Source organism: Granulicatella sp. (assembly GCF_057274575.1).
The window spans coordinates 1-57,671 of sequence record NZ_DBHISP010000003.1 but is presented as its reverse complement, the minus strand read 5'-3'; the positions used below and the strand labels follow the sequence as shown (position 1 = coordinate 57,671).

The 57,671-nt window shown below is 38.1% G+C and carries 53 protein-coding genes, 21 tRNA genes, 1 other RNA gene and 1 other annotated feature (1 of these 76 running past the window's edge); of the genes, 12 read left to right on the top strand and 63 right to left on the bottom strand.

Translation table 11 applies throughout. From position 1 onward, the window contains the following. The 8 genes from ACO5V7_RS02635 to hpf form a co-directional block, all read right to left on the bottom strand. Positions 1 to 168, bottom strand: the beginning of a protein-coding gene (locus ACO5V7_RS02635; RefSeq protein ID WP_485484930.1) for a UDP-glucose--hexose-1-phosphate uridylyltransferase. Its footprint begins 1,317 nt before the window's first position; only the first 168 of its 1,485 coding nucleotides appear in the window; it begins with the start codon at positions 166 to 168; the stop codon falls past the left edge of the window. A gap of 35 nt (positions 169 to 203) precedes the next feature. Then, a complete protein-coding gene (gene proS, locus ACO5V7_RS02630; RefSeq protein ID WP_485484929.1) occupies positions 204 to 1,652 on the bottom strand; it encodes a proline--tRNA ligase in 1,449 nt (482 codons plus the stop codon). Positions 1,653 to 1,702: 50 nt separating this feature from the next. Next, positions 1,703 to 1,904: a binding site (T-box leader), on the bottom strand. A gap of 39 nt (positions 1,905 to 1,943) precedes the next feature. After that, positions 1,944 to 2,123: a nucleoside triphosphate pyrophosphohydrolase family protein gene (locus ACO5V7_RS02625; RefSeq protein WP_298647777.1), complete on the bottom strand. Its 180-nt coding sequence runs from the start codon at positions 2,121 to 2,123 to the stop codon at positions 1,944 to 1,946. 71 nt (positions 2,124 to 2,194) lie between these two features. Beyond that, entirely contained in the window at positions 2,195 to 3,082 is an 888-nt protein-coding gene (gene ftsX / locus ACO5V7_RS02620) for a permease-like cell division protein FtsX (RefSeq protein WP_298647774.1), read from the bottom strand. Beyond that, positions 3,072 to 3,758: a cell division ATP-binding protein FtsE gene (gene ftsE, locus ACO5V7_RS02615; protein WP_298647771.1), complete on the bottom strand. Its 687-nt coding sequence runs from the start codon at positions 3,756 to 3,758 to the stop codon at positions 3,072 to 3,074. The genes ftsX and ftsE overlap by 11 nt, the downstream gene beginning before the upstream one ends. Positions 3,759 to 4,289: 531 nt before the next feature. Beyond that, positions 4,290 to 5,412, bottom strand: a protein-coding gene (gene prfB / locus ACO5V7_RS02610; protein WP_485484928.1) for a peptide chain release factor 2 whose coding sequence is annotated in 2 segments (ribosomal slippage) — positions 4,290 to 5,351 and positions 5,353 to 5,412 — 1,122 coding nt in all. Because the reading frame shifts where the segments join, the coding sequence is not laid out codon by codon here. Positions 5,413 to 5,464: 52 nt separating this feature from the next. Further along, a complete protein-coding gene (gene secA, locus ACO5V7_RS02605) occupies positions 5,465 to 7,909 on the bottom strand; it encodes a preprotein translocase subunit SecA (RefSeq protein WP_485484927.1) in 2,445 nt (814 codons plus the stop codon). Positions 7,910 to 8,098: 189 nt separating this feature from the next. After that, on the bottom strand, positions 8,099 to 8,641 hold the full coding sequence (gene hpf / locus ACO5V7_RS02600; protein WP_039848722.1) for a ribosome hibernation-promoting factor, HPF/YfiA family: 543 nt from the start codon (positions 8,639 to 8,641) through the stop codon (positions 8,099 to 8,101). A 411-nt stretch (positions 8,642 to 9,052) separates the two neighbouring features. On the opposite strand from hpf, the gene ACO5V7_RS02595 reads away from it, so the two are divergent. Further along, positions 9,053 to 10,147 (top strand): glycerol dehydrogenase, encoded by a 1,095-nt coding sequence (locus ACO5V7_RS02595; protein ID WP_485484926.1) that lies wholly within the window; start codon positions 9,053 to 9,055, stop codon positions 10,145 to 10,147. A 460-nt stretch (positions 10,148 to 10,607) separates the two neighbouring features. On the opposite strand, the gene ACO5V7_RS02590 is transcribed toward ACO5V7_RS02595, so the two are convergent. The 17 genes from ACO5V7_RS02590 to secG all read right to left on the bottom strand — a co-directional run bounded on the left by ACO5V7_RS02590 (position 10,608) and on the right by secG (position 28,986). Beyond that, entirely contained in the window at positions 10,608 to 11,753 is a 1,146-nt protein-coding gene (locus ACO5V7_RS02590) for an SHIRT domain-containing protein (protein ID WP_485484925.1), read from the bottom strand. A gap of 710 nt (positions 11,754 to 12,463) precedes the next feature. Then, entirely contained in the window at positions 12,464 to 13,036 is a 573-nt protein-coding gene (locus ACO5V7_RS02585) for a ComF family protein (protein WP_485484924.1), read from the bottom strand. Positions 13,037 to 13,140: 104 nt separating this feature from the next. Further along, complete coding sequence (locus ACO5V7_RS02580; protein ID WP_485484923.1) at positions 13,141 to 14,499, bottom strand: ATP-dependent helicase ComFA; 1,359 nt, start codon at positions 14,497 to 14,499, stop codon at positions 13,141 to 13,143. 82 nt (positions 14,500 to 14,581) lie between these two features. Next, on the bottom strand, positions 14,582 to 15,709 hold the full coding sequence (locus ACO5V7_RS02575) for a sodium ion-translocating decarboxylase subunit beta (protein WP_298730427.1): 1,128 nt from the start codon (positions 15,707 to 15,709) through the stop codon (positions 14,582 to 14,584). A gap of 13 nt (positions 15,710 to 15,722) precedes the next feature. Beyond that, on the bottom strand, positions 15,723 to 16,091 hold the full coding sequence (locus ACO5V7_RS02570; protein WP_485484922.1) for a biotin/lipoyl-containing protein: 369 nt from the start codon (positions 16,089 to 16,091) through the stop codon (positions 15,723 to 15,725). Continuing rightward, positions 16,092 to 16,409 carry an OadG family protein gene (locus ACO5V7_RS02565; protein ID WP_485484921.1) on the bottom strand — a complete coding sequence of 106 codons (318 nt, stop codon included), beginning with the start codon at positions 16,407 to 16,409 and terminating at the stop codon, positions 16,092 to 16,094. It abuts the gene before it with no gap. A gap of 10 nt (positions 16,410 to 16,419) precedes the next feature. Then, positions 16,420 to 17,811: an oxaloacetate decarboxylase subunit alpha gene (locus ACO5V7_RS02560; RefSeq protein WP_485484920.1), complete on the bottom strand. Its 1,392-nt coding sequence runs from the start codon at positions 17,809 to 17,811 to the stop codon at positions 16,420 to 16,422. Positions 17,812 to 17,829: 18 nt separating this feature from the next. Continuing rightward, positions 17,830 to 19,479 carry a phosphoenolpyruvate carboxykinase (ATP) gene (locus ACO5V7_RS02555; RefSeq protein WP_485484919.1) on the bottom strand — a complete coding sequence of 550 codons (1,650 nt, stop codon included), beginning with the start codon at positions 19,477 to 19,479 and terminating at the stop codon, positions 17,830 to 17,832. A 200-nt stretch (positions 19,480 to 19,679) separates the two neighbouring features. Beyond that, positions 19,680 to 20,999: a histidine kinase dimerization/phospho-acceptor domain-containing protein gene (locus tag ACO5V7_RS02550; RefSeq protein ID WP_485484918.1), complete on the bottom strand. Its 1,320-nt coding sequence runs from the start codon at positions 20,997 to 20,999 to the stop codon at positions 19,680 to 19,682. Next, positions 20,996 to 21,652: a response regulator transcription factor gene (locus ACO5V7_RS02545; RefSeq protein WP_485484917.1), complete on the bottom strand. Its 657-nt coding sequence runs from the start codon at positions 21,650 to 21,652 to the stop codon at positions 20,996 to 20,998. The genes ACO5V7_RS02550 and ACO5V7_RS02545 overlap by 4 nt, the downstream gene beginning before the upstream one ends. Positions 21,653 to 21,703: 51 nt before the next feature. Then, positions 21,704 to 23,080 carry an ABC transporter permease gene (locus ACO5V7_RS02540; protein ID WP_298647733.1) on the bottom strand — a complete coding sequence of 459 codons (1,377 nt, stop codon included), beginning with the start codon at positions 23,078 to 23,080 and terminating at the stop codon, positions 21,704 to 21,706. A 5-nt stretch (positions 23,081 to 23,085) separates the two neighbouring features. Then, a complete protein-coding gene (locus ACO5V7_RS02535; RefSeq protein ID WP_485484916.1) occupies positions 23,086 to 23,733 on the bottom strand; it encodes an ABC transporter ATP-binding protein in 648 nt (215 codons plus the stop codon). Positions 23,734 to 23,745: 12 nt separating this feature from the next. Continuing rightward, positions 23,746 to 25,032, bottom strand: coding sequence for an ABC transporter permease (locus ACO5V7_RS02530; RefSeq protein WP_298729551.1), 1,287 nt, complete (start codon positions 25,030 to 25,032; stop codon positions 23,746 to 23,748). Between the two features lie 147 nt (positions 25,033 to 25,179). Next, the gene (smpB, locus tag ACO5V7_RS02525) at positions 25,180 to 25,644 is read right to left on the bottom strand and encodes an SsrA-binding protein SmpB (RefSeq protein WP_005604901.1); all 465 of its coding nucleotides are present in this window, start codon (positions 25,642 to 25,644) and stop codon (positions 25,180 to 25,182) included. Between the two features lie 11 nt (positions 25,645 to 25,655). Beyond that, positions 25,656 to 27,950, bottom strand: coding sequence for a ribonuclease R (rnr, locus tag ACO5V7_RS02520; protein ID WP_485484915.1), 2,295 nt, complete (start codon positions 27,948 to 27,950; stop codon positions 25,656 to 25,658). A 4-nt stretch (positions 27,951 to 27,954) separates the two neighbouring features. Next, positions 27,955 to 28,683 (bottom strand): alpha/beta hydrolase, encoded by a 729-nt coding sequence (locus tag ACO5V7_RS02515; protein ID WP_485484914.1) that lies wholly within the window; start codon positions 28,681 to 28,683, stop codon positions 27,955 to 27,957. A 72-nt stretch (positions 28,684 to 28,755) separates the two neighbouring features. Further along, positions 28,756 to 28,986, bottom strand: coding sequence for a preprotein translocase subunit SecG (secG, locus tag ACO5V7_RS02510; protein WP_298647714.1), 231 nt, complete (start codon positions 28,984 to 28,986; stop codon positions 28,756 to 28,758). Between the two features lie 153 nt (positions 28,987 to 29,139). On the opposite strand from secG, the gene ACO5V7_RS02505 reads away from it, so the two are divergent. From ACO5V7_RS02505 to ACO5V7_RS02490, 4 genes are read left to right on the top strand one after another with little or no spacing between them, the layout of a single operon-like run. Next, the gene (locus ACO5V7_RS02505; RefSeq protein WP_485484913.1) at positions 29,140 to 29,907 is read left to right on the top strand and encodes a Cof-type HAD-IIB family hydrolase; all 768 of its coding nucleotides are present in this window, start codon (positions 29,140 to 29,142) and stop codon (positions 29,905 to 29,907) included. 16 nt (positions 29,908 to 29,923) lie between these two features. Continuing rightward, complete coding sequence (locus ACO5V7_RS02500; RefSeq protein ID WP_485484912.1) at positions 29,924 to 30,400, top strand: glutathione peroxidase; 477 nt, start codon at positions 29,924 to 29,926, stop codon at positions 30,398 to 30,400. Between the two features lie 46 nt (positions 30,401 to 30,446). Beyond that, positions 30,447 to 30,872, top strand: coding sequence for a pyridoxamine 5'-phosphate oxidase family protein (locus ACO5V7_RS02495; protein WP_485484911.1), 426 nt, complete (start codon positions 30,447 to 30,449; stop codon positions 30,870 to 30,872). A 19-nt stretch (positions 30,873 to 30,891) separates the two neighbouring features. Next, a complete protein-coding gene (locus tag ACO5V7_RS02490) occupies positions 30,892 to 31,383 on the top strand; it encodes a TlpA family protein disulfide reductase (protein WP_485484910.1) in 492 nt (163 codons plus the stop codon). Between the two features lie 71 nt (positions 31,384 to 31,454). On the opposite strand, the gene ACO5V7_RS02485 is transcribed toward ACO5V7_RS02490, so the two are convergent. The 14 genes from ACO5V7_RS02485 to ACO5V7_RS02420 form a co-directional block, all read right to left on the bottom strand. Continuing rightward, complete coding sequence (locus ACO5V7_RS02485) at positions 31,455 to 31,880, bottom strand: F0F1 ATP synthase subunit epsilon (protein WP_298647702.1); 426 nt, start codon at positions 31,878 to 31,880, stop codon at positions 31,455 to 31,457. Between the two features lie 2 nt (positions 31,881 to 31,882). Next, positions 31,883 to 33,307, bottom strand: a complete 1,425-nt coding sequence (gene atpD, locus ACO5V7_RS02480) for a F0F1 ATP synthase subunit beta (RefSeq protein WP_298647700.1) — start codon at positions 33,305 to 33,307, stop codon at positions 31,883 to 31,885. A 23-nt stretch (positions 33,308 to 33,330) separates the two neighbouring features. Beyond that, positions 33,331 to 34,260 (bottom strand): F0F1 ATP synthase subunit gamma, encoded by a 930-nt coding sequence (locus ACO5V7_RS02475; protein WP_298647696.1) that lies wholly within the window; start codon positions 34,258 to 34,260, stop codon positions 33,331 to 33,333. A gap of 24 nt (positions 34,261 to 34,284) precedes the next feature. Next, positions 34,285 to 35,793, bottom strand: a complete 1,509-nt coding sequence (gene atpA, locus ACO5V7_RS02470) for a F0F1 ATP synthase subunit alpha (protein WP_485484909.1) — start codon at positions 35,791 to 35,793, stop codon at positions 34,285 to 34,287. Between the two features lie 10 nt (positions 35,794 to 35,803). Continuing rightward, a complete protein-coding gene (gene atpH / locus ACO5V7_RS02465) occupies positions 35,804 to 36,346 on the bottom strand; it encodes an ATP synthase F1 subunit delta (protein WP_485484908.1) in 543 nt (180 codons plus the stop codon). Then, complete coding sequence (gene atpF, locus ACO5V7_RS02460; protein WP_485484907.1) at positions 36,346 to 36,852, bottom strand: F0F1 ATP synthase subunit B; 507 nt, start codon at positions 36,850 to 36,852, stop codon at positions 36,346 to 36,348. Before atpF ends, atpH begins: the two co-directional genes overlap by 1 nt. A gap of 40 nt (positions 36,853 to 36,892) precedes the next feature. After that, on the bottom strand, positions 36,893 to 37,108 hold the full coding sequence (gene atpE, locus ACO5V7_RS02455; protein ID WP_005604878.1) for a F0F1 ATP synthase subunit C: 216 nt from the start codon (positions 37,106 to 37,108) through the stop codon (positions 36,893 to 36,895). A 23-nt stretch (positions 37,109 to 37,131) separates the two neighbouring features. After that, positions 37,132 to 37,845 (bottom strand): F0F1 ATP synthase subunit A, encoded by a 714-nt coding sequence (gene atpB / locus ACO5V7_RS02450; RefSeq protein WP_298647683.1) that lies wholly within the window; start codon positions 37,843 to 37,845, stop codon positions 37,132 to 37,134. Between the two features lie 138 nt (positions 37,846 to 37,983). Continuing rightward, complete coding sequence (gene upp, locus ACO5V7_RS02445) at positions 37,984 to 38,619, bottom strand: uracil phosphoribosyltransferase (protein ID WP_048711087.1); 636 nt, start codon at positions 38,617 to 38,619, stop codon at positions 37,984 to 37,986. Between the two features lie 130 nt (positions 38,620 to 38,749). Beyond that, positions 38,750 to 39,982, bottom strand: coding sequence for a serine hydroxymethyltransferase (glyA, locus tag ACO5V7_RS02440; RefSeq protein WP_485484906.1), 1,233 nt, complete (start codon positions 39,980 to 39,982; stop codon positions 38,750 to 38,752). A 73-nt stretch (positions 39,983 to 40,055) separates the two neighbouring features. Next, on the bottom strand, positions 40,056 to 41,066 hold the full coding sequence (locus ACO5V7_RS02435) for an L-threonylcarbamoyladenylate synthase (RefSeq protein WP_485484905.1): 1,011 nt from the start codon (positions 41,064 to 41,066) through the stop codon (positions 40,056 to 40,058). Further along, on the bottom strand, positions 41,066 to 41,941 hold the full coding sequence (gene prmC / locus ACO5V7_RS02430; RefSeq protein ID WP_485484904.1) for a peptide chain release factor N(5)-glutamine methyltransferase: 876 nt from the start codon (positions 41,939 to 41,941) through the stop codon (positions 41,066 to 41,068). The genes ACO5V7_RS02435 and prmC overlap by 1 nt, the downstream gene beginning before the upstream one ends. Continuing rightward, positions 41,928 to 43,007: a peptide chain release factor 1 gene (gene prfA / locus ACO5V7_RS02425; protein WP_485484903.1), complete on the bottom strand. Its 1,080-nt coding sequence runs from the start codon at positions 43,005 to 43,007 to the stop codon at positions 41,928 to 41,930. Before prfA ends, prmC begins: the two co-directional genes overlap by 14 nt. A 21-nt stretch (positions 43,008 to 43,028) precedes the next feature. Continuing rightward, complete coding sequence (locus ACO5V7_RS02420) at positions 43,029 to 43,607, bottom strand: thymidine kinase (protein ID WP_298647671.1); 579 nt, start codon at positions 43,605 to 43,607, stop codon at positions 43,029 to 43,031. A gap of 194 nt (positions 43,608 to 43,801) precedes the next feature. Between ACO5V7_RS02420 and ACO5V7_RS02415 the strand changes: the two genes are divergently transcribed. Next, on the top strand, positions 43,802 to 45,145 hold the full coding sequence (locus ACO5V7_RS02415; protein WP_485484902.1) for a MurT ligase domain-containing protein: 1,344 nt from the start codon (positions 43,802 to 43,804) through the stop codon (positions 45,143 to 45,145). Next, on the top strand, positions 45,142 to 45,801 hold the full coding sequence (locus ACO5V7_RS02410) for a type 1 glutamine amidotransferase (RefSeq protein ID WP_485484901.1): 660 nt from the start codon (positions 45,142 to 45,144) through the stop codon (positions 45,799 to 45,801). The genes ACO5V7_RS02415 and ACO5V7_RS02410 overlap by 4 nt, the downstream gene beginning before the upstream one ends. A gap of 337 nt (positions 45,802 to 46,138) precedes the next feature. On the opposite strand, the gene ACO5V7_RS02405 is transcribed toward ACO5V7_RS02410, so the two are convergent. The 3 genes from ACO5V7_RS02405 to ACO5V7_RS02395 all read right to left on the bottom strand — a co-directional run bounded on the left by ACO5V7_RS02405 (position 46,139) and on the right by ACO5V7_RS02395 (position 51,880). Then, the gene (locus ACO5V7_RS02405; protein WP_485484900.1) at positions 46,139 to 49,795 is read right to left on the bottom strand and encodes an SHIRT domain-containing protein; all 3,657 of its coding nucleotides are present in this window, start codon (positions 49,793 to 49,795) and stop codon (positions 46,139 to 46,141) included. A gap of 125 nt (positions 49,796 to 49,920) precedes the next feature. Next, the gene (locus tag ACO5V7_RS02400) at positions 49,921 to 50,640 is read right to left on the bottom strand and encodes a prepilin peptidase (protein ID WP_485484899.1); all 720 of its coding nucleotides are present in this window, start codon (positions 50,638 to 50,640) and stop codon (positions 49,921 to 49,923) included. 49 nt (positions 50,641 to 50,689) lie between these two features. Next, positions 50,690 to 51,880 carry an AI-2E family transporter gene (locus ACO5V7_RS02395; protein WP_485484898.1) on the bottom strand — a complete coding sequence of 397 codons (1,191 nt, stop codon included), beginning with the start codon at positions 51,878 to 51,880 and terminating at the stop codon, positions 50,690 to 50,692. 122 nt (positions 51,881 to 52,002) lie between these two features. On the opposite strand from ACO5V7_RS02395, the gene ACO5V7_RS02390 reads away from it, so the two are divergent. From ACO5V7_RS02390 to ssrA, 5 genes are all read left to right on the top strand, one after another. Further along, positions 52,003 to 53,031, top strand: coding sequence for a lactonase family protein (locus tag ACO5V7_RS02390; protein WP_485484897.1), 1,029 nt, complete (start codon positions 52,003 to 52,005; stop codon positions 53,029 to 53,031). A 106-nt stretch (positions 53,032 to 53,137) separates the two neighbouring features. Next, positions 53,138 to 53,962, top strand: coding sequence for an undecaprenyl-diphosphate phosphatase (locus ACO5V7_RS02385; protein ID WP_485484896.1), 825 nt, complete (start codon positions 53,138 to 53,140; stop codon positions 53,960 to 53,962). A gap of 85 nt (positions 53,963 to 54,047) precedes the next feature. Further along, positions 54,048 to 54,410: a fluoride efflux transporter CrcB gene (gene crcB / locus ACO5V7_RS02380; RefSeq protein ID WP_485484895.1), complete on the top strand. Its 363-nt coding sequence runs from the start codon at positions 54,048 to 54,050 to the stop codon at positions 54,408 to 54,410. A gap of 61 nt (positions 54,411 to 54,471) precedes the next feature. Beyond that, positions 54,472 to 55,194 carry a histidine phosphatase family protein gene (locus ACO5V7_RS02375; protein ID WP_485484894.1) on the top strand — a complete coding sequence of 241 codons (723 nt, stop codon included), beginning with the start codon at positions 54,472 to 54,474 and terminating at the stop codon, positions 55,192 to 55,194. A gap of 73 nt (positions 55,195 to 55,267) precedes the next feature. After that, positions 55,268 to 55,634: a transfer-messenger RNA gene (gene ssrA, locus ACO5V7_RS02370) on the top strand. A gap of 105 nt (positions 55,635 to 55,739) precedes the next feature. Here ssrA and ACO5V7_RS02365 read toward each other — a convergent pair. The 21 genes from ACO5V7_RS02365 to ACO5V7_RS02265 form a co-directional block, all read right to left on the bottom strand. Continuing rightward, positions 55,740 to 55,811 (bottom strand) — tRNA-Glu (locus ACO5V7_RS02365). A 15-nt stretch (positions 55,812 to 55,826) separates the two neighbouring features. Continuing rightward, positions 55,827 to 55,897, bottom strand: a tRNA-Gly gene (locus ACO5V7_RS02360). Between the two features lie 14 nt (positions 55,898 to 55,911). Further along, positions 55,912 to 55,984: transfer RNA gene (locus ACO5V7_RS02355), tRNA-Asp, on the bottom strand. A gap of 9 nt (positions 55,985 to 55,993) precedes the next feature. After that, a tRNA-Val gene (locus ACO5V7_RS02350) sits at positions 55,994 to 56,066 on the bottom strand. Positions 56,067 to 56,071: 5 nt separating this feature from the next. Further along, positions 56,072 to 56,143 (bottom strand) — tRNA-Glu (locus tag ACO5V7_RS02345). A gap of 19 nt (positions 56,144 to 56,162) precedes the next feature. Then, positions 56,163 to 56,250, bottom strand: a tRNA-Ser gene (locus tag ACO5V7_RS02340). 42 nt (positions 56,251 to 56,292) lie between these two features. Beyond that, positions 56,293 to 56,366 (bottom strand) — tRNA-Ile (locus ACO5V7_RS02335). Between the two features lie 11 nt (positions 56,367 to 56,377). Next, a tRNA-Gly gene (locus ACO5V7_RS02330) sits at positions 56,378 to 56,448 on the bottom strand. Between the two features lie 13 nt (positions 56,449 to 56,461). Beyond that, positions 56,462 to 56,534, bottom strand: a tRNA-Phe gene (locus ACO5V7_RS02325). Between the two features lie 23 nt (positions 56,535 to 56,557). Further along, positions 56,558 to 56,630, bottom strand: a tRNA-Asp gene (locus tag ACO5V7_RS02320). Between the two features lie 3 nt (positions 56,631 to 56,633). Next, positions 56,634 to 56,706 (bottom strand) — tRNA-Met (locus ACO5V7_RS02315). Positions 56,707 to 56,715: 9 nt separating this feature from the next. Next, a tRNA-Ser gene (locus ACO5V7_RS02310) sits at positions 56,716 to 56,805 on the bottom strand. Positions 56,806 to 56,817: 12 nt separating this feature from the next. After that, positions 56,818 to 56,891: transfer RNA gene (locus ACO5V7_RS02305), tRNA-Ile, on the bottom strand. 13 nt (positions 56,892 to 56,904) lie between these two features. Then, positions 56,905 to 56,978: transfer RNA gene (locus ACO5V7_RS02300), tRNA-Met, on the bottom strand. Between the two features lie 16 nt (positions 56,979 to 56,994). Then, positions 56,995 to 57,067 (bottom strand) — tRNA-Ala (locus ACO5V7_RS02295). A gap of 8 nt (positions 57,068 to 57,075) precedes the next feature. Further along, positions 57,076 to 57,149 (bottom strand) — tRNA-Pro (locus ACO5V7_RS02290). Positions 57,150 to 57,153: 4 nt separating this feature from the next. Beyond that, positions 57,154 to 57,227, bottom strand: a tRNA-Arg gene (locus tag ACO5V7_RS02285). Positions 57,228 to 57,244: 17 nt separating this feature from the next. After that, a tRNA-Leu gene (locus tag ACO5V7_RS02280) sits at positions 57,245 to 57,330 on the bottom strand. A 25-nt stretch (positions 57,331 to 57,355) separates the two neighbouring features. Further along, positions 57,356 to 57,427 (bottom strand) — tRNA-Gly (locus ACO5V7_RS02275). Between the two features lie 14 nt (positions 57,428 to 57,441). Then, positions 57,442 to 57,514: transfer RNA gene (locus ACO5V7_RS02270), tRNA-Thr, on the bottom strand. Between the two features lie 4 nt (positions 57,515 to 57,518). Next, a tRNA-Leu gene (locus tag ACO5V7_RS02265) sits at positions 57,519 to 57,600 on the bottom strand. Positions 57,601 to 57,671 lie beyond the last annotated feature (71 nt).

The following is a 57,671-nucleotide window of genomic DNA, read 5'->3' as shown; positions in this document are numbered from 1 at the left end:
CATTGCTTCTAATAGAGATGGTTGATCGATTTCTTTACAAGCCTCAAAAGATTCTTCTCCCACTAAATAAAGCACGCGATTTAATAAATAACTACGATCCTCTTTTGATACATACCCTGATTCAATCGCACTATTTACAAACTCCTGAATCGCTTTATTCATTTTCATAATCTGGTCCCCCTACCAATTAAAATTCATTCCTATTAATATGCACGTGCAATCCAAACTGTATGCACAGCTGGTTTGCCAGTAACGATACATTTTTCTTTTTTCACTGGAGCGTTAAATGGAATGTTACGAGTTGTAAAGCCTGTTTCTTCTTTAATTTTTGCTTCACTTTCTTCTGTTCCATCCCAACCAACTAATACCCAACCTGGTACTTCGCCAGCTTCGCGTTTTGCTTCGATATGAGCTTTCAACTCATCCAAAGTATCAATGTTTGTATATTCGTTAGACGCACGCATCGCACGAGCTGTTTCTAACATACGAACTTGCATTTTTTCTAATTCAGATAAAATTGTATCTACTAAACTATCGAATCCAACTGCTACTTTTTCATCTAAGTCACGCATTTTTGTCATCACTTGATTGTTTTCTAAGTCGCGAGGTCCGCATTCGATACGCATTGGGACACCACGTAATTCCCACTCATTGAATTTGAATCCTGGTGAGTTGTCAGTGTCATCGATTTTCACGCGTAATCCAGCAGCTTTCAATTCTTTTTGAAGCTCTTCTAATTTTTCTAAGATAGCTGGATTTTTCTTCCATGGTCCAACAGGGATTAAGACTACTTGTGTTGGAGCCACTTTTGGAGGTAATACTAACCCTTGTTCGTCCCCATGAGTCATAATTAATGAACCGATTAAACGAGTAGATACTCCCCATGAAGTTGTATGAGCGTATACATGTTCATTTTCTTTTGTTAAATATTTGATGTCAAACGCTTCAGCGAATTTTGTTCCCATGTAGTGAGAAGTTCCCGCTTGAACGGCTTTCCCGTCTTTCATCATCGCTTCGATGGAGTAAGTATCCACTGCCCCTGCGAAACGCTCTGAAGGAGTTTTTTGACCTTCGTAAACTGGCACTGCTAATACGCTTTCTACGACTTCTTTATAGACTTCTAACATCTTCATTGTTCTGCGACGTGCATCTTCTTCATCTGCATGCGCTGTATGTCCTTCTTGCCATAAGAATTCTGAAGTACGTAAGAATGGTAAAGTTTTCTTTTCCCAACGGAATACATTTGCCCATTGGTTAATTTCATATGGAAGATCACGGTATGAATTAATCCAGTTTGAAAAAGCTGTTCCAATCATTGTTTCACTTGTTGGACGTAGTGCTAAACGTTCTTCTAATTTTTCGCCAGCTGCTTCTGTCACCCATGGTAATTCAGGCGCGAATCCTTCAATATGGTCTGCTTCTTTTGTGAAGAAGCTTTCTGGAATTAACATTGGGAAGTATGCATTACGAATGCCTTCTTCTTTAAAACGACGGTTAAATTCCTCTTGAATATGTTCCCAGATTTCATATCCGTCTGGTTTGAAAATCATACATCCACGCACTGGTGAATAGTCCATTAAATCTGCTTTTTGAATGGTTTGAATATACCATTTAGAAAAATCTTCTCTTTGTAAGTTTGTTTTTTCTGCCATCTGCTTAGCTCCTTTTCGTTTTTTGTGAAATAAAAAAAAGCCACTCCCCTAAAAAGGACGAATGACTCGCGGTACCACCTTAATTACACTTACTTTGTAAATGTCTCTTTAACATTGATAACGATGATTTCACCGGATTATTTTCATAATCACTTCGTTTGGTAGGTTCAGTTAAAGAGCGGGGGTTCTTTCTCAGCAATCAGAACTTTCTGTACCCATCATTTCACTTACTTTTCCATGTCCTATCGTACTCTAAACACACTCGTAAAGCAAGTGTTTTCTTGCTTTAAACTAGTCGTTTTTTGCTGTTTGAGCTATGTACTCCATCAAGTTCGTTGAATGTTGATATTTAATAGCCGCACTTAAGTCTTTTTCTAAGATAACTTTCTCTAAATCAATTCCGTTTACTCCTGCAATAGCAATCGTATAATGAATTACGTCCGCAAGTTCTTTTCCTAATTTTTCGAGCACAACTTCTCACGTTCCAACTTCTTATCCTAACAAAAAAGACGAACGTATAACGCCCATCTTTTTCACACTAGTTATTTTTTTAAAAATCTTCTCATTGAAAGAATAGAGCCAAATGCTCCGATTGTTACACCGATAGCAACCATGGCCAATGAGACATAAAATAAGAATGGATTTGGATCAAGTAAGCTAAAACTTGAACCTGAGAAAAAGTCTGATCCACCCTTATAAACCCATAGATAGATTGACCACACTAATCCGATTGGAATAATAGAACCCAGTAACCCAATCATCCCACCTTCAATGAAGAAAGGCCAGCGAATATAAGCTTTTGTAGCTCCGACCAAACGCATAATCTCAATTTCCGTTTTTCTTAAATAGATTGTTGAACGAATCGTATTAGAAATTAAAAACATTGCTAAAGCTAATAGCCCCACAATAATTACAGCACCGATGTTTCGAGCTGTAGCAATAATTCGAAATAAATTATCCGCACGAGCCTCACCATAACGAACACGAGCTACGTAATCCATTCCTTCGATAGCTTTAGCAACTGCGCTTGTTTTTTGAGGTTCTTTTGCTTTTACGTCAAAAGCATTACGAAGTGGATTTCCATCATTTTTAAACAATGAAAATTCTTCAGCAAAGCTCTTTGTTACATCTTCTAATTCTTCATCTTTTGAACGGAATGTTACAGATTCTACATCCGCTAATTCTTTAATTTTCGCTTCTAATTGATCTGTCTTTTCCTGATCTGCTGCCAAATCAATATATACACGAACATTAACGTCATTTTCAATATCTGATCCAATTTTGTTCACATTAAATAATAATGAAACAAACACACCAACGATTAAAAGAATCATTGATACCGCAGAAACCGAACCAAATGTCATTAATCCGTTTCTGAAAAGACTCTTGAAGGCGTCACGTATATGACGACCCATCGTTCTAATCTTCATATCCGTATTCCCCCTGTTCTTGGTCACGAACAATTTGTCCACTTTCAATGGCTAAAACTCGATGTTTTTTCTCGTTTACGATTTGACTATTATGAGTCGCCATCACAATTGTAGTTCCTTGTTCATTAATTCTTTCTAAAATATCCATAATCTCCATAGATGTATCCGGATCTAGGTTTCCTGTAGGCTCATCAGCAATTAAAATCCCCGGAGTATTCACAATTGCTCGAGCAATTGCTACACGTTGTTGTTCCCCACCAGATAATTCATTTGGGAAGTTATTCATACGGTGTTTTAAATTTACTAATTCTAACACTTCGTCTACGCGGCGTTTAATTTCGCGCGGAGATTTTTCAATTACTTCCATCGCATATGCCACATTTTCATAAACTGTTTTATTTTGTAAAAGTTTAAAATCTTGGAAAACGACACCAACATAACGGCGTAAGAATGGAATCTGACGATCTTTAATCTTCATCAAATCATATTTTCCCACACGAATTCTACCCTTTGTCGCTTTTTCTTCACGATACATCATTTTTATGAAAGTTGATTTCCCTGCACCAGAAGGCCCTACTACATAAACAAAATCTCCATCTTTAATTTGGATTGATAAATTATTAATAGCAGTAATTCCTTTACTATATTTCTTAGTTACATTCATCATTTCAATCATAAACTCACCAGCTTTCTAATCCTACGATTTTTTAATCTTCACCATTATAGCACCCTAATATTACAACACCTTCACATAAGATTACAGAAATATTAAATTAAGGATACGAGGGCGAACGCTTAGGACTGAAACACTGGACCGGAGCGACGCAAGGAACGTGAAACGTTCTGCAGACGAATCCGGGAAGTGGACGTCAGTCCTGTGAGCCCGAGTTCAACTACTCAGGATACGAGCCATCGCGTTCAGAAATGGAACGTTGGGCCGGAATACCGTAAGCGGCTGGGACAGCCGTGCAAAATCCTTCACAGTGCGAAGGATTTGGGTGTAAGCATTGCTCAGTGCATAATATTACATACTTATAAGACAATACTTTTCTCCCTATTAGCAGTATGAACTCATCCCCTCAAGAAAGTCATTTACTCAAGATATGGAAGATTCCTTCTTATAATAATCCACCTAATTAAAACGAACTTAAAACAATTTGCCTTCCAACAGTAAAACACCCAGCTCTCACTAGGTGTTTCTCTACTATTATTCTTCAGTTGCTTTCGTTTCCTCAAGCGTCCATTTTAAGTACGCATCCATAAACGGATCTAAGTCTCCATCCATCACCGCACCAATATTTCCTGTCTCATATCCAGAACGTAAGTCTTTTACCATTGAATAGGGGTGGAAAACATAATTTCGAATTTGAGAACCCCAGGCGATATCTTTTTGCTCTCCACGGATAGCTGCCAATTCTGCCGCCTTCTTCTCTTCTTCTAATTGGAATAATTTCGCCTTCAGCATCGCCATCGCTTGGTCTCTATTTTTAAATTGAGAACGTTGCGCCTGACTCTGCGTCACGATTCCAGTTGGAATATGCGTAATACGTACCGCAGAAGACGTCTTATTAATATGTTGTCCACCGGCACCGCTGGCACGATACACATCAATTTTTAAATCATCTGGATTAATTTCAATATCAATATCTCCATCCATTTGCGGAACGACATCCACTGAACAGAATGATGTATGACGTTTCCCAGCTGCATCAAACGGTGAAATACGAACGAGTCGATGCACTCCTTTTTCAGAGCGTAAGTACCCGTATGCATTCAAACCTTCAATCGATAAGGTAACAGATTTAATCCCAGCTTCATCCCCGTCTTGGTAGTCCACTGTTTCGACTCTGTAGCCATGCTTTTCAGCCCATCGCATATACATACGAAGAAGCATACTTCCCCAGTCTTGCGATTCTGTCCCCCCAGCTCCTGGGTGAATTTCTAAGATAGCACTGTTCTTATCATGTGGACCGTTCAGTAACATACTTAATTCGTACTGTTGTAAGTCTTTTTCAAGAGACTGAATCGCCTCAACGATTTCCGCATGCACTTCTTCATCTGGCTCTTCTTTATACATTTCAAATAATAAACTTGTTTCTTCATGAGCTAATTCCATTTTATGGAAAGTATCATAAATCGACTTCAATTCATTATTTTTTTGAATAATTTGATTGGCCTTTTCACTATCGTTCCAAAAAGATGGTTCTGACATTTCCTGCTCGTAAGCAGCGATATCTTCTTCTAGGCGATCTAAGTCAAAGAGACCTCCTATAGCTGATAATTTGCTCATTCATGGCTTCAAGTGCATTTCTAATTTCACTAATTTCCATATTGACCTCTTTCTAAAAGAAAACGGCGAAATGCTTCGCCGTCTCTCATTTATTAATCTTCTTCAGAATCGTCGTCAGAAGTTCTATCGTGACCTGTTGCCACTACACTACGAACTCCTTGTACTTGTTCACGTTGTAAGTTTTGACGAATTTGAGATTTCATCAAGATACGTGTCACATCATAGTCGATTTCAGCAATCATTTGTTGGAATCGTTCGTACCCTTCAGTTTGGTATTCCGTTAATGGGTCGATTTGTGCATATCCACGTAATCCAACACTTTGACGTAATTGGTCCATATCATCAATGTGGTCAGTCCATTTACGGTCAACCACACGTAAAATAACCACTTTTTCGAACTCAAGCATTTGATCGTCACCGTTCAATTGCTCTTGTTTTTCTTTATAGATTTCTAAGGCTTTTTCATTCAAGATTTCTTCAATCTCTGCAGCTGTTTTTCCTTCAAAATCACTTAACGAAATTTCGTCTGGCGCACAAATTGCATTGTGTGCAAAGTCTACTAAGCCTTCTAAATTCCATTCTTTTTGATCCGCTAAAGTATGGCTTTCCACTACACGGTGGATAGTACGACGAATCATACCTTTTGTTACATTCTCAAGAGATTTCTCTTCATTGATAATTTGTAAACGTTGAGAGTAGATGATTTCACGTTGTTCACGCATTACTTCATCGTACTCTAAGACACTTTTACGTGTATCGTAGTTATTTCCTTCAACACGTTTTTGTGAAGACTCCACTTGTTTGGTTAACATCTTACTTTGGATGAAGTTATCATCCTCTTCATCTGTTAAGTTTAGACGTTCCCAGATAGCTTGCATCTTTTCTCCACCGAAACGTTTCATTAAGTCGTCTTCTAATGAAAGGTAGAATTGTGTAGCACCTGGATCCCCTTGACGTCCACTACGTCCACGTAATTGGTTATCAATACGACGGCTTTCGTGACGTTCTGTACCGATTACACAAAGTCCACCTAGTTCTTTTACACCTTTACCAAGCTTAATGTCAGTACCACGTCCGGCCATGTTTGTTGCAATCGTAACCGCACCACGTTGACCAGCTGACATGATAATTTCTGCTTCTTTAAAGTGGTTTTTCGCATTTAGGACTTCGTGAGGAATTCCTTCTGCGCGAAGTAAGTTCGAAATCAATTCACTTGTTTCAACCGCAACAGTCCCCACAAGGATAGGTTGTCCAACTTCATGACGTTGTTTAATGTCTTTAACAACCGCTCTAAATTTACTACGTAGAGATGGATAAATTAAGTCTTGTCCGTCAATACGCTGAATTGGTCGGTTTGTTGGAATCGCAATAACGTTCATGTTGTAGATTTCTCTGAATTCTTCTTCTTCCGTTTTAGCAGTTCCTGTCATTCCTGACAATTTACGATACATACGGAAGTAATTTTGGTAAGTGATTGTTGCCATTGTCTTAGATTCGTTTTCAACTTCAACGCCTTCTTTAGCTTCAATCGCTTGGTGAAGGCCATCTGAGTAACGACGCCCTTCCATGATACGTCCCGTAAATCCATCAACGATTTTAACTTTACCTTCATCCACCACATAGTCGATGTCGCGTAACATAATGTAGTTCGCACGTAAAGCTTGGTCAATATGATGAACAAGCGCTGAGTTATCGACATCATAAAGGTTTGGTAATCGGAATGTTTGTTCCGCTTTATTAATCCCTTCGTCTGTTAATGAGATTGTTTTAGAAGTTAAGTCGATTGTGTAGTCTTCTTCCTCTTTCAACCCTTTAACAAACATATCTGCACGTTGATATAACACAGTTGATTTTTCAGCTTGTCCTGAAATAATTAATGGTGTACGCGCTTCGTCAATTAAGATTGAGTCTGTCTCATCGACAACTGCGTAGTTTAATGAACGTTGTACCATTTGGGATTTATAAACCACCATGTTATCACGTAGATAGTCAAATCCTAGTTCACTGTTTGTACTATATGTGATATCTGCAGCATAAGCGGCACGTTTTTCTTCTGAGGACATGCCTGTTAAGTTCAATCCTACAGTTAATCCTAAGAAATTATATAATTCACCCATCTCACGAGCGTCACGACTTGCTAAATATTCGTTAACAGTAACAACATGGACACCTTCACCAGATAGTGCATTTAAATATACTGGCATTGTCGCTGTTAAAGTTTTCCCTTCCCCAGTACGCATCTCTGCAATGTTCCCATCATGAAGTGTGATTCCACCCATGATTTGAACTTTATATGGGAATAATCCAAGAACACGTTTTGCCCCTTCACGAACAAGCGCAAAAGCTTCAGGAATAAGAGCATCTAAAGTTTCCCCTTTAGCATATCTCTCCTTAAATTCTTCAGTTTTCACTGGAAAATCAGCATCTTCTAATGCAGCCATTTGAGATTCTAACGCAATTACTTTGTCCGCTAATTTCCCTAAACGGCGTAATTCGCGCTTATCATTTTCAACTAACTGTCTCAAAAAATTTGCCATTTAATTAACTCCTTTTTTATCCTCATCCATCGTCCTTATCTTGAAGTATGTAGATGGTGAATATTTTAAAACTCATAAAGTCCTACAAATTGGTACCTATACCTATTGCATCTTGTTTATTTTACCATTGTTTAGCTAATTAAGAAAGCAAAAAAAGGTGACTTTTTTCAAAGTCACCTGATTTTTTTATTAATTTGTTTCAATCAAACCATATTTTCCATCTTTACGACGGTAAACAATGTTTGTTTCGTTCGTTTCAGCATCTTGATAGATAAAGAAATTATGTCCCAACATATTCATTTGTAGTACAGCTTCTTCACTATCCATTGGTTTTAAATCAATTCGTTTCGTACGAACGATTTCTAATCCTGTTTCCTCTTCTTCTGGAGCTTCTGGAAGCGTTGGTAACACAATATCGAATCCTTTTTCACGAGATTTACGATTGATTTTTGTTTTATGCTTACGAACTTGTCTTTCCAGTTTGTCTACTACTAAGTCAATGCTTCCATATAAATCAATTGAAGTTTCCTCAGCGCGTAGAACTAAATAAGGAAGTGGAATTGTTACCTCAACTTTTGCAGTCTTTTCAGTGTAGACTTTCAAGTTAACGTATGCAGTCGCATTAGCTACGTCAGTAAAATACTTTTCAAGTTTGCTAATTTTCTTTTCTGCGTATTGACGAATCGCTTCTGTGACCTCAATATTTTCTCCACGGATATTATATTTAAACATAATACTCTCCCCTTTCATCTGGAAAACCAGATTTGAAGAAATATCCTAAGGACCACTCTTAGGAATTGCTTCGTTTGATTTCTATAGTTTTATTATAAAGCATGAATAGGGCTTTTACAACCGTTTTCAACAATTCTTTCATTAAGAATTGTTAAGGAAAAACAGTCTTTTTGAGGACTTTTCTTAGGATATATTTTGTTTTCATTAGATGAAAAATCATAAAGAATTGAAAATTAGAATCATTCCCAACAAGAATCGCCTATCCCAAAATTCTCCTCATCCCCAGTAATGATTTTCCCCTTTCTAGAAAGTCTCAGATTCCTAGTTAAAACTACACAGAATCTCCATTGACAGAAATCGTTCTCAACGATATAGTGAAATTGTAAACAAAAAAATGAAGGAGTTATACTTATGGAAAAAGTATTTGCTAGTCCGTCTCGTTATGTTCAAGGGAAAGATGTTCTTAAAACTGGTCTTTCTCACGTGTTGGCTCTAGGGGATCGACATCTCCTTCTTTGCGACCCTATCGTTTATGATTTAGTCGGTAAAGAACTGGAAGAAAACCTCGTGAAAGAAGGCGCATTTGTTCATCGTGAAATCTTCCATGGTGAAGCCACCAATGATGAAGTGCGCCGCGTTGCTGAAGTCGTGAAGGAACATCAATTGAATGTTGTCATCGGCTTAGGCGGTGGTAAATCTATCGATACAGCCAAAGCGATTGCGGATGATTCAAATTGTCCGGTAGCGATTTTACCAACAATTGCTTCAACGGATGCTCCAACTTCTGCCCTCTCTGTTATTTATTCAGCAGAAGGCATGTTTAAACGCTATCGTTTCTACAAGAAAAATCCAGAATTAGTATTAGTCGATACAAAAGTCATTGCCAATGCTCCAGTTCGTTTATTAATCTCAGGAATTGCTGATGCGCTTGCTACTTGGGTTGAGGCTCGTGCAGTCATTGAAGCACAAGGAGGCACAATGGTCGGTCAAATGTCAACGATTGCGGCAGCAGCTATCGCTCGCGTCTGCGAAAGTACTTTATTCGAAAATGGTCTACAAGCTGTAGCTGCGGCAAATGCAAAAGTAGTTACTCCAGCTTTAGAAGCCGTTATCGAAGCCAACACACTACTCAGCGGTATCGGTTTTGAATCTGCTGGTCTAGCAGCTGCTCATGCCATCCATAACGGATTCACTGCAATTCATGGAGATATTCATTCTCTTACTCACGGTGAAAAAGTCGCTTATGGTACATTAACACAACTATTATTAGAAAATCGTCCAAAAGAAGAACTCGATAAATACATCACTTTCTACAAAGCACTCGGCTTACCAACAACGCTGAAAGAAGTGAAATTGGATTCTGTGCCATATGAAGACTTACTCAAGATTGGATCTCTTGCAACACAAGAAGGCGAAACCATCCACCAAATGGTTGTTGACTATACTGCCGAAGATGTCGCAAATGCTCTCCTCGCTCTTGACCAATATGTCACTACAAGATTCTAAAAATGACTAGGTAGAATCCAACAGCCCAAGCAGAAATCTGCTTGGACTGTTTTATCGATCGGTTTTGTATCATGTATGATACGTATCATGCATGATACACTTTTTTATCTAAATAATGTCAGAGATTCTACTTCTTCAACTCCTGTTTCCATTAATGCTTTTGCGGCAAGGTGGATTGTTGCGCCGGTTGTATAAACATCATCTATTAATCTGACTATTTTGATACAATGACACTTTTCATTTGAATTCTGATACTTTTATAATCAATCTAACTCTACAATACTTTCATTCTAATAAGTACTAGGTTTAAGAAAAGCTCCACTCTGTATCTTAAAGTTAGTGTCACATCCTATTTACTTCATAAAAAAGGAATTAAGCAACAAACCATCGCTTAATTCCCTTCATATTCATTTTATAAAAAATATGATACTGTCTACCAAATCTATTTGAATATAAGATTTTATTCCTTTTTCTTTAATTTAACGATTGCCATACCAGATAACATCAAAGCACTCCCTACTCCTATTAACGAAGATGCTGTCCCCGTATTAGGCAACTCTTCATCTTTAGGTGGATTATTAACCGTCGTTTCTTGAGACAGTTCCTCTGTTGTTTCCTGTGTCGTGCTCTCCTGCGTAGTTGATGCTGTTCTCTTCTCAAAAGTCCATTCTCCAATAAAACTTACATCTGCTTTATTGATTATTTTTGTTTCTTCATCATAACCTTGGAACGTCCACACACCATCTAATACTGGATCCTCAATTTTCGTTTCACTTGGATGGATTGCCTGTACTTTATCTGTCGTAACATATTTATTCATGTCTTTTGGCAATAAAGTATTAACCGAATCTGGTAGAGACTTACCAGGTGTCCCACTCTTGAACTCATAAGACACACTATATTCGTTTGCCTTATATTTCCATTGACCGACAAACGTAACATCCGTTTCATCAAACACTATTGAATTAAAAGTATAGCCTAAAAAGCTCCAAATTCCATCATCACTCTCCACTTTATCCTCATACACCGGCTTAGCCTTAGCAATATCTCCCTTTCTATACCAGTGATTATCGACTGGGAGTAACTTATTCACCTCTTCCGGCAATTGCTTTCCTAGAGTGACGCTTTCAAAACGATAATACGCATATTTAAAATCAGGTACAATTCCGTCATAAGCCATAATATCCTTCATCCATGTCCCATAAACCGTCATATCCTCAGTAACGATGGTATATTGGGTGAATTCCTCTCCGCTGCCATCTGGCTTAGTATTCCATCCCATGAATCTATAGACAAAATAGGCTCGGCCTAATAGCTTACTCATCAGAATTGATGGCGGATCCCAGGGCATTGTATCTCCAACTTCCGTCTCAGTTGGACGAATGCCTTTATTAAGGTCGTCCTTTTCAATCGATTTATTATGTTCAACAACCACCGTCCCCCAATTTTGAGGTTCATATTTCTCAATATCAATAAAGGAGCTATTCTTATCAAAAGTTACTTTATGAATTCCTTCGGCCAGCAAGGTGTAGTTTGCACTATTCTTTACTGTAGAATTATCAGATAATTCTTTTTCACTAGCAAAGGCGACTCCCTTATAAGCCATAAAAGTAAATATTACCAAAACAACAGTCAAAAGTATACCCACTTTAACCATTCCATGTCCCGTTTTTTTCAGTAGATTATTGTGCATATTTTCTCACCTCAAAGAAAATTATACTACTTAAATGAATCGCTTTCAATATTTCTTGTCTTTATGTGGCTACTATATACTTTTTTAGTAGCAATATCCCCCCAATTTCTAATAGCCATTAGTAACACCTTTTTCTAATCGACCTTCAAACGTTAAAATAATACTCTAAGATTCTTATTTTTAGGATTTTCAATAACATATTCGTCTAAATCCATTTCATCATGAATCACTCCACGAAGTATACAGAATGTACTTTTATTACTTTTCTAGAACACACTAATAGTAATTATTTAAATCAACAATGAGTCACATTCTTTCTCAATAATCATTTTATTCAATAAATCGCTATATTTATAATTCTCTTCCTTAACAAAATTTTCTAAATCCGGAGACCAGCTGTATCCACCACTCATTAAATTCTCAGTATCGGAATTTTTATCCATAAATACTGAAACACGGTAGTTCTCATTCTCACTTACATATAAACAAACACTAATCTCCTATTACATTGGATTCAAAAAATGAAATGCTATATCCTTTTTTAGCACAATCATTATTACATATACAATATTTTTTACTTTCTCTCACATGTTTAATTATATAAACTGTTTTAAATAATTCTACTATCTAAATAACGTCAGAGACTCCACTTCTTCAACACCCATTTCCGTTAATGCTTTTGCGGCAAGATGTAAAGTTGCGCCAGTTGTATAAACATCATCCACTAGCAAAACCTTCGTTGGAATCATGACACCCTCTCTTATCTTAAAAGGTTGCTTTAGTTGCAGACGTTCCTGCCTTGTCTTCTCCGATTGCTTCTTTCCACTTCCTATATGTTCTAACAGTGTAAAAGTTGGTACACGGCACTCTTCCAGTAAAGTTGGGATCGTCTCGAATTCTCTCTTTTTTAGACTTGCACTAGATGACGGTAATGGACAAATAACGAATCCCCTCTTTTGATACTTGAGCAACTCTTGTCTTAACTCCTTTAGCACCAACGTCATCACTCTTGTATCTCCTACAAATTTGAATAACTCCATAAACTTTCGTCCCGCCTCGTCATAAGCATATAAGGAAGTATTCTTTAAAAGTACTGCTTCTTTTACTTGATGCCATTTTTGACAATCCAGACAAACTTCGACTTTCGTCGTCAGCCGTCCACACTCTAGGCAAGTTGGATGCTGTTTTAATTTCATGAACGGATGCTCACAATTGACGCAGATGCACTTTCTATTTGCTCCCAGTAAAAATGAGAGTATAGGCTGCGCTCTTTCAACTTCTTCTCCGCACCATAAACATTTCATTCGTGCTCCCTCCATCGAAGCGCTTGTTGATTTAAGTCTTCGATTTCCCTAACCGCCTGTATCATCGCTTTTGTTTTCCCATTATGAAAATACACAACATCTCCTGTCGGGCATTCTGCGGTCCGTCCAACGCGTCCTGCGATTTGCACGAGTACTTCTCTTGAAAATTCCTCTTCGTGCGCATTGACGACACAAACATCGACTCCTGGGAAAGTCACTCCTCGCTCTAAAATGGTTGTCGTCACAAGAAAATCGAGCTCCCCTGCTCTCATTTGCGCAATTCTCTTTTGACGATATATTTCTTTAGAACTAACCGTCTCGAATTTTGCATTTGGAAACTGTCGTCTAAGTGCTACTTCTATCGGATTAAGAAGTGTAATTCGTGGTACAAATAACAAAAATCGTTTCCCTGCTTTAACATGTTCCTCTATAAACTGCTGCATAGGTTTTGGCACTTTCTTCTTTCGTAATCTTTTATCTAAATCCCCGATATAACTTATCGTTGGTACTACTAGTGGTTTCTTGTGATAACGCTCCGGTAGTAAGGAAACCGACAACTCCTTTCGTTTGATTCTGTTTTCTAGCGTCCGGGATGGTGTCGCCGTTAAATATAGCAAGCACCCATCCTCTTTCACTGCCCGATGAACTGCTCTAATCAGTAATTCATTATCCCGATACGGAAACGAGTCCGTCTCATCAATCACCACTAAATCAAACGCTCGGTAAAACCGTAACATCTGGTGCGTCGTCGCAATCGTGAGAGGCACTCTCTTGTACCCTTCCTCCGACTGCGAGTGCAAGACGTTTTGTTCAACTGTTGGGAAAGCTTCCTTCAAACGAGGAGCTAACTCCACACATACATCAATTCTTGGTGCTGCAATAGCGACTCTCTTTCCTTGTTGTAACATCCATTCGATGCTTGCAAAAATCATCTCCGTTTTCCCTGAACCTGTCACTGCCCAAAGAAGGTGCTCGCGAAATCCTGTTTGCTTTACGACAGCCAAACACACCAAAGAGAGCTGCTCCTGTTTAGCACTCAGGATATGTTTATAGTGCGCTAATTCTTCTTCTCTTCTTAGAAAAGGCTGCTCTTCTTCAGGTGTTGCAATTATGACACTACACTCCTTCACCTTTCCCATTGCGATGCACTTCAAGCAATACCAACATTCACCTCCTGTACAATTGATACAAGGTCCTTTCGCAAATTCCAACGGATTGGTATTCCCACAAAATTGGCACTGCTTCTTCCCATTTTTGATAGTAATCCCCACATCTAGCACTGCATTAGGAGAAACTTTACGCTCTTCTAGCATCGATTTAAAAACTGCCCGGATGCGCCCAACTGTCTCTTCCATCTTCACCACCTCATTCCAAACTACGCAAAAAAAAAGAAGAAGATTTCTCTTCTTCTTTTTTTGTTTGAAAGGAGTGCTTCTATTATGAGAAGAATGCGAGTAATACTCCTGCCGCAATCGCACTACCGATAACGCCTGCTACGTTTGGTCCCATTGCGTGCATTAATAAATAATTACTTGGGTCTTCTCTTTGTCCTTCTTTTTGTACAACACGAGCGGCCATTGGTACGGCAGATACTCCTGCAGCACCAATCATTGGATTGATCTTACCACCAGATAATTTGTACATGACTTTACCCATAATAACCCCTGCCGCAGTACCGGCTGCAAAAGCGATTAACCCTAATAAAGTAATTTTAAGAGTCGATACCGATAAGAATAATTCCCCTGTTGCTTTCGCCCCAACGGTTAATCCTAAAATAATGGTAACCCCGTACATCATTGCATTTTGTAGAACTTTAGTAATGTTTGGTACTACCTTAATTTCTTTAATTAAGTTACCGAGCATTAAGCACCCTACTAATGGTGTTGCACTTGGTACTAATAAGCTGACGAAAATCGTAACGATGATTGGGAAAAGAATTTTTTCCGTTTCACTCACTTTACGGTTTTCTGTCATCTTCACAAGACGTTCTTTCTTCGTTGTGAGCGCACGGATAATTGGCGGTTGAATAATTGGCACAAGCGCCATATACGAGTATGCTGCTAAGGCGATTGCTGGTAATAAGTGCGGTGCAAGTCTTGTTGTTAAGAACAAGGCTGTTGGTCCATCCGCCCCCCCGATAATTCCTACTGAAGCAGCTTCTTGCGGTGTCATTCCCCACATTACTGAAAGGAAGAATGCAACGAAAATACCGAATTGAGCTGCACCACCAAGCAAGATTGTTTTTGGATTAGCTAGTAGCGGTCCAAAGTCGGTTGACGCACCTAAGCAAAGGAAAATCAACGGCGGATAAATACCAAGGTTTGTTCCTTGATATAAGTAATACAAGAGTCCACCAGGACCATTTTCTGTAGGGGCATCCATTAATCCAGCTAAAGGTAAGTTTACAAGGAGCATCCCGAAAGCAATCGGAACCATTAAGTATGGCTCATACCCTCGTTTAATCCCTAGATATAGAAACACGCAGGCAATAATTAACATAATGACATTTTGAATCGTTAGGTTATAGAGCCCGCTCGTTTCAATCAACTGTTGAATGACTTCCATAAACCATCGCCTCCTAAATCGTTAAGAGTGGTTGGTTCGATTCGACAGATTCATTACTTGATACATGAATTGCTTTCACAACACCGTCACAAGGAGCAAGGATTTCATTTTCCATCTTCATGGCTTCTAAAATCACAAGTATATCTCCTTTTTTCACTGCATCACCGACATTTTTATTGACCGATAATACAATCCCTGCCATTGGAGCTGGCACTACTTCACCTTCTCCTGTTGGAGCTGGAGCAGCTTTCTTTTCTTCCACTGGAGCACTAGGTGCAGGAGCTGGAGCAGCCGCTAATTTTTGTGCTGTTTCTTCATTTGAAATTTCTTTTAGTGAGACGATAAATGTTTCGCCATTTACTTCTACTTCATATTTTTTCATTTAGTCCACCTTCTTTTCAATCGATACAATCTCAAAGTGCTTGTCTGGTACATCCGCACTTGCTTTCGTTAAAGCGACTAATGCGGCAACTTGAGCAAGTTTATTCGTTTCAAATAGTGTTCCATTATCTTTCGGTGTTTCGGTCGCCATATTTACTGGATTCCCTACCACACCAGCTGTAGGATGGCTCTTTGCTTCCAATATTTGAATAATTTTAGAGCTTCCTTGCATGAGGAACATTAGAATCGTCAACATCACAAACACAATTCCCATTGAAACAATTGTGATCCATAAGATTTCTAATAAACTTAACTGCATAACTCTCTCCTCACTTTACCGACGCGAAAATTTTCACGACTTCTGATGGTTTTTGCCATTGTCCATTCTTCTTGAGCAAGAATTCTTTACCAACTTTAGGGAAGAGTGCGTAAGTTAAGACATCTTCGTCACTTCTTGCTAAATCTCCGAGCTCCGCTTTAAGTGTTTCGAATTCAGGTGGCAAGTGGTTCGCTGGTCGATCTGTAATGACTTCTTGATCACCAATGATAGATTTTCTGAAGCTTTCTTGAATTGGTACTGGTGATTGACCATAAGAACCAAGCAAATAGGCTTTTACTTCGTTTGAAACCACTTTGTAGCGTTGGCCTGTAAGAACATTCATCGTTGCTTGCGTTCCCACCATCTGGCTCATTGGCGTTACTAGTGGTGGATATCCAAGGTCTGCTCTTACTTTAGGCACTTCTTTTAATACCTCTTCATATTTATCCGTTGCACCTGCTTGAGTTAATTGAGAATACATATTTGATAACATTCCGCCAGGCACTTGATATAACAGCGCACGTGGGTCCGGTGTTAACATTTTTGGATTAAGTGTTCCATCTTTAATGTATTTATCTTTAATCACTCTGAAGTGGTCAGCGATTGGTTCTAATTTTTCCAAATCGACAGTAATATCATAACCTAATTCACGAAGTGCAATCACTAACGATTCCGTAGGCGGTTGACTAGTTCCTTCACTGAGTGGTGAAAGAGCTGTGTCAATGCGGTCTGCACCAGCTTCAATCACTGCTTGATAAGTAAGTTGTGCGATTCCGCTTGTGCAGTGAGTGTGCACGACGATAGGAACAGTAATCACTTCTTTTAATGCACGAACTAGCTCAATCCCTCTAGCTGGGGTCAAGATTCCGGCCATGTCTTTTACACAGATAGAATCTGCACCCATTTCTTGCATTTTTGCTGCTAGCTCTTTGTAATAGTCAATCGTATGCGCATCACTAATCGTATAGCAGATTGTCATTTGCGCTTCTTTACCCGTTTTTTTCACTGTATTCAGTGCTGCTTCTAAGTTACGAACATCATTTAGCGCATCGAAAATTCTGAAAATATCAATCCCGTTTTCTGCTGATTTTTCGACAAATTTTTCTACGACATCATCGGCATAGTGACGATATCCCAAAATATTTTGTCCGCGCAATAACATTTGAAGAGGTGTTTTCTTTAAATGTTTTTTTAAGGTACGAAGTCTGTCCCAAGGGTCTTCATCTAAAAAACGAATACACGAATCAAATGTAGCTCCACCCCAACATTCAAGTGAAGTAAATCCTGCTTCGTCTAATTGATCTAAAACAGGGAGCATATCTTCAATTCGCATACGGGTTGCCATCAAAGATTGATGAGCATCCCGTAAAATTGTATCTGTAATTCCTATTTTTCTTGTCATCACTGAACACTCCTTCCATTATAAGACGTCGATAAAGCGTTCGATTGTCTTAATGCTTTCAAGGGCATCTTGAGGAATTTGATGTTCTGGATTTGCATCATTAAATGCTTTCAAGTAGTCTAAACGGAATTGCATACGATCACGAATTAATTCAGCGTACTCGCCATTCATTTCAGGAACTTCATAACCTTCCACTGGTAAGTATTCCATTCCTGGAAGGCCACCGAATAATTCAAATTTTGCTTTGCCATCGACTACTGTTTCAATCACACCAAGAGACACTTCTTTGGTCACTTTCTTACCTAAGAAATCCCCTGTATTGATAATGTAGCAATCTACATTCTTATCAAATAATGCTTTAAATTTATAGTAGTCTTCTACTAATGGATATACACGGAATGGGTTTGCGTATGGTTCGATAACGAGCGCATCTAAGTTTGCACCTGCTCCTGTATTTTCAGCGTTAGAGCGTTTTGTCATTAATGTACATCCTAAAATAGATGCTAAACGTGGGTCTGTGATTTTTACTAGCGGTGGTAGTGCATCATCTTTCATGATCCAGAAGATAGATTGAATTGGTTCTTGAATCTTATCGACACGGTTTGGTGTTGAGTAACGAGATTTAACAGTACGTCCGTTACCGTTACGAATATCTTCTGTCACTAATACTTTACGACCATTTTCATCCAGAGTCACACCACAGTTTTGAACCGTTACGAAGTAATCCTGTTCTCTGTGACCTGCTGGATAGTCATTTGTTTTGTCGAAGTAAGAAGGTTCCAAAGCTACAGATGAACCATCTTCTACTGAAATCACAAATGCATCGTCGTGTAATACTTCAATGTCGTATTTATCGTCATGTTTTGCGTGCGTTAATGTAGACTTCCCTGATCCAGATAATCCGAAGAAGCTTGCAACGTAAGAAGCGCCTTCTTTACGGAAAATCTTCAAACCACCGTGGCAAGAAACATAGTTGTTACGAGCGGCAGTTGCCCAAGCAAGTGTCAATGTCCCCTTTTTGATTTCCCCAAAATAACTCATTCCTAAAATTGCAGCACAATTATGTTTCGTATCAAAGAACGCTAATCCATCTGGGTAATCAGGATGTCTCCATGTAGGATCAAAGAAAATAAAAATGTCATTTTCATCATACTGTTTCGATGCATCGTAACGTCTCTTATATTGGTCATTGAAAATTTGGAAGTTCAATAACCAAGAATATAAGTTATTAATATGTTCTTTAGGCATCGTGATGTGCGCTTTTACCATAAAGTCTTCATCCAGACCTACAATAGCCGTTCCTTTAATAAACGGTTTGAAAGCGCTGTTATAAATTTCGTCACGAATAATTGGAATAATCTTTGCATCTTCGGACGGATTATTTCCTAAAATTCGACGAGCTTTTGCTGTACGTCCAACGACACTCCCATCCACTACCGAAAGAATATGGGCATCCTCCGGTAATCCTAAATCCTTCGCATTTGCTACGAATGCATCTAATACAGTTGTATTGGGTGCATGTGACGCTAATTCATACGCCTCTGCCAGAGTCGGAATTTCAGTCGCATTATTCGAATAAAAAGCTGGTTCAATAGTTGCCTTCAATTGCGAAAGATGCGGATTGCTCTTGCGTATAGTGTCTGTAGCGAAACGATCAATTGTTGCCATAATATCAACCTTCCTATCTTTTTATTGATATCTTTATTATACACGAAAACGCTTTAATTGTAAGCGTTTTTGTGAAATTATTTTCTAATTTACTTATTTTTAACATTATTGTTCCATTACAAAAAAGAAGGATTATCTCCTAAAAGAGATAATCCTTCTTTTTCACCAATTCAATAAACAACACTCCTTCCATACAGCTTTTATTCTGTTTCTATTTCAAAACACATACCTGTTTTGGTTGCATAAAAGCGATGTTTAATTTCTTCTTGTTTTAATAATTGATGGACAATATATAATCCTACCCCATTACCACTTCCTTTATTACTAGTCGTTGGCAGCAACGAGTATGCCATCTCAATTTCTTCTTCTGTCAAGGGTTGACAAGGGTTTTCTATTTTTAAGATACAATTTTTAGCAGAAACTTTGATAACTCCTCCTTCATCCGAATAACGAATGGCATTAATCATTAAATTATTCCAAACTTTTTGGAATGCCATTTGGTTCATTTCTATTGTTGAAGATTCTAAATCCGTTTCAAAAATTAAATTCCTTTCTTGTGCTAAAATTTTAAATTCTTTGTTCCATATAGGAATCATTTTTTCTAGTTGAATTGATTGCTTTTCCATTGTGCTTTCTTGTAATTTTGAAAGCTCCAATATCTCTTGAACTAGCACCGATAACTGGTCAACTTTCCCAAGTGAAGCTATTAGATATTTATCTCTGTCTTTGTATTTCCCTACATTAAGGCTCATGTTTTCTAGCATAATTCTCAAACTAGCAAGTGGTGTTTTTAACTCATGCGAGGCGCTACGAAGAAAATCCACTTTTGTTTTTTCTAAGCGAATCATTTTTTGGTTCTTTTCTTCAAGTTCATCAATTACCGATAATAAATGTTGATACAAATCATTAATTTGTACTTCCATTTGTCCAATTTCGTCCGAACTTGGTTCTAAAAAGGCAACATCTCTTTCTAAATTCATCATCTTCTCTGTGACTCGAGACATTCTCATCAAAGGTCTTGAGAGTTTTCTTGCATAAATATAAGAGAATATAACTGCAGTAAATATCGAGATGGCTAAAGACAATGGTAAATAATGGAAAGTGACTCTAGTAGCTTGTTTTACCATTTCAGTCGTTGAAACCACTTGAATAAATAATTTTTTTCCATCTTTCGTCGTGACTTCTCTATCTTCGATAATCACAGAATGTTGATTGCTATTTTCATCTATTGGTAATTTTGCTCCTAGCGTTAAAGTTTCTCCAGTGCTTTCATGCTTTAAATACGCCGTAATCCCTTCATTATTGGCATACACTTGTAATGCTGAAGCAGCTCCCTTTCCATCCACTTGAGAAAGACTCTCTACAAGAACATCCGCTTTTCTACTCAGTTCTTGCTGCCGTTCTTGCATATAAAAATGCGGGAAAGCAAAATATAAAAATAAATGTGCGACTGCAACGAGTGATATTAATATACTAAAAGTATAAATGAAAATTTTTGGAAATAGTTTTAATCTTCTCATTTTAACTCCAATTTATATCCAACATTTTTAATAGTGACAATACAATCTAATTTTAACTTTTTGCGTAGTTGTTTGATATAAACATCTACGACTCGATCAAATGGTGGGTCTTCATGATTAGACCAAACATGATCTAAAATTTGTGAACGGCTCAAAGCTTGCCCTCCATGATTCACAAGCAATTTTAGAATCGACAATTCTTTGGCGGTCACTTCTACTAATTGATTATTTACATACGCTTCAAATCGTGTAAAATTAACACTTGTATCCTTATAACTCCAAGTTTCTACTTCTCCATAATGTCTTTTTAGTAAAGCCTCAATCCTCTTGTAAAGGAGCATTAGAGAAAATGGTTTTTGAATATATCCATCCACAAGTAATTCAAAGCTTTTTACTTGAGTCTCCTCATCTTGTAAGGCAGTTAACATCAATATAGGGACATGACTTTTTTGTCGAACTTCTTCTAATACTTCAAAGCCATTTTTTCGTGGCATCATAATATCTAATAGAATTAAATCAACGGATTCTCGGTTAAATACTTCGAGAGCTTCGATTCCATCGCAAGCTTCAAAAACTGTAAAGCCTTGTTCGCTTAAAAATTCTCGAACACCTTCTCGAATAGCCTCTTCATCTTCAACAATTAATAAATTCAAAAACATCACCTCTCTTTCTATTATAACAATCTTTACTTTTGTAAACTACCTTTATTCAGTATCCTGTAACAAGCTCTTCGGTGATTTTTGTAAAATCAACGCACTTGCAAGGAATACTGCTATTACAATGACAACTAATCCAAGTCCAATAACAATTCCTTTGTCCATATTTGAAACAGTTACTGATAATTCAGTTAGCGTTTTATTGAATCCATCTACTGCAGCACCTCCACCTAAGTTCGCTGATTTTGCTTCATTAGCTAGTTGCGTTCCTAAACTGCTATTCACTTGTCCTAGAATTAGTTTTCCAACCCATTCACTAACAGGTCCTCCTGCTAAAAAGGCTGCTCCAAAACTTGCAATACTTACCATTCCTACTTCACATAGCATTTGTGTAATAATCGTTTTCTTTGTCATACCTAATGCTAGTCGAATCCCAATCTCCTTACGACGACTGTTCGTCCATAAGAACAAGATTAATACTAGAATAATCGCAGAGAAAATTAGACTTCCGATAAATAATTTATTAGTTAATCCGTATACAAGATTAATTGATTTTTGTAAAGTTGGATAGTTTTGGCTACTTTTCACTAATGTATAAGCTTTCCAGTTAATACCTAATTTTTTAGCTTTTTCCATTACCTTATCGATATCATATTCTCCTGAAACTAGGAAAGTTGCATCTAAATAAGTTCCATCTTCTTCATTGAAACCATACATTAAACGGCTTGTTTTCAAGTCTGTTAAAATTGTATTTTCGTATAGTTCTTGAGGAGCGGTTACTCTTCCTTTATTTTTTCCACTAAAGGTCCCTACAATCGTTACTTCAGTTTCGTTGTTTGCTTTCTTTTCATTATCAGCATCATAAATATTGGATTTTAATTTAATCTTGTCTCCGACTTTTAAATTGTTTTTCTTAGCAAAGTCTTCATGAACCATTGCGACGTTCGTATCTGAATCTGTAATGTGTCTTCCAGATGTTAACGTGAATGTTTGAGCCGCAAAGCGTTCATCCATACTTGAATCATTAATTCCCGTTACCATCGCAGCTTTTCCGAAACGCTTCACACGGTTGGCATCCAATTTAACGCCTTGAGCTGGGATCAATTCTTGATCTACTAAGTCCGCTACAACTTCCATTCTTTTAATGGCTTTTTGGACTCCTTCAATCCCTTCAATGGCTTTAATATCTTTTCCTTTCAAGTTACCCCCACCACGAGCAGTCCCTTGATTGTGACGACGGTCAATTTGCATTGAAAAAGACGAATTAATCGATTTAAAGGTTTCTTTGGCAGCTGTGTCTGTCGCATGTTTTACAGATAAACTACTTAAAGCAACAGTTGCCATACTGAATAAGATAAAGAAAATTATGAACGATTTAAATTTCTTTCTAGTTACATATGCCCAAGCATTTTGAATAATTCTCATTTATCTCACCCCTTATTTCCTTTTGATTTTTTTAATTGTCCTTCTTCAAGTTTAAGAACTTCGTCACAAGCATCGGCTACTTGAGGACTATGAGTCACTACAATCACACACTTTCCGCTTTCATGAGCAGCCATTTTTAAAATATCAATAATTTCAGCAGCTGTTCCTTCGTCTAAATTTCCGGTTGGTTCATCGGCTAAAATGATTGGTGCTTTGGACACTAATGCTCTAGCAATGGCCACACGTTGTTGTTGACCACCTGACAATTTCAATACATTTCGATGAATCAATTCTTCTCCCAAGCCTAATTTTAGAAGAATTTCTTTATCCGCTTTTTCGTTTACAAGTTTGACATTTTCAAGCGGTGTTAAGTAATCAATCAAATTGTAGTTTTGGAAAACCAAGCAAATATGATCTCTACGATGATTGCTGTAGGAACCTTTTGCAATATCTTCCCCCTTAAATAGTACTTTTCCTTTGGTAGGACTATCTAATCCTGCTAATAAAGATAAGAATGTTGATTTCCCCGCACCTGATTTACCTACAACAGCAATAAATTTCCCTTCCTCAAACTGTGCATTTAAATCTTTTAATACATATTTTTGTGCATTCTCATAACGATAGTAAATATTTTCTAATGATAACACTGACATAAGACCACTCCTTTAATTCATTTGACTTAATATTTTCTTTGGTTTCTTCATTAAGATTACGGCTGTACTAAATAGTACTGCTAATACAATAATGACAATGACGATGACTAATGTTTTAGCACCCTCCATTAGTGTTAGCTGCGGTAAACTGGATTCAAATAATGATTTGACCTGAGCAGGTATATCATCCGATGAAATCAACCCTGAGTAAAACTGATTTGCCACAAACTCACCAAAGAATAATGCAATTAAATAACTTCCTGAAGCAATCGTAAACAGCTCCAGTAAAATTTGACTAATAATTTTTCCTCTTGAAATACCAAGAGATAATAATATTCCAAATTCATGGATTCTTTCACGTAAGGTGAATAATAAAATTAAGAATAATATAATGACTGCTAATGCGAACACAGATCCCGTTAATAACATCATTAATGATTTAAAATTTGAAATCGGACCTGATACTTGTTCAAAAACTTGTTCATTTTTTGATAATTGTAAAGTTTCCCAATTTAGTGAAAGTTTTTTTACTTCTTTAATCACAGAGTCTAGTTGTGAAGGATTCTTTACAGTATAGATAGCTCTATGAACAACTTCATTCGACTCCTTATTACCTGCTAATAACTGACTCGTTTTATAATCCATATACATACGATTTTCAGTTAAATCACTTGTGAGCCCTGTAGATTGCTCTGATAATTTTCCGTTGAAAATCCCAACGACTTCAACGGTGATTTCATCATAAGAGCCTCCACCTTCTTCTCCATTCTTAAACAGTTTCATTTTGATTTTAGAGCCAACCGTCCAGTTGTTCTCTTTCGCTAACTCTTCATGAATAAGAACTTTATTTCGATCTTCTTTTGTTAGTGCTCTCCCACTTTGAATATTTAATGCTCCACTAGCAAAATTCATTTCATTATTGCTATCACTAACTCCTCGAACACCCACTAGCTCACCGAGATTTCCTTGATCTAGTTGAACAGATTGTTCTCTTTGAACAGCTTTAGCATCTTGCAATTGTCCAACTGCATCGTATTCATATTGAACATCTTTAACTCCATCTGTTTTCTCAATTTGAGTTAATTGCTTCTTTTGTATCCCCCCATCATTTAAGATTGATTCAACTTGAAAGCCTGAATTTGAAAGACTAAGGAGTTTCTCTTCAACCTTCCCAGTACTTTCTTGCATCGAAAGAACTGCTAATACTGCTGAAGAAATTAGTACCATAATGAAAAACAAAATTCCTGTCCGAATTTTCTTTCTGATTAAGTATGCTCCAGCGCGTTTCTTCCAATCCATTTGCTCACTTCCTTTCCTTATCCGTGATTTCATTTTGCATTCCCAATATGAAACCAATATGAAATAAATCTACAAAATAAACAGATCTATTAATTTTAGATTTTCTTAAAACTAAAAAAGCTGGACAAACGTCCAGCTTTTTCTCATTTAATATCTTTCTTTCATCGCACGGTCGATTTCGCGTTTCATATCCTTTTGCTTTAAGGCATCACGTTTATCGTAATTTTTCTTCCCTTTCGCAACTCCAATTAATAACTTCGCAACTCCATTCTTAATGTAGACCTTAAGCGGCACTACTGTATTTCCGGCTTGCTTTACTTGTTCGAGCAAATAATTAATTTGCTTTTTATGAAGCAATAATTTTCTCGTTCTTAATGGGTCATGATTGAAGAGGGTTCCTTGTTCAAACGGACTAATATGGACCCCTACAAGAAAAGCCTCTCCTTGTTTCAAGCTCACATATCCATCTTTTAAATTGATGCGCGCTTGACGAACGGATTTGATTTCTGTTCCAGTTAAGACCATCCCAGCTTCAATCGTTTCAAGAATCGTATAGTCATGACTTGCTTTTCGATTTTGTGCGAGCACTTTATCGTTCGTTCCTTTAGGCATTCACGAACCTCCTAGCGTCTTTTCTTTTTCATTTTAATGGCTTTTTTAAAGCGTTGGCGTCCTTTTGATTTTTTGCCCTTCTTAGAAGTCTTTTCATCAAAGAATTCGCCTTTTCTTGGTCGTTCAGTTTTAGCCAATTTTGCATCTTCTACGAGTAGGAAATCGACTTCTCTAGCTTCCACATCTACTTTCACACATTTCACACGAACACGGTCCCCAATACGGTAACTTACACCCGTACGTTCGCCAAGTAAAATCATATGGCTTTCAATAAAGTTAAAGTAGTCTTGTTTCAAGTGAGAAATATGAATTAATCCTTCTACGGTATTCGCTAATTCAACAAACATTCCGAATTTTGTCACAGAGCTTACGATACCATCGAATTCCTCTCCAACCTTATCTTGCATATATTCAGCTTTCTTCAATGCATTCACATCGCGTTCCGCCTGTACCGCAAGTCGCTCCATACGAGACGATTGGTCTGCAATTTGTTGCAACTTATCTTCCAAAAGCGTTTCTTCTTTCTTCGATAAGTGACCTGGATGTTTTCCGTAATGACGAATCATACGATGAACGATTAAGTCTGGATAACGACGGATGGGCGAAGTAAAGTGCGTATAATCTTCAGCTGCAAGACCATAGTGTCCCGTTGGCGTGATATCGTATTTGGCTTGCTTCATTGAACGGAGCATCATCGTTGATACCACTGCTTCATACGGCTCACCACGTACCTCATTCAAGGCCTTTTGCAATTTCTTCGGTGTAATCGAATCATTCTTCCCTTTAATCGTAATTCCAAATGCGGTAATAAACTCTAAGAATCGTTGGAGTTTTTCGCTATCTGGATTTTCGTGAATACGATAGATAAATGGCACCTTCATTTGTTCATAATGGCGAGCCACTGTTTCATTAGCCGCAAGCATAAAGGACTCAATGAGTCGCTCTGCTACACCACGTTCACGTAGTACGATTTCTGTTGGCGCTCCTTTTTCATCGACCAGAATTTTTGCTTCTTGTGTATCAAAGTCAATCGCTCCACGTTCTGTACGTCTACGCTCAAGAATCGTATGTAATTCCTTCATGTTCCAAAGCATTTCTGCAATCTCTGGAGTGATTTTTTCAGAAGCTTCATTCGTATTGAATAATACATTAACTTCATCATAAGTTAAGCGCTCGTTCGATTGAATCACACTCGGGAAAATTTCGTGCTGGTATATCGTTCCACTACGGTCGATTTCCATACGAGCTGTTAATGTTAAACGTTCTTCATAGGGATGTAGCGAGCAAATTCCGTTTGATAATTTTTGCGGTAACATCGGAACAACACGGTCTGTTAAATACACACTCGTTCCGCGTTCAAATGCTTCTTTATCCATCTCTGAATTTTCCGTTACATAATAAGAAACATCGGCGATAGATACCGTTAAAACAAAGGTTCCATCCTCTCGTTTGACAAGAGCGACCGCATCATCTAAATCTTTGGCGTCTGCTCCGTCAATCGTCACGGTTAATTCTTGGCGTAAATCAACACGTCCTTCAAGTTCTTCCAGTGAGATGGTTTCACTCACATGGTTGGCTTCCTCTAATACTGACTCTGGGAATACTGTTGGGATTTTTAATTGATGTAAGATCATTAAAATGTCCATACCGACAGCGTCTTTATAGCCGATTTCTTTAACGATATGCGCCTTCAAGACGAGTTCGTGACGCTCTGTTTCATATTGATCGACTTCGGCAATCACGACGGTTCCATCGACTGGGTTTAACCCCATTCTAGAAACATAACATTTCGTTTTCTTTAATTTAGAATCTTTTAATGCAATTTCGCCACAATAGCCTGTTTGCATCATAATCTTCGATGGGTAACGTGTATAAATCCCCACCACTTGTTTCACAGCGCGTTCTATGATTTTAACAATTGTTCCGCTAGCTGCTTTATCGTTGTAAGGATTTTCTTCTTGAACGATACGAATCGCAACCGTATCGCCATCCATAGCCCCCTGGACATCCGTTCTTGGAATAAAAATATCTGGTTTGCCTTCTTCAACTGTTACAAAACCAAACCCTTTATCGTTTAATCGGAATGTCCCTTCTAACGTACGATTTTTTTGATTGAATCCAAATTTACCTTGTCGTGTTAATACAATTTTTCCAGAATCTTCGAGGTTAGCTAATTGTTTCACTAAAATCTTAAAGTCCTTTGAAGCAGTAAATCCGAAATGCTCACTAATTTCTTGAACAAAAAAACTTTCGGATTCATGTTCCATAAAGAAAGCCATTAAGATTTCTTCTAATGATTGTCTCATTTCTTTACCTCCATTCTTGTTGATTTAGAAAAGAGAGAACAGTCTCTTGGAATTCCTTTCTAACAGGACTAACCGTAATCACGTGCCCTGCTTCTTCATACCAATGTAACTCCACTTGTGCGTTAACGAGTCCTTCTTTTAATTCGAGGGAGGACTCTGGATCGACAAGTGTATCTTGTTCCCCTTGTGCAATATAAAAACTTCCTGTCACTTCATCTAAATGTGAAGCAACGTCTCTTGAAAATGATTGAATATGTGCCAATTGTTTTTGTGCTTTTTCCTTCATTTCAGCTTCATCAAATAAACGCCCTAAGTTTCTATAAGACGCCTTCGCATACATCATAAAACTTTGAAGCAGTCCTGGCAACTGAGGATTCCCAGCAGATACTGGTGAACAAAATGTTCCTGCATATTCAACTAGATGTTCGGTTGCCAATTTTGTAGCCATAATACCGCCCATCGAAAGTCCAAAGGCAGCAACCGTGCAATATCCTTCACCTCTAACAAAGTCAACCGCACGTTTTGCATCTTCATACCAAGCTTCATCAGAACTTGCTAAAATATCTTCCACATCCGTAGTTCCATGGCCAGAAAATACTGGAACATACACTGCATAATCATGACGATGTAGAAATTGCGCAAGCATTCTCACATCAGCCGGCGTTCCTGTATAAGCATGAAATAAAATCACCGCTCTTGTATTGCTTTCTTTTCTTAACCATAGTGCTTCCATAATACTCTCCTCTATTCTGCCAAATAAAAAAGTACAATTGGTTGGATGTCCGAACAATTGTACTTACATTTATTATTTTGATGAAATGTATGCTAATGCAAATGCTAATAACATGAAGATTGTTCCTAAAACAACTGTTACGCGAATTAAGAATGCCTCAAAACCACGTGCCTTTTGTTTACCGAATAATTGCTCTGCCCCACCTGTTAAATTCGCAGCATTTGTTTTTGAAGGTTGCATTGCAACAACAATAATTAATAATACGCATACCACAACCATCAGTGATAAAATCAAATTGTACAAAGGATTCCCTCCTTAACTAAAATTCTTTTCAATTTTAACATAAAAACTACGATAATTCTACTCTTTCACGCGAATTACTTTCAATTCGAACTACAATTAAAATCCTTTAAAACATGGTATACTAAAATAAGACTAAACGAATGGAGTGACGGAATGAAAGGTTTTGTATTTTTTGATTTGGATGGAACACTATTAAACGGGGAGTCAAAAGTGGACGTTGCCACAGCCGAAGCCATTCAAACACTAAAAGACAATGGATATGAGCCCTTTATCGCAACAGGACGTTCTCCTGCTGAAACACGTGATATTATGGAGAGCGCTAATATCCACTCAGGAATTTTTATGAACGGGCAAGTGGTTCTTTATCAAGAACAGATTGTATATTCTTCAGAAATTCCAACTGAAACAGTTGAGAAATTTCATCAAATGGTGAAAGATGATGGTTATGGGCTCACTGTCTATAATCACGAACAGTTTTATCTGGTAGAAGCTTCCGCAGGAGCTAAAGATGCATATGGATTTATTCACTCTAACCCTCCCGCACTTAAAGAAGATTTTTATAAAGAAAATCCAATTAATATGATGCTTTTTATCTCTCTTCCACCTGCAGAAAAAAAATATAAAGTCGCTTTCCAAAACCTTGATTTCCTTCGTAACACACCGTATTCTGTCGATGTGATTTCTAAAGGAAATTCAAAGGCCGAAGGAATCAAACGCTTCTTAGAACATTTAAACCAAGTAGACGCTAAAACATTTGCCTTTGGAGATGGCCCAAATGATATTGAAATGCTTAAAGCTGTTCAGCATCCTGTGGCTATGGGAAATGCCATCCCAGTACTGAAAGAAATTGCAGAATTTATTACAACGGATAATACAGATAACGGCATTATTAATGGACTAAAACACTACGGCCTTATTTAAGAAAGAAGGAAAATAAATGTCAATTTACGAAATCGAAGTACCTACAGCGAATGGTGCAACTACCACTCTAGAAGACTATAAAGAGCAATTACTACTCATTGTGAATACCGCAAGCGGATGCGGACTCGCTCCGCAATTTGAAGGGTTAGAAAAACTCTATTTGGAGTTCAAAGACAAAGGTTTCTCAGTTCTAGGCTTCCCTTGTAATCAATTTGCAAGCCAAGAGCCACTCACAGCTGAACAAGCAGTCGCACATTGCCAACTGACGTACAATACGACTTTCCCAATGTTTGGTAAGGTTAAGGTAAATGGTCCAGAAACACATCCATTATTTGTGTTATTAAAGAAAGAAACTGCTGGCCTTTTCGGTGAAAAGGTAAAATGGAATTTCACGAAATTCCTCGTAGCTAAAGACGGAACAATTTTAAAACGCTTCGCCCCTACTACAACGCCTGAACAAATTCGAGACGAAATCGCAAATCTTCTTTCATAATCCAATCTATGATAAAATAAAAAGAAAACAGTTAGGAGAAATCACCATGGAAGTCAATGAAATTTTACGTATTTTAGAAGAAATGAATGTAGCTGTTATTGCGACTGCAGATGAGAACAACCAACCTCATGCACGTCATATCCATATCGGTGTTGCAAACGAAAAAGGTGTATTCTTTATGACAAGTCCTAAAACAAATTTCTATAAACAACTGCAAAAGAATCAAAAAGTTGCCATTACTGCCATGAAGAGCGAAGACTACTTAATTCAAGTGATTCGTATCGAAGGTGTTGTTAAAGAAATCGGTCGTGAACGTCTAGAAGAAGTGTTACAAGATAATCCATTCGTAAAAGATGTTTACCCTAACGAAGAAGACATTGCTGGAGTTCAAGTATTCCACTTATATAACGGTAAAGGATTCTACCACAGCCTTACTCAAGGACATAAATACGTGTTTGATATTCACGAATAATCATTAGAAAGAGGATTTTATGAAAAAAGTTTTACTCGCTCTTGTAGCTATTCTTATTTCTAGCTTAGCGATATTTTATTTTTTACCATCCAGCAGCAAGCCTGCAGACGCAAAAGTCGTATTCCAAGACGCAATCGGAAAGAAATTAACAGAAAAAGACTTTAACGGAAAACCAACAGTCTATTATGCTTGGGCAAGTTGGTGTCCCGACTGTCAACAAGAGCTCCCTATTTTAAATACATTAAAAGAAAAATATGCGGACAAAGTTGAATTTGTTGGTGTAGCAATGATCAGTCAAAAAGAACCGATTGAGAATGGAAAGAAATACTTAAAAGAGAATTCTCTATCCCTCAACTATTATTCTGATGTTGATTCAAGCTTCCAAAAATATCACGAAATTACAGAAATTCCAACCCTGATTTTCACGGATAAGAATGGAAAAATCGTTAAGAAGTCAGCTGGTATCCTTCCTCAAGAAGAAATCGAAGCCTACATCAAAGAAATTTTATAAAATTAAAAACTAGCAGAAATATCTGCTAGTTTTTTTATCTGAACAATAAAAGAGAGGATGCATCCTCTCTTTTATTTTCTTCTATGCTTATAAACACCAATACGGTTAATTGCCTTACTTAAAGCGATTTTTGCACGCTCTACATCGCTTTGAGAACGAGTACTATCACTAATAACTTTTTCAGCTTTATCTTTTGCTTGCTCTGCACGAGTCACATCAATGTCTCTAGCACGTTCAGCCACGTTGGCAATAATCGTTACGACATTATCCCGCACTTCCATAACTCCACCACCGATTGCAATATAATCAGTTGGCGAATCCTCTAAGAATCGTTTCACTCGAAGTGCCCCGATTTTTAAAGGAAGCATGATTGGAGCATGATGCGGTAGTATGGTGATCCCACCATCGACTGCATCGGCACTCACAGAATAGGAACGATGGTTATACACTTTTCCTTCTGGTGTTGTGACAACGACCAGTAATTCATGTTCAGCCATCTTTAGTTTCCTCCATAAAACCCTGCTGCTTTAGCTTTTTTAATCACGTCTTCGATTGGTCCTACGTTACGGAACATATCTTCTGGAATATCATCATATAATCCATCAATAATTCCTTTAAATCCACGAACTGTATCTTTAATTGGAACGTATGAACCAGGTTGTCCAGTAAAGGCTTCTGCCACGTGGAAGTTTTGTGATAAGAAGAATTGAATTCTTCTTGCACGGTTTACAATGATTTTTTCGCTGTCGGATAATTCATCAATCCCTAAAATAGCGATAATATCTTGTAATTCACGATAACGTTGAAGCATTTGTTGTACTTTCATCGCTACTTCATAGTGCTCTTCCCCTACAATTTCTGGACTAAGTGCACTTGAAGTTGAAGCAAGCGGATCTACCGCTGGATAAATCCCTTGTTCTGTTAAACGACGCTCTAAGTTTGTTGTTGCATCTAAGTGGGCGAATGTTGTTGCTGGAGCAGGGTCAGTATAGTCATCGGCTGGCACGTAAATCGCTTGAATAGATGTAATAGAACCATCTTTTGTTGAACTGATACGTTCTTGTAATTGACCCATTTCAGTTGCTAGTGTTGGTTGATATCCTACGGCAGAAGGCATACGTCCAAGTAACGCTGATACTTCTGAACCTGCTTGCGTGAAACGATAAATGTTATCGATGAATAAAAGCACGTCTTGTTTTTCCATATCACGGAAGTATTCCGCAATCGTTAACCCTGTTAGTGCTACACGCATACGAGCTCCTGGTGGTTCGTTCATTTGTCCGAACACCATCGCTGTTTTAGCAGATACACCTGAGTCTTGCATTTCATGATAAAGGTCGTTCCCTTCACGAGTACGCTCTCCTACCCCTGTAAATACTGAAATACCACCAAGTTCTTCAGCAATATTATGAATCAACTCTTGAATTAATACAGTTTTCCCTACACCGGCCCCACCGAATAATCCGATTTTACCACCTTTAAGATAGGGTGCTAAAAGGTCAATAACTTTAATCCCTGTTTGTAGAATTTCGTATTGACTGTTTAATTCTTCGAATTTTGGTGCTGGTTTATGAATTTCATGTCTTGTAAAATCTTCTGGGAATGGTTCCTTTAAGTCAATCGTGTCTCCAAGAACGTTGAATACACGACCTAATGTTTCAGGACCTACCGGAACGCTAATAGTACGTCCTAAGTCAATCACTTTCATGCCACGTTGTAAACCATCCGTAGATTCCATAGCAATAGTACGAACCGCACCATCCCCTAATTCTACAGCAGTTTCCAATGTAACCGTCGTTTCACTTCCGTCACCTTTTGTTTTCACAACTTGTAATGCATTATGAATATCTGGAACGCCTTCTTCTAAAGGAAATACCACGTCTACAACTGGTCCTACAACTTGTAAAATCTTTCCAGTTCTCAATCCATTTTCCTCCTTCTAAAATCCTAATGTTCTTCCAGAGCGGCTGCTCCACCGACAATTTCTGTAATTTCTTGTGTAATTTGCGCTTGTCGTCTCTGGTTTAAATCTTGTGTTAAGTTACTGATTAAATCTTTAGCATTATCAGTTGCACTTCTCATTGCAGTCATACGAGATGCATGTTCTGCAGATTTTGCATCGATAATGGCTCCGTAAATAAGCGATTCTGCGTATTGTGGGAGCAAGATGTCCATAATAATTTCCTTGTTCGGTTCGAAAATATAATCCAATTCGTACTCTTTTGCTTCCTCCGCGTCTAAGTCGATAATTGGTAGCATTTTTTCAACACGGTAATTTGATAACAGTGCGTTTACATGGTGATTATAGCAAACGTAAAACTCATCAAATTCACCGTCACGGAACATTTGGACCGCACTTGACACAATCTTTCTTACTTCTTCAAAGGTTGGAATATCAGATACATCATTAATTTCAAGACGTACATCCACTCCCATCTTTTTGAAAAAGCGACTTGCAGCATCCCCAATCGTTAAGATAACATATTCATCCTTTGATTGGTGGTCTAACTCTAACATTTCTCTTGTTGATTGGAAAATGGAAGAGTTGTAACTCCCAGCAAGTCCTTGGTCAGATGAAATCACTAGGTATCCAGTCTTTTGAACCGGACGTTCAATTAATAAGTCATGATAGTCGATAAAAGAAGTTACTTCTTCTCCTTCTTCTGTCGTTTCCTCTACCACTTCTTTATTGTGATTTGCGTATAGTAAGTGAGTTACAACTTCACGGATTTTTTGAGCGTAGTCTTGATAGTGACGCACTGCTTGCTCTGATTTGGCTAATTTTGCTGCAGAGACCATCTGCATGGCGCTAGTGATTTGACTTGTTTTCTTTGTTGAAACAATTCTCTTCTTTAAATCATTTAAGGAAGCTGTCATTCATGTCACCTCTCCTTTCTACGCTTATTGAACACGTTCAAATAAATGAATTTGTTTGAAATTCTCAATTACTTTATAGAATTTCTCTTCATCCGAAATCACATGTTGATCGCGGATTTCATTTAATAAATCTCTATGTTCACTTTCTAAATGTTGATATAACGCTTTTTCAAATGGTTTAATACGATCAATTGGAATCGCATCTAATAAGCCATGTGTTAAAGCAAATAAAATCGATACTTGATACTCGATTGGTAATGGTTGGTGAACATCTTGTTTTAAGACTTCTACCGTACGTTTACCACGATTTAATTTTTGTTGAGTTGCCGCATCCAAATCAGAACCAAATTGTGTGAAGGCTTCTAATTCACGGTAACTTGCTAAGTCGATACGTAATGTACCTGAAACTTTTTTCATCGCTTTAATTTGGGCAGAACCCCCAACACGCGATACAGATAATCCGGCTGATAACCCCGGACGTACCCCTGAATAGAACAAGTCACTTTCTAAGAAAATTTGTCCATCGGTAATAGAGATTACGTTTGTTGGGATATATGCGGAAATATCTCCTGCTTGTGTTTCGATGATTGGTAAGGCTGTTAAAGATCCTCCGCCTAATTCATCGTTTAATTTAGCGGCACGTTCTAATAAACGTGAGTGCAAGTAGAATACATCCCCTGGATATGCTTCACGACCTGGCGGACGACGAAGTAATAGGGAAATTTCACGATAAGCCGCTGCTTGTTTTGATAGATCATCATAGATAATCAATACATCGCGACCTTGATACATCCACTCTTCACCCATTGCTGTACCTGCATATGGTGCAATATAAAGCATTGGTGCTGGTTGAGACGCACTAGCGGATACAACAGTTGTATAATCCATTGCTCCGTAACGTTTCAATGTTTCTACAAGAGCTTTAACCGTAGATTCTTTTTGTCCAATGGCTACATAAATACATAACGTATCTTTGCCTTTTTGGTTTAAAATTGCATCCACTGCAATACTTGTTTTACCAGTTTTACGGTCACCGATGATTAACTCACGTTGCCCTTTACCAATTGGTACTAAAGCATCTACTACTTTTAATCCCGTTGGTAATGATTGTTTAACGCTTTGACGTTGCATAACGCCAGGTGCTTCATTTTCAACTGGTCTTGTTTTGGTTGTTTCGATGGCACCTAAACCATCGATTGGACGGCCTAAAGCATCAACAACACGTCCAATAAGCGCATCCCCTACAGGTACGTCTAAAATGCGTCCTGTACGTTTTACGGGTTCCCCTTCATGAATATTTTCATAAGAGCCAAAGATGATAACCCCTACGTCATTCTTCTCTAAGTTTTGAGCCATTCCATATGCGCCATTGTTAAATTCTACTAATTCTCCAGCCATTACATTTGTAAGACCGATGACACGAGCAATTCCGTCCCCGATGAACGATACTTCACCGATTTCTTCAATCTGTTCTTTTGTTTCAAAAGAAGCGATTTGGTCACGAATTCTCGCTGTAATATTACTCATTTCCATTTATGCCATCTCACCTCTTTATTCCTGTTTGGCTAATTTTCTCTTTGAATTGTTTTAATTTATTTGCGATTGTTCCATCTAACAAGAACTCTTTGGTTTTTAATTGTACTCCACCAATCACTGAAGGATCAACGGTATTCACCCAAGAATCGAATTCTTTATTGGTTTTGTTTTGGAATGCAATAGCAATACGATCAATTTGTTCATCCGTTAAAGGAATCGCCGAAATAATTTCTAATTTATTGGCATTATAAATATCTAAGAAAGCCTCAAGTGCTTCTACAACATTCATTGATCCATCTTCAGATGGGAAAGTTGCTAAGTACTCTTGCGTTTCCTTTGATAAATGGCCAAATGCAGCCTCTAATACAGAGAGTTTTTTGTCATAAGAAACATGTTCTAAATGCATCATCTGTTTAAACGTTGACGTATTTTGTATTCCTGCTAAAATGGCATGAATTTCTCTTGTCACTTGCTCTAAATAACCTTCGTATTTCGCCTTTGCATAAAAATGGCTGGCTTCTTTAACGATATCTTTGTGATATTTTACCATTAGCCTTCCAACCCCTTAATGAAGGACTCAATCACTTCTTGATGTCTTTCTGGTGTCACTTCTTTTTCAAGAATTTGACTAGCAAGTTGAATTGATAGGCCAACAATTTCATCTTGTACTTGAGCAATGGCACGTTGTTTCATTGAATCTACTTCACGCTGCCCTTCTGCTTTCATACGAGAAACTACATTCTTACCCTCTTTAATCATTTCATCTTGCGTTTTTGAAGCTGCTTCGCGAGCGTTATCTAAAATTTCGCTGCCTTTCATTTCTGCATTATGGATAATTTCATTTGCATTTGCTTGAATTTCTTCTGCAGCTTTTCTCTTTTCAGCAGCCTCATCTAAATCTTTAGCGATTTTCTCACGACGAGCTTCTAACATGGCATTTACTTTATCCCAAGCAAAATATTTTACCAAGAAGAGTAACAATGTCATTGAGATTAATACGACTAAAGTGTCGCCCAAAACTGTACTGGTATTACCTGATAACATAACTTCAAACATCGCTCACCCCTCCTTTACGACAATAATTCCACTTATTGGATTATTTAACGAATACAAGGATAAGAGCGATAAGTACAGCGAAGATAGGCATCGCTTCGATTAAGGCTACCCCGATGAACATTGTAGAACGTAATTCATTACTTAGTTCTGGTTGACGAGTCATTGATTCGATTGTTTTTACGATTACTGCTTGGTTACCATAGGCTGCTGCTAAAGCTGCTCCTACTACTGCAATTGCTGCTGCTAATTCTGTCATTATAAATTCCTCATTTCTAAAAATTAATGTTTCATTACTTTATGTGAGATATAAACCATCGTCAACGTACAGAATACGTACGCTTGAATGGCACCAATCACCATTGAAAATCCTTGCCATACGACTCCTAATGGAATTGCAAGAATATATGTTATTAAGCCTGCTGCGGATGAGAACATCACGATCAACCCTAACAACACTTCGCCGGCATAAATATTTCCGTATAAACGGAATGCCAACGTAATTGTATTCGTAAACTCTTCAATCAATTTGATTGGGAGCATAAACGACATTGGACTTAAGTAAGAATGATGAATATATCCTTTGAGTCCCATCTTCTGTACGCCAGAATAATGTGCGATTAATGTGGTCATCAGCGCTAAAGCCAAACATACAATCGGACTGGCTGTTGGACTGGCAAAATAGCTATGATCTTCATAGTGAATAAAGATAATTAGCCCAACCATATTAGCGACTAACACAAAAGAGAACAGTGAGAAAATGTATAAGTAATATGTTTTTCCTGTCTCCTCATCAACTGCATTATTTACAATCCCCTTCGTGAAGTCCATTAAGGCTTCCAAAGCGTTTTGCATCTTGCTTGGCTTCATCGAAACCTTTCTGGACGCAAAAATTGTAAATAAGGCGATTAGTAAAACACTAACCCCACACGAAATCAAAATCGGAACTGAAAACGACAATCCAAAAATCTCAACCACTTTTGGTGTTGCTTCCATGCTTCTTATTTCCCCTCCTTTACACCAAATAAAAAAACTGACAATAATCCTATACATTGAGGCATTCGCTCAGTACGGTGATTATTGTCAGATTTGGTGGCAATAGTCTATCGCAAAAGCGTTGACTACATTAATTTATTATTTGGTTCCGAATAAACGATCTCCAGCATCTCCTAATCCTGGAAGAATGTATCCATGTTCATTCAATCTTTCATCTAATGCTGCTGCATAGATGTCGATATCTGGATGTGCTTTACGAAGGACTTCTACCCCTTCAGGAGCTGCTACTAAACAGCAGAACTTAATTGAACTTGGTTGTGCACCTCGCTTCAATAGTGCGTCAATAGCGGCTACGGCAGAACCTCCTGTAGCTAACATAGGATCAACGACAAACAATTGTCTTTCAGAAATATCTGAAGGTAACTTCACGAAATACTCAACTGGTTGCAGCGTTTCATGATCACGATACATACCAACGTGCCCAATTTTGGCAGCTGGGATTAATTCGAGAATTCCATCCACCATTCCAAGTCCTGCACGCAGAATCGGAATGATAGCAACTTTTTTACCAGCTAATGTTTTCAATGTTGTTTTAACAAGTGGAGTTTCGATTTCTACATCTTCAAGAGGCAGATCTCTAGAAACCTCATAAGCCATTAGCATTGAAATTTCATTTACAACTTCTCGGAAAACCTTTGTTCCACAATCTTTTTGACGAATCATTGTTAATTTATGTTGAATTAACGGATGATCAAGTACGTGAAATTTACCCATTTGTCATTCTCCTTCCAATACATTAGTGTCACTTCTATTATTTTACCTAAAAACCAGTTAAATATCTAGTCTCATTCTGAAAACTTATTAATATTTTCATAAACTGAAACAAACCTTTACATATAATTCATTATGCGTATAATTTGAAAGTTTCAGTTAATTGTTTCACTTCACTACGAACATGATTTAATACTTCTTCATTTTCAGGATTTGTTAATGTTGTAAGGATTAACTCTGCTACTTTCTTCGCAGCGGTTTCATCAAAGCCACGAGTTGTAATAGCAGCCGTTCCGACACGAATTCCACTTGTTTTAACAGGTGGTAATGTATCAAATGGAATAGCATTTTTATTCACTGTAATACCAACAGTGTCGAGTAATTCTTGCGCTTCTTTACCGTTTAACCCAGTTCCTTTAATATCGAGGAGTAATAGATGATTATCGGTTCCACCTGAAATCGCACGAATCACTGTTCCTTCAAAAACTTGTGCCATTGCTTTAGCATTCTTCACAACTTGCTCGATATACTCACCAAAAGCTGGTTGAAGGGCTTCATGGAATGCAACTGCTTTACCAGCAATCACGTGTTCTAACGGTCCACCTTGGATTCCAGGGAAGATGGCACTGTTTAATTTTTTACCAAATTCTTCTTTTGCTAAAATTAAACCGCCACGTGGTCCACGTAATGTTTTATGTGTTGTTGATGTTACTACGTCAGCATAAGGTACTGGACTTTGATGGGCTCCTTTAGCAACTAACCCAGCAATATGCGCCATATCAACCATAAAGTAAGCTCCCACTTCTTTAGCAATTTCACTAATGCGTTTGAAGTCAATCTCACGTGGGTACGCTGAAGCTCCAGCCACGATTAATTGTGGTTTTTCTTCTTTAGCAATACGTTCTAATTCATCATAATCGATTGTTTCAGTTGCTGGATTTACTCCATAAGAAACAAAGTGATAATCTTGTCCAGAGAAGTTTACTCCCATTCCGTGGGTCAAGTGACCACCATGGTTTAAGTCCATCCCTAAAATTTTATCGCCTTTCTTTACTAAAGCACGATACGCAGCCATATTTGCTTGAGAACCCGAGTGAGGTTGAACATTGGCATATTCTGCACCAAACAATTCTTTTACACGATCAATCGCTAGTTGTTCGATAACATCCACGTACTCACATCCGCCATAGTATCGACGTCCTGGATATCCTTCAGCATATTTATTCGTTAGAATACTTCCTTGTGCACGTAAAACTCCTTCTGATACGAAGTTTTCTGATGCAATCAATTCAATCCCCTGTTGCTGACGATGAAGTTCTTTTTCAATCGTTTCAAAGATGATTTTATCTTCTGTAAATTGACTCATTCAACTACCCCTTTCTATTCTTACCTTCCTATTTTATCACATTCTCTCTTTAAGTAGAAAACCTATGAGTCCCCTAAATGATGGTTGATGCCGCTTTTTTCAAACGGTTCATATACGCGATTCCAACGCCCGTTTCTGGTGCACCTTGGGCTAAAATAATATCTAACCCTAAATGATCTAATGTTCGAAGTGCATCAAATAACGAGCGATTCATATCATCCACACTCGTACCCATCTTGTAAGTACCTTCCACTCCAATTTCAATCGCATCTACAATTACATTTTGAGCCATGATACCGACTATCTTCCCATTTTTTTGGGCTTCTTGTGTAGCTTTCTCAAAGGACTCTACTGTCCCTTCTACAATCAACACTGGTGTTTTGGGTGCGTAATGACGATATTTCATGCCAGGAGATTTTGGCACTTCCTTCTCCCCTGTTTTTGTCTTGACAGAAGATTGAATAGGTCCGATTACCGATTCAATTTGATCCTTCGTAATCACACCTGGTCTTAAAATCACAGGCCCTTCTTCATTTGTTAAGTCAACCACCGTCGACTCAACACCCACAGTAGATGAACCTCCATCCACAATCCCACGAATACGTCCTTTCATATCTTCGAATACATGCTCTACTTTCGTCGGACTTGGCTTCGTTGAAAGGTTGGCACTCGGCCCTACAAGAGGAATTCCTACCTTAGTGATTAATTCTAGTGTCAATGGATGGTTAGGCATACGGAATGACACCGTTGGAAGTCCGGCAGATAAGGCTGGAGCGTAAATTCCTGGTTTTGCCTTTAGAATCATCGTGATCGGTCCAGGCCAAAAAGCCTTAGCTAAGGTTAGCGCAATTTCAGGGACTTCTTCTACAGTAGAAGTCATCTGATTGATGTCGCTAATATGAACAATCAGCGGATTATCACTTGGACGGTCTTTTGCTTCAAAGACTTTTAACACCGCTTCTTGACTTGTCGCGATAGCTCCTAATCCATACACCGTCTCCGTTGGAAAAGAGACTATTTCCCCCTGTTGCAAAGCTTTTGCTGCAACATCTAAGCTCTCTTTTGTAAAAATTTGTGTTTCCATTACTGCGCCTCCTTTCCACTCACAATAATCATTCGATCTAATCCTGCAATATCTTTATGAATCGTTACTTTTCGATTTGGACAAGCTTCACTGAAAATTCGTTGCACGCTTGCTCCTTGGTTAAATCCAATTTCAAAAAAGGCTTGACCACTATCCGTTAAAAATTCTTCTAATCGGTTAGCAATCTTTTCGTAAATTGCAAGTCCCTCATTTTCGGCAAATAACGCTTGCTTTGGTTCATAACATCGCACCGATTCATCCATCAATGCTTCTTCTGAAAAAGCGATATATGGTGGATTACTAATAATACACTCAAACTTCTCATGAGGTACATTGCTATACACATCGCTGTAAATCAATTTGGTTTGAAGACTGAACTTATCACGGTTCTTCTTAGCAACAACGAGCGCTTCCTCTGAAATATCACACCCCATATAATGATGTCGCCCAACCAGTCTTTCTAGACTCAAAATAATGCATCCCGTTCCGACGCCAATCTCTAATACTTTCCCTGATTGGCACTGTTCTAAAAATGACTGCGCCTTTAATACAAGCTCTTCCGTTTCTGGCCGAGGAATTAAGGTATCCTTTGTGACCATAAATTCTTCCCCTAGAAATTCGGCCACGCCTGTAATTTGCTGCAATGGTTCAAACTGACTTAAGCGCAACAACTCAGGTTTCAAATCCTCTAAAGTCACGCTAGCAACTTGTCGTAAATTTAATAAAAATTGCGTTAACGTCCATTGATTCTTGAATAGCATTAATTCTCTAACAAGATACTGGCTTTCTTTGCGCCCTATATTCGGTTGTTTCTCTTCTAAAAAACAAGAAGCCCTGACAAGGACTTCTTGGTTCGTTGGATTAGTTGTTTCCATTATTTAGTTGCTCCAATTTTTCTGTGTGATCATAAAGAATTAAAGCATCGACAATTTCATCAATTTTTCCAGCTAACACTTGGTCTAGCTTTTGAATCGTTAAACCAATACGGTGGTCTGTAACACGGTTTTGTGGGAAATTGTACGTACGAATACGTTCAGAACGGTCCCCTGTACCTACAGCTGATTTACGGTTTGCATCATATTCAGATTGCGCTTCTTGAGAAATTTTGTCGTATACACGCGCACGTAATACTTTCATTGCTTTCTCACGGTTCTTCAACTGCGAACGTTCATCTTGCATTGCTACAACAATTCCTGTCGGCAAGTGAGTTAAACGTACAGCAGAAGCTGTCTTGTTAACGTGCTGTCCACCAGCACCTGATGCATGGTAAATATCCACACGAATATCTTTATCTTCTAATTCAATTTCTACTTCTTCTGCTTCAGGCATTACAACGACTGTAGCTGTTGAAGTATGCACACGTCCTTGAGATTCAGTTGATGGAACACGTTGTACACGGTGCGCACCAGATTCATATTTTAATTTAGAGAATACATTATCCCCTGTAATCATTAAAATAACTTCTTTATAACCACCGATACCTGTAACGTTGGCATCCATCACTTCTACACGCCAGCCTTGTGACTCTGCGTATTTTTGATACATCGTTAGTAAGTCACCAGCGAATAAGGCAGCTTCGTCTCCACCAGCAGCTCCGCGGATTTCCATGATGATGTTTTTACCATCGTTTGGGTCTTCTGGTAAAAGTAAAAATTTGATTTTATCTTCTAATTCTACTTTTTCTTTTTTTAGAGAGCTCAATTCTTCTTTTGCCATTTCAGCCATTTCAGCATCTAGGCCTTCACCAAGCATTTCCTCAGTATCACTAATTTCTTCCACAACTTGTTGATAACGTTTAAAGGTTTCTACTTTTGGTCGTAAATTCGCTTCTTCTTTAGTTAATTCCATGAAGCGTTTTGTATCACTGATAACTTCCGGGTCACTTAAAAGCTCTGAAAGTTCATCGTATCGAATAATAAAACTATCTAATTGATCGAACATACTTTTCTCCTTTTTCTTCTCTTATAAGCGTTCTTCACCAGGATGGTTATAGTGATAACGGCAAACTGGATAATAAGCATCATTGCCTCCAATTTGAATTTGTTCTCCCGTATACACTGGAACACCATCCACTACACGCATATTCATACTTGCTTTTTTATGACAATACCAACAAATCGTTTTTATTTCTTCGATTTTATCAGCATAGAGTAATAAGTATTTAGAACCTTCGAATAATTCGTTTTGGAAATCGTTCTTAAGTCCAAATGCCATTACTGGAATATTTAATTGGTCAACAATTTGAGCGAGCTCAAGAATGTGGTGTTTTGATAAAAATTGAGATTCATCTATCAAAATACAATATGGTTTCACATCTTGCCCTTCGACGATTTCGTAAATAGGGGTCTCTTCAGAAATTGGAATTGCTTCACGACGAACACCGATACGGCTAGAAACATAGCCAACTTGATCACGATCATCTATTGCACTCGTAAATAATAAAACGGGCTTATTCTGTTCCTCATAATTATGAGCAACCTTTAATATTTCAATGGATTTGCCACTATTCATTGCACCATATTTAAAAAATAATTGTGCCACTTTCTATTCCTCCAATTGATAAACTATACCTTTAATATCTTACGATAAACTGCTACGTTTGTGCAAAGAAAAACCGTTTCTTATAAGGAAATTACAGTTAGTAATTTTGCATGGTATTTAAAAAGTTTTTTTAAACCACTTTTGATTAAAGTATGCTACAATAGTGAAGAATCTATAAGAAAGGATCGTCAAAATTGAATCTAAGAACACAAGTTGCTTTAGGAGCAGGGAAATTCACTAGATGGGCTCTTAAAACTTTTACAAAAGGTGGCAGTAGCATGCCAGGAAAAGTGGCTCACGCTATTGATCCTACAATTTTAAAATCCCTAGCGGAGAACTACGATGTGATTATCGTCAGCGGAACAAACGGAAAGACATTAACAACTTCCCTTATCGTTCAACTTTTAAAACAAAAATATCCTAATATTTTAACAAACCCAACTGGAGCAAATCTAACTCAAGGGATTGTATCTACTTTTTTAAATCATTCTCCTAAAAAGCTTGAAAAGAACATTGCTGTTCTAGAGGTGGATGAAGCTACGATTAAACATATCACTCCTTATATTGAACCTAAACTATTTGTGTTTACGAATATTTTCCGCGACCAAATGGATCGATTTGGTGAGATATATACAACTTATCAATTTATGCTAGACGGTGCTGCTTTTGCTCCATCTGCCACTATTCTTGCAAATGGAGATGCTCCTATCTTTAATAGTGATGAGTTGCCAAATCCGCGGCTTTATTTTGGATTTAATCATACTGAAGATAGTGAAATGATGGCTCACTACAATACAGATGGTGTACTTTGCCCGCACTGCCAATCTATTTTGCATTATAAGAGCATTACTTATAGTAACCTTGGTAAATATTATTGTCCAAAATGTGATTTTAAACGTCCCGAATTGAATTATGCGGTCACTGCTTTAAATGAATTGTCTTTAACAGGTTCTTCATTTGATATTGACGGTACAACTTTCTCAATTCCAATTGCTGGACTTTATAATATTTATAATGCCTTAGCAGCATACTCTGCTGCTAAATTCTTTGGTCTTACTACGGAAGAAATCCAAGAAGGCTTCTCTAAAGCTCAGCGTGTATTTGGTCGTCAAGAAACCTTTACCGTTGAAGATAAAGAAGTGATGTTGAACTTAATAAAAAATCCAGTTGGATTTAACCAAATCGTTCAACTATTAAGTTATGAAAAAGAATCATTCAGTTTAGGTGTTCTCTTAAATGATAATCCTGCAGATGGTCAAGATATCAGTTGGATTTGGGATGGCGATTTCGAAGGGTTACATGCTTTGAATGCTGTCGATACAGCCATTAGTGGTATCCGTGTTGAAGACCTTGGTGTTCGTATGGAAGTCGCAGGTTTTGAAAATACGAAAGTCTTTAAAACAAATACAGAATTAATCGATTGGATTCACAAAGCTCCAACAAAAAAAGTCAATGTACTAGCTACTTATACAGCGCTACTTAACTTACGTAAAGACTTTGCTAAAGAAGGATACCTTAAGGAAGGGATGAACGGATGAAATTAAGAATCTGTCATTTATACGGAAACCTAATGAACACATACGGTGATAATGGAAACTTACTCATGTTACAACACCGTGCAAAAAAATTTGGATACGAAGTCGAAACTACTCTTATTAGCTTAGAAGAAGACTTCAATCCAAAAGAATTTGATATCGTAATGTTTGGCGGTGGTCAAGATTATGAACAAACTGTTGTTGCAAAAGATCTTCAAAACAAAAAAGATACTTTAATCAAATATATTGAAGATGATGGAGTTGTAGTAGCTATTTGCGGTGGCTTCCAATTATTAGGCCGTTATTACGTAAATGCTAGTGGCGAACGTCTCAATGGGATTGGTGCTATCGACGTTTGCACTAACGGTCAATTTCCAAATCGTTTAATTGGTGATGTTGAAATCTTTAACGAAGAATTTGGAGAAACGTATTTAGGATACGAGAATCATATTGGTAGAACTTACTTAGGTAAAAATATGAAACCTCTTGGAACAGTAGTAAAAGGTTATGGAAATAATGAAGAAGATCATGCGGAAGGTTGTCACTACAAAAACGTGTTTTGTTCTTATTTCCACGGACCAATTCTCGTTAGAAATCAACACCTTGCAGATCGAATTATTCAAACGGCTGCTCAAAGAAGACTTACAAAAAATGCATAAAAAACCTCTATTCAACTTCAATTGGTACTGACCCAAAAAAGCGATTTCCAAAATGGAAATCGTCTTTTTTGATATTCTTATAAATACAATATGTTGTTGGTGGTGTAAACTGGTATATAGTTCCCTAAATTTTTAAAATCGATAATTTAGATAAAAAAGCGAACAAGACAGAACTCTGAGTGTCAGATAATTCGTTTTGTTCGCTTTTTATATTTAAGGTTAGACTTTTGTCCCAGATTCTCAACCTTCAGCTTGAGAATCAGATAGATTTGTCAAACAGTCAAGCAGTTGCTTAAGAATCTTATAAAAGTCGATATACTCTAGATAAAATCAGTATTTAATCATCTTTCCGCTTGCGACCAAGAAGTAATGCTCCTAGACCTGCAAGAAGAGAGCTTGTCATTAGTCCAGTGAGTGAAAGTGGTGCAGTGCTACCTGTATTTGGCAATGTAGCTTGTTTTTCCTTTTCTCCTACTGGACTTTGAGCTGGTGGATTATCTTCAGGTTTTCTTGGTTGAAGTTTATTTACCTGATTATGATCAGCCCCCTGCTCTCCTCCTGGATTCACTGGTGGAACTGGATTTGGTTGAGGTGCTGGTTCATGATGTGGTCTAGGCGTTGCTTCCCAGATACCCGTAAATGTCACGCGATTGCCATTATACGTCGCATTCTTCTGATCGTAACCTTTGAAGGTCCAGACATAGTCTTTGTCTTCTTCAACTACTGATGCTTCAGCAGGTTGTTTGGCTACAACGGTGTCACCAACCTTATAAGAAGCCTCATCATTTGGAAGCATTCCCAAAATACTTTGTGGCAATGGAACACCTGCTTTAGATGATTTGAATACATATTCTGGATTTGGAGTAGGTACCCAGCTTCCAAGGAAAGTCTGTCTGCCTTTTGCTACAACGATTTTTTCTTTATCGTATCCTGCAAATGTCCATGTTACCTTTTTTGCTGTGTCAACATAAGTCGTTTCACTCGGTTGTTCAGCTAGAATTTCCTTAGGATATAACTCATAATCAATTGGGTTTTTCGGAGTCAACTTAGTGATATGATCTGGTAATACGAAATCAGGATTAGTTGATTGGAACTGATAGTCTATACCATTTGGCGTAAAGCTCCAAGATCCTGCGATGCTCTTCACTTTCGTACCTGCAATAGCTTTTCCGTATTTATCCGCATCAAAACCATGGAAGGTCCAAGTACCTGTCGGAACAGTTACTGTGGTGGTGTCAAGTTTGCTTGCATCTTTGTAATCATCAGCTCGTGCAACGAAATCAGTGCCAGCTGGAAGCATCTCGCGAATCTTATTTGGAAGAGGATACGCAGGAGTCGAGTTAGTAAATTTATACTCTAATCTGTAGATTGTATCAGACTGATCAGTAGGAACAAAAATCCATTTTCCTTTGAAGAGAACATCTTCTGTCCCTACTGTTTTCACACGTGGAGAAATCGTCGTATTATCATCTTCATAGTAGTTATCAAAGACCCAAGTTCCTCTGCCATCAGGATCCTCAATTCTTGTTTTAGACGGCATTTTAACGCGAGCTTTTTCACCCTTGACAAATTCTCTTGTGTCAGAGATTAGAGCATATAAAGTATTTGGTGGCGAGATTAAATTACCAGAAGAATCTTTTGAATCTGTATAGAAGTCATAGTAAGCACTATGCCTGTTCGGTTCAAAAGTCCAGTGGACAGTATAAGTAGAGTCCTCATCGTCAGTTGGCTTTTCCACTTCCTCAGGTTGCTTAGAAACCCATGTACCATCATTTTCTTCATCTGTGTATGTGTAAAAATCGCGAAGGACCTTCTTGACATTATCAGAATACTCATCTGGAGAAGTTGTGATAGGAGCTGGAATTTGTGTCTTCAAATCATCAGGAATGGTCTTCCCTGGAGTATCACTCACAAAATCAAAAGAAACTGTCTTATCTCTGTGCGGTGTGAAGGACCAAGTACCGGTAAAGAGAACGGCGTCTTTGTTGACCACCTTACTACCGGCGTCATAACCTTCAAATTTCCAAGTTCCCTTGTTTACAAAGTCCATGTAGGTCGTCTTCAGGGGAGCTGTTGCAAGGACAGTATCGCCATTACTATAGTTTTTTCCAGTGCTTGGAATATAGGTCGTGATTTCCTCTGGGAGAGACAGGCTAGGGTCTTTGCTGACAAACTTATAGTTTTCTGGATAGGTTCCCGGTGTAAATGTCCAAGTACCTGTGAACTTGAGATTCCATCCATCGTGCTCCCAGTCGCTCACTGGTTTTCTATCAAAATCATAGCCCTTAAAGTGCCATGTACCATCGTTAGCTGCATCATAGTAGGAATCATTAAGCGGTTTAACAGCCTGAACGATATCCTTGCCTTTCGGATATGTCTTTCTATCCATATATATCCATTCACTTGGTTCATAGACAGGCTTCAGATTATTAATCTCAGCAGGTAGTGCTTTGCCAGCCGTTCCACTGATAAACTCATAAGTCGGTTTCCGAGGAACTGGTTTAAATGAAAACGTCAATGGCAGTATAAATTTTGGTGCTGTCCCATGTGAAGTCGCCCGTTCTAGTTCACGGTTGAGTGTTAAATCTACTACATCTTCCTCGAAAGTCCAATTCCCTTCATGTTCTGCATCATAGAAGGGTTTGTGGACACGTTGAACGTAATCGTAGCGCTCCAAGGCAGCTAGCGTATCCAGTATATCTTTAGGTAAATACTTATCGCGTTGATCATACTGATTGAAAGTAAGCTTGTAATCGTATAGTTTACTTTCTAGATCCTTTATCTCCTTAGGAAGAGGTAAGTTATATTTGTCGTAGTATGAGGTCTTAGGACTACTTGGTAACTTATAAAAATTCTCCCAATCGTGCTGGTTCACAGCCTTGTAGGATACAATGACATCCTCAAAGTATTTCCAAGTTCCTACAAACTCCACATCGCCATGGTTTACCACTTTACTTGGAGCATCAAAGCCAGTCAAGGCCCAATAACTTTTTCGGTTAGGAAATTCTTCTGAAGTATAAAAAACCCAGTGAAATTCTTGTGCTTTTACTACTTCACCCTCAGCAAATCTTCTTTTATCTTCTGGACTCCAGTTTGCAAGAAAAGCAGGCGGAGTTTTTTCAGGTGAACCATTAACCGCTCTATAGGTAGCCTTGTATGGTGTTGGTGTATATTCCCACTTACCTTTGAAGAAAATATCATCTTTGTCAATCACCTGACTATCATAGTCATAGCCCTTAAAGGTCCATCTACCACTTCCATCATTCTCTACATAAGTTGTTTCAGTTGGCTGGATGGCCTTTACTTTATCGCCCTTTTTGTAGATTTTTGTGTCTTCTGGCTTCAAGTAGTTCAGACCAAATGGAACCGTTTTTCCTGGTGTAGCACTTTCAAACTCATAAACTGCCGAGCGAGGAGTCTTATCTTTGTCTGGGATGAACTTCGGATTTTTATCACGAAGACCTGAATTGACAAAAGTCACGAGATTACGATAAACTTTATCAATTTCTTCTTGATTTGTCGCAGTTTGAAGCACACCATCGGCAGCTGTCATTACACCATTCAAGATTTCTAGACTATCGTCTGTCTTACTCGAAAAGTCCTTGCTACGCAACTCTTTGAGGTAGTTCTCCAGAGTGCTCTTATTGAGACTGGTATTTGCTGGAGTTGCTTGGGCAGTGCCTGTAGCTGGTTGGGCATTTCTAAAGCCTGTAGATGCTAGTGCTTCACTTGTCTCTGCTACGGTAGATTCCGAAGAGCTCAAAGAAACTTGGTTTTCTTTCTGAGGCTCTGCTTGATCTGTCGCAGAAGAGCCCCCCGAGACCTGACTCTCTGCTTTATTCTCCACTTGTTCAGTAGTCGTAAGCTCATCCGCTTGAGCTACTTGAGCGGCTCCCATGACCGCAGGCGCAAACAAAAATCCAATCGCAAGTGACACAGTAGCAACTTTCAATTTGCGAATTGAATATTTTATCTTTTTATCCTGAAAAAACATTTCAGTCCTCCTTTTATTTTATTATTGCCACTCTATCATAAATAGTTAATATTGTCGACTTTATTGATATTCTCGAAAATACTATATCTTGTGTCTAGTGTAAACTGGTATATAGTTCCCAAAATTTATATCCATTGGATTGAAAATAAATAAGTCAATAGAGCGCTATTACTAATAAAAGGAGCAAAAGGAATTTTTTCATGCACCTTGTTTCTTTTAGAGAGCATCATCCAACCAATCACCACTCCTCCAGCAACGACAAAGGAAAAGAGTCCGACAAAGAGAATTTGACTTGGTGAAAAATAAAGACCTAATGTAGCTAAATAGTACACATCTCCCATGCCTAAAACTTCCTCTTTCCAGACCCATTTCCCAATACCATAAACAGTGAAGTATAAAACGAGACCACTCATCATGGATAGCATTGCTTCTTCAACTAAATTCATTCTGAAGCAGAAATATCCTATTACTAGAATCAATAACATGCGTAAATCTACTTCAAACGAATCAAAATCGATAAGTGCTACCAGCATACACATTGTGCAAAAGAAATATCCTCTAACCTCCATAGGTTGTTTTAAAAAAGCTACTAATACGAATAAAATGGCAAATGTAATTTCTACTAAGAGGTAGCGTATAGAGATTGACTGTTTACACCATCGACACTTTCCACGTAAAAAGAGATATGAAAAAATAGGTAGTAAATCCAAAGCACATAGTGGATGATGACAATGGGGACAATACGATCTTCCATGAATAAAATCTTCTCTCTTAGTAACTCTTAAGCTAACCACATTTACAAAACTTCCAATAACTGCTCCAATCACACCAATCGCAAAAAGCATAAAAAAACCTCCCTTACTAAATATTACGTTTTGTAAGAGAGATTTGGTTTTAATTTTCTTTAGTTATCACAATTTCAATAGTTTCTTCTACTTCCTCTTCGGGAACGTAATACAAACCAGAATAGTCTTTATACCATGCAAAGAAGTGAGTTACAAATACTTTAATCACTGCATAAACAGGTACGGCAATCAATAAGCCCGTTAGTCCAAACATTTTACCAGCTGCCAGTAAGATCACTAAAATTGTCACTGGATGCATCTTTAATGATGAACCAAGAATTAACGGTTGAAGAACACGACTTTCAACTAATTGTTCAATGACATAAACTAAAAATACTTGAAGCGCTAGCGATGGATTTGTAACGAAAGCAATAATGAATGCTGGAACTAATCCGATAATTGAACCAATATATGGGATAATCGTTAATAGTCCTGCAATCATCCCAATCGTTACTCCATATGGTAATCCGATAATCGCATATCCAATCATATAAGTAATCCCAACAAAAATCGCAACTAAGATTTGGCCACGAATATATGAACTGACTTGTTGGTTCATTTCATGTAGCATCACGCTAATTTTATGTTGAGAGCGAGTTGGAAATAATCGCGTAATCGAAGGAATGACTTTATTTCCATCTTTCAATAAATAATAAAGAATAACAGGCATAGTCATAAGTGTAATTACAATCTCACCAACGATTCCCACGACGCTCCCAATACCACTAAATGTGAGGTTTAAGACACCATTGAGTCGTTCTGTTATCGATTGAATGAAATCCATATTAATCGTGTTAAATTGCTCTTGCAACGCTGTAAACCAGCTTGATTGCATAAATTTTTCAACTTGATCACTAATAATTTGATAGTAGTAAGGTAATTGAGAAACTAAATCTAATAATTGCTTTTGAATAATCGGAACTAAGCTTGTCACAATCATTACAAATACGAACACGACACCTAACAATACTCCTAGAATTGCAATTCCTTTTGGAACCTTTTTGTTCACTAGAACATCATAAATTGGTTTTACTAAGTAGTACACTACTGCACCACAAGCAACTGGAACTCCGACTGCCGAAATAAATCCTTTAATTGGATTCAATAAGTACGATGTTTGCGAGAATAAAATCAAGTTAACAAGGAGCAATAATAAAATAAGCAATCCTGTCACTAATTGATTATCTAAAAACCATTTCCAGAACCATGTTTTGTTCTGGTTTTCAGGTTTATTATTCATAAAATTCCTCCTTATCACATTTTCCTCTAGTGTATCATATTTTTCGCATCTATGATTAACATTTGATTAGATTTTACAAAAAATTGTATAATTATTCTATATTGTGATTCGGAGGGAATCGTATGAATGAAAAATTTTATTTAGGAACATATACAAAACGAGTTAGTAAAGGAGTATACTCTGTAACTCTCAATAAAGAAACCGAACAACTAGAATCTCTTATATTAGAAGCAACTATCGATAATCCAACTTATCTCTCTTACGCGAAGGATGACCAATTATTATTCGCAGTAGGAAAAGCAGAAGAATTCTGCGGTATTTCAGCAAATAATGCACAAGTTTCTCCACTAGAAACCTTTGTAAGTTATAATGACCAGCAAGCAGTGCCTTGCTATATTCGTTATAACGAAAAAACAAGAGATGTACTGACTGCCAACTATCATGGAGGATTCGTTGAATTATATCACTATGATAAAGAATCAAAGAATTTTACTGCAATCGATAAAAAAGTTCACACTGGTTCAAGTATTCACGTAAACCAAAGTTCTCCACATGTTCACTACACTGACTACACACCAGACGAAAAATGGATTATAGTTTGTGACCTTGGAATCGATACTGTATTTACTTACAAACGTACAGAAGACGGATTAGAAGAAGTCGCACAATATAAAACAAAAGAAGGGAGCGGTCCTCGTCATCTATCCTTCCATCCAGCGCTTCCTATCGCTTATCTGATTTGTGAACTCGATGCAACTATCGAAGTCCTCTCTTATAATAAAGAAAATGGAATATTTACAAACCTTGACAAAATTGCCCTGACCACTGAAAATCAACAATCTTGGGGAGGAGCCATTCATATTACAAGCGAGGGAGATTTTCTCTATGCTTCTAATCGTGGATTTGATGCGATTTTTACTTTCTCCATTAATAAAGGAACTGGACTTCTGCAACACGTACAAACAATCGATAGCTACGGTTTAATTCCAAGAGATTTCCATTTAAGTTCTGATGAAAATTATATCGTTGTAGGACACCAAGAATCTGATAACTTAACCTTATTTAAACGTGATAAAGCAACAGGCAAACTTTCATTACTTCAAAAAGATTTCTACGCTCCTGAAGTGGTTTGTGTGATTCCAACTGTTTAAACTCTTATTATATGAAAAATATTTCAAAATTTTTATAAAATCGTTGCTAATCACAATCAGAAAGAAGTATAATCGTTGTTATCAGATTTTATAAAGGAGTGGAAAAATGCTTAATCTTATCGAGATTATTAAAACTATTATTTTAGGAATTATCGAAGGCGTTACTGAATGGCTACCAATTAGTAGTACAGGTCATTTAATTTTAGTAAACGAGATTATTCAATTGGACGTTTCTGCTAAATTCCAAGAAATGTTTAATGTTGTCATTCAACTTGGAGCCATCATGGCAGTTGTACTAGTGTATTTCAACAAATTAAATCCATTTGCGAAAAATAAGAAACGTAAAGAATTCATTGAAACTATTGATCTTTGGAAGAAAGTGATTATCGGATGTATCCCAGCCGTTATTTTAGGATTCATTTTGGATGACTTTATGGATGATTATTTTAATAAACCAATCGTTATCGCATTGGCTTTAATTGTATATGGGGTTGCTTTCATTTACATCGAAAGACAACACAAAAATGTCGAACCGAAAATTAAAAGCTTTAAAGAGTTAGATATTTTGACGGCTATCAAAATTGGACTCTTCCAATGTTTAGCTCTTGTACCTGGAACAAGCCGTTCTGGATCAACGATTCTTGGTGGTTTACTTGTTGGGACAAGTCGTTCAATCGCTACTGAATTTTCATTCTTCATGGGAATTCCAATCATGTTTGGTGCTAGTGGATTAAAATTATTGAAATTTGGATTCCACTATTCATTTGCTGAGTTTATTATTCTAGTAGTTGGATCAATCGTTTCATTTGTTGTTTCACTATTCGTAATTAAATTCTTATTAAAATACATCAAACAACACGATTTCCAAGCGTTTGGTTGGTACCGAATTGCACTCGGAATTATTGTTCTTGGAAGTTTACTCTTTAAATAAAGTAAAAGCTGGATTTACTCCAGCTTTTTATTTTTTACCAAAAAAAAGGTATAATGAATGTATTCAAATTAGAAAGAAGGATACTATGTCAATACTTTTTGTCGGAATTGGTGGAGCGATTGGAGCAATTCTCCGTTATTTACTTTCTCAACTTCCTTTCCAACATTATTTTCCATTAAAAACACTACTAATTAATTTACTTGGTTCGCTTGCCATCGGATATTTAAGTGCTAAATTCCAACAGGCACATTGGTTCGAAGGAGATCAGTGGCTTTTAATTACTGGAGTCTGTGGTGGCTTTACTACTTTTTCAACATTCAGTTTGGAATCCCTCCAGTTAATCCAAAATGGGAATACTCCCCTTGCGATTTTTTATATGATTGTAAGTCTAATCGGAGGTCTCTGTTGTGTGGGAATCGGATTTTTTCTTGGAAACTCTTCATTTTAAATTAGCAATTTTTTAAAAATCAGTTTACAATAGAATAAAGAACAAGAACGGAGGTCTTTTTATGACGAAAAAAGGGGTAACTTTATATTTTATGCGACATGGAGAAACCGTCTTTAACCGCTACAATTTAATGCAAGGATGGTCTGATACTCCTCTAACTAAAGAAGGTCGCCTTGATGCTATTCGTTCTGGTTTAGGAATGCGAGATGTTCATTTTGACGCAGTCTATACTAGTGATTTGCGTAGAACCGTTGAAACTGCACAACTATTTCTTAAAACTCATCCAAATCGTGATAACCTCACTATTGAAATGATGCCAGAATTTCGTGAAGTTTTCTTTGGAAGCTTAGAAGGAAAATCTGCGAATGACTTATGGAGTGAGTTGTATAAAAAACTTCAAAGAAACTTTGATGACTTGGGTGGAAGAAATATCCAAGAAGAATTAAATGGTTTGAAAGAGCTAGATCCCGATCATCTTGGGGAAAACTTTATGGAGTTTTGGTTACGTGTTGAAAAAGGTTTACTAAAGGTAGTCAACCAACACAGAGATACAAATCATAATGTACTGATTGTCAGCCACGGTATGACTATTCGAAATATGCTTCATGAATTAATCCCAGACTTTCAATTATCAGAACTTATTGGAAATGCTTCATTGAACATTGTTGAATATTCAGAAGGGAAATTCAATTTGAAAGCATTAAATCAAACGAATCACTTTGCTCTCCGTAAAGAAGCAAAAGATGACGACTTTAGCTTTATTCCAATAAAAATGCGTGATTAATAAAGAATTGCATGTCATTTAAAACTTTGTTACAATAAGAACCTAGGGAAATCCCTAGGTTTTTACTTTATACGGGGTCGTTACGGATTCGACAGGTATAGGTTGAGCTTTCAATGCATTCCGTAGGTTACGTCTACGTAAAAACGTTACAGTTAAATATAACTGACAAACAACAAACAAACACTTTAGCTTTCGCAGCTTAATAACTGCTAGCTAAGATCTGTCCGGCATCGCCCATGTGCTCGGGTCCAGGTCCTATAACCAGTGGGATACGATTCACTTTTCCGTCTGTCTAAGTGAATAAGAGATTATCAGGCTAGCTTAAGATAACGCTTGTTTTTCAGCTAATCAGTAGCGAAATATAAATAGATAAACTATGAATGTAGATTTGATTGTGTCGATATACTTGGACAGGGGTTCGACTCCCCTCGGCTCCATTATTTTACGAAAAAAATCTCCTTATTCACTAGAATAAGGAGATTTTTTCTGTTTATATTCCGATAATTATTAAAACAAAAAGCCTTCTTTTCAGTAGGCTTAAGCGATGACCCGTACGGGACTCGAACCCGTGTTACCGCCGTGAAAGGGCGGTGTCTTAACCGCTTGACCAACGGGCCAATATAATAGAATAAAGCGGGTGACGAGAATCGAACTCGCGACAACAGCTTGGAAGGCTGTAGTTTTACCACTAAACTACACCCGCATTTTTATAAAGAGCGGTCCCGACGGGAATCGAACCCGCGATCTCCTGCGTGACAGGCAGGCATGTTAACCCCTACACCACGGAACCACTATGAGATGGAGGTTAACGGGATCGAACCGCTGACCCTCTGCTTGTAAGGCAGATGCTCTCCCAGCTGAGCTAAACCTCCAAATATGACCCGTACGGGACTCGAACCCGTGTTACCGCCGTGAAAGGGCGGTGTCTTAACCGCTTGACCAACGGGCCAGGATAACAAATAATAAAACGGAGAAGGAGGGATTTGAACCCTCGCGCCGGTTTCCCGACCTACACCCTTAGCAGGGGCGCCTCTTCAGCCTCTTGAGTACTTCCCCATCATCCAAGATTTTATTATTTCCTAATAACAAAGTTATTAATGGGCCTAAATGGACTCGAACCATCGACCTCACGCTTATCAGGCGTGCGCTCTAACCAGCTGAGCTATAGGCCCTAAATATTTAAAGCGGGTGACGAGAATCGAACTCGCGACAACAGCTTGGAAGGCTGTAGTTTTACCACTAAACTACACCCGCATTATATTTAGAATGGCTCGGGACAGAATCGAACTGCCGACACCTTGAGCTTCAATCAAGTGCTCTACCAACTGAGCTACCGAGCCTAGCGAATATTATATTCATCTAACGGTCCCGACGGGAATCGAACCCGCGATCTCCTGCGTGACAGGCAGGCATGTTAACCCCTACACCACGGAACCTAATTGCGGGAGTAGGACTCGAACCTACGACCTTCGGGTTATGAGCCCGACGAGCTGCCAACTGCTCCACCCCGCGATAATATTAAGGAGGATAAGGGATTCGAACCCTTGCACGCTTTTACACGCCTGACGGTTTTCAAGACCGTTCCCTTCAGCCGGACTTGGGTAATCCTCCAAGATATAACTATGGACCTTGTAGGACTCGAACCTACGACCGGACGGTTATGAGCCGTCTGCTCTAACCAACTGAGCTAAAGGTCCAAGCTCTAAAGAATAGCGGCGAAGGGGATCGAACCCCCGACCTCCCGGGTATGAACCGGACGCTCTAGCCAGCTGAGCTACACCGCCATGATATTAAATTAAATGGAGACTAGCGGGATCGAACCGCTGACCTCCTGCGTGCAAAGCAGGCGCTCTCCCAGCTGAGCTAAGCCCCCATAAGAAATCGGGAATACAGGATTCGAACCTACGACCCCTTGGTCCCAAACCAAGTGCTCTACCAAGCTGAGCTAATTCCCGAATATGCACCCAACAGGAGTCGAACCTGTAACCGCTTGATTCGTAGTCAAGTACTCTATCCAATTGAGCTATGGGTGCATTGTATATTTAGTTAATGCCGAGGACCGGGGTCGAACCGGTACGGTCATCACTGACCGCAGGATTTTAAGTCCTGTGCGTCTGCCAATTCCGCCACCCCGGCATGGGCCATGGTTTTACATTGGCAAAGCGGAAGACGGGGTTCGAACCCGCGACCCCCACCTTGGCAAGGTGGTGTTCTACCACTGAACTACTTCCGCAAATTTGGTTTTAATGCCGGCTAAAGGACTTGAACCCTCGACCCTCTGATTACAAATCAGATGCTCTACCAACTGAGCTAAGCCGGCTAAGTGCGGGTGAAGGGACTCGAACCCCCACGCCTCGCGGCGCTAGATCCTAAATCTAGTGCGTCTGCCAATTCCGCCACACCCGCAATTTCTACTATGAGAATGAGTGATACAGGGCTCGAACCTGTGACCCTCTGATTAAAAGTCAGATGCTCTA

Coding starts and splice junctions, on each gene's coding strand:
- proS (WP_485484929.1), bottom strand. CDS start 1,652: ATGGCAGAAAAAACAAACTTACAAAGAGAAGATTTTTCTAAATGGTAT.
- ftsX (WP_298647774.1), bottom strand. CDS start 3,082: ATGAAGATTAGAACGATGGGTCGTCATATACGTGACGCCTTCAAGAGT.
- ftsE (WP_298647771.1), bottom strand. CDS start 3,758: ATGATTGAAATGATGAATGTAACTAAGAAATATAGTAAAGGAATTACT.
- secA (WP_485484927.1), bottom strand. CDS start 7,909: ATGGCAAATTTTTTGAGACAGTTAGTTGAAAATGATAAGCGCGAATTA.
- hpf (WP_039848722.1), bottom strand. CDS start 8,641: ATGTTTAAATATAATATCCGTGGAGAAAATATTGAGGTCACAGAAGCG.
- ACO5V7_RS02595 (WP_485484926.1), top strand. CDS start 9,053: ATGGAAAAAGTATTTGCTAGTCCGTCTCGTTATGTTCAAGGGAAAGAT.
- ACO5V7_RS02590 (WP_485484925.1), bottom strand. CDS start 11,753: ATGGCTTATAAGGGAGTCGCCTTTGCTAGTGAAAAAGAATTATCTGAT.
- ACO5V7_RS02585 (WP_485484924.1), bottom strand. CDS start 13,036: ATGAAATTAAAACAGCATCCAACTTGCCTAGAGTGTGGACGGCTGACG.
- ACO5V7_RS02580 (WP_485484923.1), bottom strand. CDS start 14,499: ATGGAAGAGACAGTTGGGCGCATCCGGGCAGTTTTTAAATCGATGCTA.
- ACO5V7_RS02575 (WP_298730427.1), bottom strand. CDS start 15,709: ATGGAAGTCATTCAACAGTTGATTGAAACGAGCGGGCTCTATAACCTA.
- ACO5V7_RS02570 (WP_485484922.1), bottom strand. CDS start 16,091: ATGAAAAAATATGAAGTAGAAGTAAATGGCGAAACATTTATCGTCTCA.
- ACO5V7_RS02565 (WP_485484921.1), bottom strand. CDS start 16,409: ATGCAGTTAAGTTTATTAGAAATCTTATGGATCACAATTGTTTCAATG.
- ACO5V7_RS02560 (WP_485484920.1), bottom strand. CDS start 17,811: ATGACAAGAAAAATAGGAATTACAGATACAATTTTACGGGATGCTCAT.
- ACO5V7_RS02555 (WP_485484919.1), bottom strand. CDS start 19,479: ATGGCAACAATTGATCGTTTCGCTACAGACACTATACGCAAGAGCAAT.
- ACO5V7_RS02550 (WP_485484918.1), bottom strand. CDS start 20,999: ATGAGAAGATTAAAACTATTTCCAAAAATTTTCATTTATACTTTTAGT.
- ACO5V7_RS02540 (WP_298647733.1), bottom strand. CDS start 23,080: ATGAGAATTATTCAAAATGCTTGGGCATATGTAACTAGAAAGAAATTT.
- ACO5V7_RS02535 (WP_485484916.1), bottom strand. CDS start 23,733: ATGTCAGTGTTATCATTAGAAAATATTTACTATCGTTATGAGAATGCA.
- ACO5V7_RS02530 (WP_298729551.1), bottom strand. CDS start 25,032: ATGGATTGGAAGAAACGCGCTGGAGCATACTTAATCAGAAAGAAAATT.
- smpB (WP_005604901.1), bottom strand. CDS start 25,644: ATGCCTAAAGGAACGAACGATAAAGTGCTCGCACAAAATCGAAAAGCA.
- rnr (WP_485484915.1), bottom strand. CDS start 27,950: ATGAGACAATCATTAGAAGAAATCTTAATGGCTTTCTTTATGGAACAT.
- ACO5V7_RS02515 (WP_485484914.1), bottom strand. CDS start 28,683: ATGGAAGCACTATGGTTAAGAAAAGAAAGCAATACAAGAGCGGTGATT.
- ACO5V7_RS02505 (WP_485484913.1), top strand. CDS start 29,140: ATGAAAGGTTTTGTATTTTTTGATTTGGATGGAACACTATTAAACGGG.
- ACO5V7_RS02500 (WP_485484912.1), top strand. CDS start 29,924: ATGTCAATTTACGAAATCGAAGTACCTACAGCGAATGGTGCAACTACC.
- ACO5V7_RS02495 (WP_485484911.1), top strand. CDS start 30,447: ATGGAAGTCAATGAAATTTTACGTATTTTAGAAGAAATGAATGTAGCT.
- ACO5V7_RS02490 (WP_485484910.1), top strand. CDS start 30,892: ATGAAAAAAGTTTTACTCGCTCTTGTAGCTATTCTTATTTCTAGCTTA.
- ACO5V7_RS02485 (WP_298647702.1), bottom strand. CDS start 31,880: ATGGCTGAACATGAATTACTGGTCGTTGTCACAACACCAGAAGGAAAA.
- ACO5V7_RS02475 (WP_298647696.1), bottom strand. CDS start 34,260: ATGACAGCTTCCTTAAATGATTTAAAGAAGAGAATTGTTTCAACAAAG.
- atpA (WP_485484909.1), bottom strand. CDS start 35,793: ATGGAAATGAGTAATATTACAGCGAGAATTCGTGACCAAATCGCTTCT.
- atpH (WP_485484908.1), bottom strand. CDS start 36,346: ATGGTAAAATATCACAAAGATATCGTTAAAGAAGCCAGCCATTTTTAT.
- atpF (WP_485484907.1), bottom strand. CDS start 36,852: ATGTTTGAAGTTATGTTATCAGGTAATACCAGTACAGTTTTGGGCGAC.
- atpE (WP_005604878.1), bottom strand. CDS start 37,108: ATGACAGAATTAGCAGCAGCAATTGCAGTAGTAGGAGCAGCTTTAGCA.
- atpB (WP_298647683.1), bottom strand. CDS start 37,845: ATGGAAGCAACACCAAAAGTGGTTGAGATTTTTGGATTGTCGTTTTCA.
- upp (WP_048711087.1), bottom strand. CDS start 38,619: ATGGGTAAATTTCACGTACTTGATCATCCGTTAATTCAACATAAATTA.
- glyA (WP_485484906.1), bottom strand. CDS start 39,982: ATGAGTCAATTTACAGAAGATAAAATCATCTTTGAAACGATTGAAAAA.
- ACO5V7_RS02435 (WP_485484905.1), bottom strand. CDS start 41,066: ATGGAAACACAAATTTTTACAAAAGAGAGCTTAGATGTTGCAGCAAAA.
- prmC (WP_485484904.1), bottom strand. CDS start 41,941: ATGGAAACAACTAATCCAACGAACCAAGAAGTCCTTGTCAGGGCTTCT.
- prfA (WP_485484903.1), bottom strand. CDS start 43,007: ATGTTCGATCAATTAGATAGTTTTATTATTCGATACGATGAACTTTCA.
- ACO5V7_RS02410 (WP_485484901.1), top strand. CDS start 45,142: ATGAAATTAAGAATCTGTCATTTATACGGAAACCTAATGAACACATAC.
- ACO5V7_RS02405 (WP_485484900.1), bottom strand. CDS start 49,795: ATGTTTTTTCAGGATAAAAAGATAAAATATTCAATTCGCAAATTGAAA.
- ACO5V7_RS02400 (WP_485484899.1), bottom strand. CDS start 50,640: ATGCTTTTTGCGATTGGTGTGATTGGAGCAGTTATTGGAAGTTTTGTA.
- ACO5V7_RS02395 (WP_485484898.1), bottom strand. CDS start 51,880: ATGAATAATAAACCTGAAAACCAGAACAAAACATGGTTCTGGAAATGG.
- ACO5V7_RS02390 (WP_485484897.1), top strand. CDS start 52,003: ATGAATGAAAAATTTTATTTAGGAACATATACAAAACGAGTTAGTAAA.
- ACO5V7_RS02385 (WP_485484896.1), top strand. CDS start 53,138: ATGCTTAATCTTATCGAGATTATTAAAACTATTATTTTAGGAATTATC.
- crcB (WP_485484895.1), top strand. CDS start 54,048: ATGTCAATACTTTTTGTCGGAATTGGTGGAGCGATTGGAGCAATTCTC.
- ACO5V7_RS02375 (WP_485484894.1), top strand. CDS start 54,472: ATGACGAAAAAAGGGGTAACTTTATATTTTATGCGACATGGAGAAACC.